33 protein-coding genes are annotated in these 44,603 nt (G+C 69.3%); 12 read left to right on the forward strand and 21 right to left on the reverse strand.

Going from position 1 to position 44,603, the window contains the following annotated elements; translation table 11 throughout:
- The first annotated feature begins 352 nt into the window (after positions 1–352).
- Positions 353–1,591 carry a trypsin-like serine peptidase gene (locus ACTJJK_RS07460; protein WP_051884414.1) on the forward strand — a complete coding sequence of 413 codons (1,239 nt, stop codon included), beginning with the start codon at positions 353–355 and terminating at the stop codon, positions 1,589–1,591.
- A gap of 635 nt (positions 1,592–2,226) precedes the next feature.
- Here the strand turns inward: ACTJJK_RS07460 and rpmG are convergent.
- From rpmG to ACTJJK_RS07510, 10 genes are all read right to left on the reverse strand, one after another.
- Positions 2,227–2,391: a 50S ribosomal protein L33 gene (rpmG, locus tag ACTJJK_RS07465; protein WP_031370656.1), complete on the reverse strand. Its 165-nt coding sequence runs from the start codon at positions 2,389–2,391 to the stop codon at positions 2,227–2,229.
- Positions 2,392–2,404: 13 nt separating this feature from the next.
- Positions 2,405–2,641: a 50S ribosomal protein L28 gene (gene rpmB, locus ACTJJK_RS07470; protein WP_031370657.1), complete on the reverse strand. Its 237-nt coding sequence runs from the start codon at positions 2,639–2,641 to the stop codon at positions 2,405–2,407.
- Positions 2,642–2,941: 300 nt separating this feature from the next.
- Positions 2,942–3,277 (reverse strand): lipid-A-disaccharide synthase N-terminal domain-containing protein, encoded by a 336-nt coding sequence (locus ACTJJK_RS07475; RefSeq protein ID WP_031370658.1) that lies wholly within the window; start codon positions 3,275–3,277, stop codon positions 2,942–2,944.
- An 8-nt stretch (positions 3,278–3,285) separates the two neighbouring features.
- Complete coding sequence (locus ACTJJK_RS07480; protein WP_031370659.1) at positions 3,286–4,026, reverse strand: glycosyltransferase family 2 protein; 741 nt, start codon at positions 4,024–4,026, stop codon at positions 3,286–3,288.
- Between the two features lie 337 nt (positions 4,027–4,363).
- The gene (locus ACTJJK_RS07485) at positions 4,364–5,329 is read right to left on the reverse strand and encodes an NAD-dependent epimerase/dehydratase family protein (protein ID WP_031370660.1); all 966 of its coding nucleotides are present in this window, start codon (positions 5,327–5,329) and stop codon (positions 4,364–4,366) included.
- A gap of 168 nt (positions 5,330–5,497) precedes the next feature.
- Positions 5,498–5,929 (reverse strand): hypothetical protein, encoded by a 432-nt coding sequence (locus tag ACTJJK_RS07490; protein WP_152566082.1) that lies wholly within the window; start codon positions 5,927–5,929, stop codon positions 5,498–5,500.
- A 345-nt stretch (positions 5,930–6,274) separates the two neighbouring features.
- Complete coding sequence (locus ACTJJK_RS07495; RefSeq protein ID WP_031370663.1) at positions 6,275–7,192, reverse strand: ParB/RepB/Spo0J family partition protein; 918 nt, start codon at positions 7,190–7,192, stop codon at positions 6,275–6,277.
- Positions 7,189–8,007, reverse strand: coding sequence for a ParA family protein (locus ACTJJK_RS07500; RefSeq protein ID WP_031370664.1), 819 nt, complete (start codon positions 8,005–8,007; stop codon positions 7,189–7,191). The genes ACTJJK_RS07495 and ACTJJK_RS07500 overlap by 4 nt, the downstream gene beginning before the upstream one ends.
- A gap of 110 nt (positions 8,008–8,117) precedes the next feature.
- Positions 8,118–8,795: a 16S rRNA (guanine(527)-N(7))-methyltransferase RsmG gene (gene rsmG / locus ACTJJK_RS07505; protein ID WP_031370665.1), complete on the reverse strand. Its 678-nt coding sequence runs from the start codon at positions 8,793–8,795 to the stop codon at positions 8,118–8,120.
- Positions 8,796–8,940: 145 nt separating this feature from the next.
- On the reverse strand, positions 8,941–9,552 hold the full coding sequence (locus tag ACTJJK_RS07510; RefSeq protein ID WP_081930601.1) for a 4'-phosphopantetheinyl transferase family protein: 612 nt from the start codon (positions 9,550–9,552) through the stop codon (positions 8,941–8,943).
- A gap of 282 nt (positions 9,553–9,834) precedes the next feature.
- Between ACTJJK_RS07510 and ACTJJK_RS07515 the strand changes: the two genes are divergently transcribed.
- Both ACTJJK_RS07515 and ACTJJK_RS07520 read left to right on the forward strand, forming a co-directional pair.
- Positions 9,835–11,145 (forward strand): AMP-binding protein, encoded by a 1,311-nt coding sequence (locus tag ACTJJK_RS07515; protein WP_031370667.1) that lies wholly within the window; start codon positions 9,835–9,837, stop codon positions 11,143–11,145.
- 345 nt (positions 11,146–11,490) lie between these two features.
- Positions 11,491–11,766 (forward strand): GlsB/YeaQ/YmgE family stress response membrane protein, encoded by a 276-nt coding sequence (locus tag ACTJJK_RS07520; RefSeq protein WP_031370668.1) that lies wholly within the window; start codon positions 11,491–11,493, stop codon positions 11,764–11,766.
- 234 nt (positions 11,767–12,000) lie between these two features.
- Here ACTJJK_RS07520 and xth read toward each other — a convergent pair whose 3' ends face one another.
- Genes xth through ACTJJK_RS07535 form a run of 3 tightly spaced genes read right to left on the reverse strand, consistent with a single transcriptional unit; the run spans position 12,001 to position 15,593 of the window.
- Positions 12,001–12,768, reverse strand: coding sequence for an exodeoxyribonuclease III (gene xth, locus ACTJJK_RS07525; protein ID WP_440729902.1), 768 nt, complete (start codon positions 12,766–12,768; stop codon positions 12,001–12,003).
- Positions 12,769–12,784: 16 nt separating this feature from the next.
- Entirely contained in the window at positions 12,785–14,113 is a 1,329-nt protein-coding gene (locus ACTJJK_RS07530; RefSeq protein ID WP_440729903.1) for a hypothetical protein, read from the reverse strand.
- A gap of 52 nt (positions 14,114–14,165) precedes the next feature.
- Positions 14,166–15,593, reverse strand: coding sequence for a coniferyl aldehyde dehydrogenase (locus ACTJJK_RS07535; protein WP_440729904.1), 1,428 nt, complete (start codon positions 15,591–15,593; stop codon positions 14,166–14,168).
- A gap of 208 nt (positions 15,594–15,801) precedes the next feature.
- On the opposite strand from ACTJJK_RS07535, the gene ACTJJK_RS07540 reads away from it, so the two are divergent.
- The 8 genes from ACTJJK_RS07540 (at position 15,802) to ACTJJK_RS07575 (ending at position 23,897) form a co-directional block, all read left to right on the forward strand.
- Complete coding sequence (locus ACTJJK_RS07540) at positions 15,802–16,344, forward strand: gamma carbonic anhydrase family protein (protein WP_057916209.1); 543 nt, start codon at positions 15,802–15,804, stop codon at positions 16,342–16,344.
- Positions 16,345–16,424: 80 nt separating this feature from the next.
- Positions 16,425–16,928, forward strand: coding sequence for an RDD family protein (locus ACTJJK_RS07545; protein ID WP_223619275.1), 504 nt, complete (start codon positions 16,425–16,427; stop codon positions 16,926–16,928).
- Positions 16,928–17,611 carry an RDD family protein gene (locus ACTJJK_RS07550; RefSeq protein ID WP_031370677.1) on the forward strand — a complete coding sequence of 228 codons (684 nt, stop codon included), beginning with the start codon at positions 16,928–16,930 and terminating at the stop codon, positions 17,609–17,611. The genes ACTJJK_RS07545 and ACTJJK_RS07550 overlap by 1 nt, the downstream gene beginning before the upstream one ends.
- Positions 17,608–18,624 (forward strand): stage II sporulation protein M, encoded by a 1,017-nt coding sequence (locus ACTJJK_RS07555; RefSeq protein ID WP_036147963.1) that lies wholly within the window; start codon positions 17,608–17,610, stop codon positions 18,622–18,624. The genes ACTJJK_RS07550 and ACTJJK_RS07555 overlap by 4 nt, the downstream gene beginning before the upstream one ends.
- The gene (locus tag ACTJJK_RS07560; RefSeq protein WP_440729905.1) at positions 18,621–20,300 is read left to right on the forward strand and encodes a DUF4129 domain-containing protein; all 1,680 of its coding nucleotides are present in this window, start codon (positions 18,621–18,623) and stop codon (positions 20,298–20,300) included. The genes ACTJJK_RS07555 and ACTJJK_RS07560 overlap by 4 nt, the downstream gene beginning before the upstream one ends.
- On the forward strand, positions 20,297–21,523 hold the full coding sequence (locus ACTJJK_RS07565; RefSeq protein WP_031370680.1) for a DUF4350 domain-containing protein: 1,227 nt from the start codon (positions 20,297–20,299) through the stop codon (positions 21,521–21,523). The genes ACTJJK_RS07560 and ACTJJK_RS07565 overlap by 4 nt, the downstream gene beginning before the upstream one ends.
- On the forward strand, positions 21,520–22,509 hold the full coding sequence (locus tag ACTJJK_RS07570; RefSeq protein WP_036147966.1) for an AAA family ATPase: 990 nt from the start codon (positions 21,520–21,522) through the stop codon (positions 22,507–22,509). Before ACTJJK_RS07565 ends, ACTJJK_RS07570 begins: the two co-directional genes overlap by 4 nt.
- A complete protein-coding gene (locus ACTJJK_RS07575; protein WP_081930603.1) occupies positions 22,506–23,897 on the forward strand; it encodes a DUF58 domain-containing protein in 1,392 nt (463 codons plus the stop codon). The genes ACTJJK_RS07570 and ACTJJK_RS07575 overlap by 4 nt, the downstream gene beginning before the upstream one ends.
- 243 nt (positions 23,898–24,140) lie before the next feature.
- Here the strand turns inward: ACTJJK_RS07575 and ACTJJK_RS07580 are convergent, their stop codons facing one another.
- Genes ACTJJK_RS07580 through aroE form a run of 3 tightly spaced genes read right to left on the reverse strand, consistent with a single transcriptional unit; the run spans position 24,141 to position 25,706 of the window.
- Entirely contained in the window at positions 24,141–24,404 is a 264-nt protein-coding gene (locus ACTJJK_RS07580; protein WP_051884423.1) for a YkgJ family cysteine cluster protein, read from the reverse strand.
- Positions 24,401–24,829 carry a DUF952 domain-containing protein gene (locus tag ACTJJK_RS07585; protein ID WP_440729906.1) on the reverse strand — a complete coding sequence of 143 codons (429 nt, stop codon included), beginning with the start codon at positions 24,827–24,829 and terminating at the stop codon, positions 24,401–24,403. The genes ACTJJK_RS07580 and ACTJJK_RS07585 overlap by 4 nt, the downstream gene beginning before the upstream one ends.
- A 7-nt stretch (positions 24,830–24,836) precedes the next feature.
- Entirely contained in the window at positions 24,837–25,706 is an 870-nt protein-coding gene (aroE, locus tag ACTJJK_RS07590) for a shikimate dehydrogenase (protein WP_031370685.1), read from the reverse strand.
- A gap of 47 nt (positions 25,707–25,753) precedes the next feature.
- Between aroE and ACTJJK_RS07595 the strand changes: the two genes are divergently transcribed.
- Positions 25,754–26,668, forward strand: a complete 915-nt coding sequence (locus ACTJJK_RS07595; protein WP_440729907.1) for a TolB family protein — start codon at positions 25,754–25,756, stop codon at positions 26,666–26,668.
- A 102-nt stretch (positions 26,669–26,770) separates the two neighbouring features.
- On the opposite strand, the gene hemB is transcribed toward ACTJJK_RS07595, so the two are convergent.
- The 5 genes from hemB to ACTJJK_RS07620 form a co-directional block, all read right to left on the reverse strand.
- Positions 26,771–27,763, reverse strand: coding sequence for a porphobilinogen synthase (hemB, locus tag ACTJJK_RS07600; protein ID WP_440729908.1), 993 nt, complete (start codon positions 27,761–27,763; stop codon positions 26,771–26,773).
- 235 nt (positions 27,764–27,998) lie between these two features.
- A complete protein-coding gene (locus tag ACTJJK_RS07605; protein WP_031370688.1) occupies positions 27,999–29,042 on the reverse strand; it encodes a sulfate/molybdate ABC transporter ATP-binding protein in 1,044 nt (347 codons plus the stop codon).
- Between the two features lie 20 nt (positions 29,043–29,062).
- On the reverse strand, positions 29,063–29,923 hold the full coding sequence (cysW, locus tag ACTJJK_RS07610; protein WP_051884424.1) for a sulfate ABC transporter permease subunit CysW: 861 nt from the start codon (positions 29,921–29,923) through the stop codon (positions 29,063–29,065).
- Complete coding sequence (gene cysT, locus ACTJJK_RS07615) at positions 29,916–30,782, reverse strand: sulfate ABC transporter permease subunit CysT (protein WP_440729909.1); 867 nt, start codon at positions 30,780–30,782, stop codon at positions 29,916–29,918. The genes cysW and cysT overlap by 8 nt, the downstream gene beginning before the upstream one ends.
- A gap of 234 nt (positions 30,783–31,016) precedes the next feature.
- Positions 31,017–44,600 carry an amino acid adenylation domain-containing protein gene (locus ACTJJK_RS07620; protein WP_440729912.1) on the reverse strand — a complete coding sequence of 4,528 codons (13,584 nt, stop codon included), beginning with the start codon at positions 44,598–44,600 and terminating at the stop codon, positions 31,017–31,019.
- Positions 44,601–44,603 lie beyond the last annotated feature (3 nt).

The raw sequence follows: 44,603 nt of genomic DNA on the forward strand, positions 1-44,603 counted from the left end.
CGCTTCACTTGTAGGAGTTGGGTGAGCTGCGACTGCGAGATCGCACATCGCGCCGTAATCGTGAGGCATCGTGGTCGCGGCTTGCGCCGCTCCTACCCTTAAAGCGACGCGCCCCACGATTGGGGCGCCATCCGCCGCTGCATCGCGTTCAGCTCATGCGCACACACGCGTTGCGCGCTCGATCGAAGTTCCGCACATCCGCGCCGCGAATCCGATCGCGGTCACGTTTGCATGCGGTTTTGGTGTTGCGCGAGGCGTCCGTGCGGCGTTCGCGCTGTGCAAGCTCGTGCGCGGCGCATGCGTGCCGTTCGCAGTCGCGTAGAGAGCGCCGGATCGCAATCCAGGAGACGACATGACTATCGCAAGGATTTCGCCGCAGGCGTTCGGCCTGCTGATCGGCGCCTGCCTGTTGAGCGGCACCGCCTTCGCCGCCGACACCCGCCCGGCCCCGCTGACCGCCGGCCAGACGCGTGCCGTCGACCTGCGGCTGGGACCGCATCTGGGCCTGTCGAAGTCGGCATGGTCGCAGCCGGTGCGGATCGGCACGCCCGATGCGGCCTTCATCAAAGTGCACTTCGAGCACTTCGATTTACCGGCAGGCGTGACCCTGCAGGTGTCGAACCCGCAGGGCACCGAGGTCTATCGCTATCGCCAGGGCGACCTGGGTCGCCACACGGTCGATGCCGCGCTCGGCGAGGACGGCAAGACCCGTTTCGGCGCGATGTCGATCGCCGGCAATACCGCGGTGCTGCGCCTGGTCGGCACGCCGACCGAGCCGTGGGCCCCGCGGCACGGCGTGCGCGTGAGCCGTTACGACGAAGGCTTGCCGCAAGCGTTGATGGGCGAGTTGAACGATGCCGGCCTGCTCGGCGGCGACGTCTCGGCCAAGTCGATCTGCGGGGTCAAGGACAGCCGCCCGGTCGCCTGCTATGCCGGCACCGACGCCACCGCGGTCGCGCGCTCCAAGCCGGTCGCGCTGATCCTGCTCAACGGGACCAAGTGGTGTACGGCCTGGCGCGTGGGCGCCGACAACCGCATCTTCACCAACAACCACTGCCTCGACAGCGCCGCCGACGTGGCCGCGTCCGAGTACTGGTTCAACTACCAGGCCACCACCTGCACCGGCACTACCAGCGGCACCTTGACCAAGGTCGCCGGCGACAAGTTGCTCAAGACCGATCAGACCCTGGACTACAGCCTGCTCACGGTGAAGAACTTCGCCGCCATTTCCAGCTTCGGTTACCTGAGCCTGGAGGTGCGCAAGCCGGTGCTCGGCGAGGAGATCTACATCAGCGGCCATCCCGCCACGCGCATGAAGGAGTTGTCGGTGGTCAGCGATCGCGACGGCGGCGGCCGCTGCAAGGTCATCGACGCCGATGCCGACGGTTACGGCACCAACACCGATGCCGGCTACTACTGCGACACCGAAGGCGGCAACTCCGGCTCGCCGGTGCTGGCGCGCTCCTCGCACAAGGTCGTCGCGTTGCACCACTTCGGCGGCAACTGCAATCTGCAGGCACCGAACCGCGGCGTGAAGATGCAGTTGATCTGGCCGCAGGTGAAGTCGTTCTTCAACAACGTGGTGCCCTGAGCTGCGTCTAACCGTACAGCCGTGCGGATTGCCGCACGGCTGTACGCGAGCGGCTGTGGCGGTTGGAAGAGTTACTGCGTCATCCGCCTGCCGTCGTTCCCGCGAAGGCGGGCTCCACTTTACTTCGGCGCAGCCGAATACCTAGGGCTCTATCGAAGCAATGCGCTGAAGTCTCTGCGGCCCGGCCAGGGCGCATGGCGCCCTGGCGTTCATGGATGCGCGAGCCAGTGGCTCGCAAACGCATCCATTCACCCCGTCTTCGCTGGGATGACGGTTGGGAAAGGCGTTACCTCATCTACCTGCTGTCGCTCCACCGAAGGCGGGAGCACAGGGCTTTACCGAGGCATTGCGCTGAAGTCTCTGGACCCCCGCCTTCGCGGGGGTGACGGCTGAGAGCGTTGTTCTCGATGACGTGCGCGAGAATCATCGACTCCCGACTCCCGACTCCCGACTCCCGACTCCCGACTCCCGACTCCCGATTCCCGATTCCCGATTCCCGATTCCCGATTCCCGACTCCGGCCAAAAGAAAACCCGCCACAGGGGCGGGTTCTCTTCTGAAGGCTTTGGATCCCCGCCTTCGCGGGGATGATGCAATGGCACAGGCATTCGCGCTAAGCGCGAACGCGCCATTGCATCACTTGATCTTGCCTTCCTTGTAGATCACGTGCTTGCGAACGACGGGGTCGTACTTCTTGACCTCCATCTTCGCCGGGGTGTTCTTCTTGTTCTTGTCGGTCGTGTAGAAGTGACCGGTGTTCGCCGTCGAGATCAGGCGGATCTTGTCGCGCTTGGAAGCCATGGGTCAGTCCTCCTCAGATCTTTTCGCCGCGGGCGCGGAGCTCGGCGAGAACGGAGTCGATGCCGTTCTTGTCGATGGTGCGCAGGGCATGGGCGGAAACACGCAGCTTCACCCAACGGTTCTCACTGGCGACCCAGAAACGGCGCTCGTGCAGATTGGGGAGGAAACGGCGGCGGGTTTTGTTCATGGCATGCGAGACGTTGTTACCAGTCGTCGTTCGCTTGCCCGATACTTGGCATACGCGGGACATTACGCACCTCGAAAAGGTCTGTGCTTCCCTTGGCCAGGGAGGCGGCGGCCCCGATGCCGACATTCGATCGAATGCTGCATCACGCGACACGGGTCAGGATTAAAAATCCGCTGCACCATGGCGGGCCGGAATCGCGTTTCCGGGTCCGCCCGGATACCCCTAAGGGCAAGCCGGACGCAGCGAGCCGCGCATTATGCCGGCAAATGCAAGCCGGAACAAGCACTTGGGGCCGGGCAAGGGCCGAAACCGCCAGCGCTCCTACCCTTGGAGTCCAGGTAATCGCAGGCCAGCCTGAGACGCTCAGTGGCTGTTGCGGTCGCGGTGCCAGCCGCGGTGCTTGATGTCCAGGTACAGGCTGTAGGCGGCGGTGAAGGCCGGGAACAGGTTCTGGATCACGCCGACCGAGTCCTGCTTCTGCGAGAACACGAAGTAGCTCAGGGTCATCACGCTGCCGACCAAGCTCATGTACCAGAACGCGCGCGGGATCACCGGCTTGCCCTGGCGCTTGCTGGCGATGAACTGGACCAGCCAGCGGCCGCCGAACATGAAGGCGCCGACCAGGCCGATCAGCTTCCACGGCGACATGTGCAGCCCGGTCCAGGCCAACCACGAGATCGGGGAGTTCATGAAGTCCATGGCGGGCCTCAGCGTTCGACGATCGCGGTGAGCTTGGCCCGGCGGATCAGCCAGGCGACGCCGCGCAGGTCGGCGATGCCGACCAGGGCGCGGTTGAGGTTGTTGTACTTGGACACGCCGGTGCTGCGGGCGCGGTGGTTGACCGGCACGCTCACGGTCTTCCAGCCGGCGCGCTGGATCAGCGCCGGCAGGTAGCGGTGCATGTGGTTGAAGTACGGCAGTTCGAGGAAGGCGGCACGCTCGAACAGCTTGATGCCGCAACCGGTGTCGGGGGTGTCGTCGCGCAGCATGCGGCTGCGGATCGCGTTGGCCCACTTGGAGGCCCAGCGCTTGCTGCCGGAGTCTTGGCGGTTGACCCGCCAGCCCGCGAACAGTTTCACCTCGGCGCCGGACTCGGCGCGCTTGGCGAGCAGCTTGGGGATGTCGGCCGGGTCGTTCTGGCCGTCGCCGTCGAGGGTCGCGATCCAGGTGCCGCGCGCGGCTTTGACGCCGTTGCGCACCGCGGTGCTCTGCCCGCTCTGGGTGACGTGGTGCAGCACCCGCAGCTCGGGCACGCCGGCTTTCAGCGCTTCCAGCGCGGCCAGGGTACCGTCGCGCGAGTGGTCGTCGACGTAGACGATCTCGAAATCGCCGCCGTCGGACGGCGCGCGGCCGCGCAGGGCGGTGGTGATTTCCTGGATCAGCGGGGCGACGTTGTCCTGTTCGTTGAACACCGGTACGACGACGGACAGTTGTGGGCTTTGCGTCATTGCTTGGAACTCGCGATGGATTCGATGCGATTGCGCCCTGGAGCGGACAGGCGAAGGCGGGCGCGCTGCGGGCGAGTGCAGACGCGACCGCCGGTACGCGACGGCACCTCACGCCCCCTTACCGCCGGGGCGCCCGGTCTTTCGGGCTGCCTCCCCCGAGGGGAAGGGAACTGCAGGGGATTCAGGTTCTTCTTGTCGGCGCCGACCGCGAGCGCGGTGGAGCCAGGATAGTGTGTCATCGCGGCGGCGAACCGGAGCTTCACATCGTCACGGTGCCGCCGGGAAGCGCCGGTCCGGCCGGCCGCCGCAACCGCCGCAACCGCAGCCGGCGATGGGCTCAGGCACGGTCGCCGAAGTAACCGCGGCACCAGTCGACCACCCGCGGCAGGCCGAGCTCGATCGAGGTGCTCGGCTCGAAGCCGAACGCCGCCCGGGCGCGGCCGGTGTCGGCCATGGTCTCGATCATGTCGCCCGGCTGCATCGGCTTGTAAACCTTCTCGGCGCTGCGGCCGGCGGCCTCCTCGATCACCGCGATGAAGCGCTCCAGCTCGACCGGGGTGTGGTTGCCCAGGTTGAACACGCGGTGCGGCGGGTCCTGCTCGGAAGGGTGGCCGAGCGCGCCGAGCACGCCGGCGACGATGTCGTCGATGTAGGTGAAGTCGCGCCGCATCTTGCCGTGGTTGAACACGTCGATCGGGCGCCCGGCCAGTACCGCGCGCGAGAACAGCAACGGCGCCATGTCGGGCCGGCCCCAGGGGCCGTAGACCGTGAAGAAGCGCAGGCCGGTCGCGTGCAAGCCGTAGAGGTGGGCGTAGGTGTGCGCCATCAGCTCGTTGGCGGCCTTGGTCGCGGCGTACAGCGAACGCGGCTGGTCGATGCGCTGGTCTTCGGAGAACGGCGGCGTGGCCGAATCGCCGTACACCGAAGAGGAACTGGCGTAGACCAGGTGGCGCACCTCGCGGTGCCGGCACAGCTCGAGCAGATTGACGAAGCCGGCCAGGTTGCTGTCGACGTAGGCGTGCGGGTGGGTCAGCGAATAGCGCACGCCGGCCTGGGCGGCGAGGTGAATGACGCGTTCGGGCCGGACCTCGTCGAACAACGCGGCCAGACCGTCGCGATCGCCGAGGTCGAGGGCGCGGATGTCGACATCCGGGCACAGCGCGGCGACGCGGTCGCGCTTGAGTTGCGGGTCGTAGTAGTCGTTGTAGTTATCGAGGCCGATCACCGCCTGGCCTTGCGCGCGCAGGGCGCGGCAGACGTAGGCGCCGATGAAGCCGGCTGCGCCGGTGACGAGGATGGTCATGGGAACTGCAACGGGGTAGAGGAAGGGAAGCTTGCCCGAGTTTCGATGAACCGTTGTCGGAAGGAGGTCGTAACGCCCGCGGCGAAGAGGCCGAGGGCGTTACGACGACGTCGTTGTGGGGCGCTCATGCCGGCCGCCGGCAACGAAGGTCGCGAACCGCTGCGCCGCTTACTGGACCGCAATCTGCTTCGACAGGCCGAAGGCCTCGTCGAGCTGTTCCTGGCTGCTAGCATCGATCCAGACATAGACCTTGACCTTGCTCTTGGGCTTGGCGCCGGGCAGGTTGATCTGGGTTTCGCGCGAATACGGACGCGCGTTGTTGACGGTCGCCTTCTTGAACCAGGTGACCGCCTGGGTGCCGACCGTGCCCTTCTCGGCACGCGCCTTCTTGCCCGGCTTGAAGTTGCGCTGGCCGAGGTACACGCCCAGGCCGGAACCGGCGCCGAGGCTCGACGGCAGTTCGAGGTAGCAGATGGTGTAGTTGGCGCCTTGGCGTTCGCCCCATTTCAGGCTGGGGTCGCTGAGTTCGGGGCAGGTGCCCGACTGTGCGAAGGCCAGGGCCGGTGCCAGCAACAAGGTGGCGGCGGCAATCCATTTCATACGAATCTCCTTTCGGTGGTGTCGGTATTGGCGGTCGAACGGCAGGCGGTCGAACGGCGGCGCGATGCGTCCGGCCAAGATGGACGCAGCATTTTAGTGGATCGATCCGGCCCTGCCGCCGTAAAGCGTCACAGGACGATCCCGCCTCGTCCCCGCAGGCTATGCCGGACGAATCGAGCCCGTGCTCGACTTGCGCCGACGGTAAGTCGCGGCGGGAAGCGCTGGGGTTGGGGTCATTGCTTCAGGGTAGGAGCGGCGCGTGACGCGACTGCGAACCTGCCGGGGGAATTCGTCGGAGTCCGGCGGGGTGCCGCGTCCAGCGCGGCGCGACCCGCCAGGCGGCGCTTAGGCCTCGACCTTGCCGCGCAGCCGTTCCAGCACGCCTTCGAGCGAATCCAGATCGGTGTAGTGGATGACCAGGCGGCCCTTGCCGCCGCGGCCGTGCAGCACGTTGACCTTGGTGCTCAGCGATTCCGACAGCTCGCGTTCCAGGGTGACGATGTCGGCCTGCGGCTTGGCCTTGGCCGGCTTGGGCTTGCCCGACACCGGCACCTTGCCGGCGGCGAGCTGCTGCACGCGGTGTTCGACGTCGCGCACCGACCACTGGTTTTCGGCGGCCTGGCGGGCGAGCGCGATCGCCGCCTGCGGGGCCAGCGTGAGCAGGGCGCGCGCATGGCCCATTTCGAGGGCGCGGGTTTCGACCAGGATGCGGATCTCGCTCGGCAGTTCGAGCAGGCGCAGCAGGTTGGACACCGCCGCGCGCGAACGGCCGACCGCTTCGGCGGCCTGGGCGTGGGTGAGGTCGAATTCGTCGATCAGCCGCTGCAGCGCGGTGGCTTCTTCGAGCGGATTGAGGTCTTCGCGCTGGATGTTCTCGATCAGCGCCATCGCGACCACGGTGCGGTCGTCGACTTCGCGGATCACCACCGGAATCACGTCGAGCCCGGCCAGGCGCGAGGCGCGCCAGCGGCGCTCGCCGGCGATGATCTCGTAGGTCTTGCCGCCCTTCTCGCCGATCTCGCGCACCACGATGGGCTGGATCACGCCCTGGGCCTTGATCGATTCGGCCAGTTCGGCCAGCTTGTCCTCGTCCCAGTGCTTGCGCGGCTGGTACTTGCCGGGGCTCAGCGAATCGACCGGCAGGTTGCGCAACATGTCGCCGGGCTGGGCTTCGACCAGGGTCGGCGCTTCGGCGGCGGCCTTGGGGCCGAGCAGGGCTTCGAGGCCGCGGCCGAGGCCGCGCTTCTTGGCAGGGTGACTCATGCCGGGGTCTCCGCGGTGACGGCGTGGACGGCGGCCTTGGCGGCCTGGTCGCGTTCGCGCTGGCGGCGCAGCACTTCGCCGGCCAGGCCCAGGTAGGCGATGCCGCCGCGGCTGGCCTTGTCGTAGCCGACGATGCTCTGGCCGTGGCTCGGGGCCTCGGCCAGGCGCACGTTGCGCGGCACGATGGTCCGGAACACGCGGTCGCCGAAGTGATTGGTGAGTTCGGCCGAAACCGCGTTGGCGAGGTTGTTGCGCACGTCGAACATGGTGCGCAGCACGCCTTCGATTTCCAGTGAAGGATTGAGGTTGGCCTTGAGCGCCTCGATCGTGTCGACCAGCGCGCTTAGGCCTTCCAGTGCGTAGTACTCGCACTGCATCGGCACGATGATCGAGTCGGCCGCGGTCAGCGCGTTCAGGGTCAGCAGCGACAGCGCCGGCGGGCAATCGATGATGATGAAGTCGTAGTTGCCGCGCAGCGGCGCCAGCGCGCGCTTGAGCCGCTGCTCGCGTTCGCTCTCGCCCATCAGGGTGATCTCGGCCGCGGTCAGGTCGATGTTGCCGGGCAGCAGGTCGAAGTCCTCGGGCGCCCGCACGATGGTCGCGGCGGCGTCGGCTTCGCCGAGCAGGACATCGCAGATCGAGTCCTCGAGCTGGCGCTTGTCGATGCCGCTGCCCATGGTCGCGTTGCCCTGCGGGTCCAGGTCGACGAGCAGGACGCGTTTGGGCGTGCGCGCGAGCGCAGCGGCGAGGTTGACCGCGGTGGTGGTCTTGCCGACCCCGCCTTTTTGGTTGGCGACGGCGATGATGCGGGCCATGCGGCTCGTCCCCTGCTGTAACGGTGAGATGACATGAAGGAGGACGGCGCCTGGCGCCGGCCGGACTGGGGATTATGCCCCAGGGCGGGAGTCGGGGAGGGGACCGGGGATCAGGAAGCGCCGGCCGCCTCGCCGCTGCGCCCGACCACCACCATGTGCCGCTCGGCGGCCAGGCCGGGTACCCGCATCGGTTCGACCGAGCGTACGCTCCAGCCGGCCGGCAGGGCGGCGATCTCCTCGTCCGGGCGCACGCCCTTCATCGCCAGCAGCACGCCGCCGGGCTTTAGCAGGTGGCCGCCGAGTTCGAGGATCAGCGGCAGGGTCGCCAGGGCGCGCGCGGTGATCGCATCGTAAGCACCGGGTTCGGCGAAGGCCTCGATCCGCGACTCGGCCACGCGCGCGTCCTTCAGGCTCAGCTGGCGCAAGGCTTCGCGCATGAAGCGGGCCTTCTTGCCGTTGCTCTCGACCAGGGTCACGCGCAGGCCGGGCTTGACGATGGCCAGCGGAATACCGGGCAGGCCGGCGCCGGTGCCCAGGTCGGCCAGGGCGCCGCCGCGACCGGCGAGCTCCTCGACGTAGGGGTGCATGGCCAGAGAGTCGAGCAGGTGCTTGCCGACCATCTCGTGCGGGTCGCGCACGGCGGTCAGGTTGTAGGTGCGGTTCCAGCGCGCGAGCAGGGCCAGATAATCCAGCAAGGGCGCGGCCAGGGCCGGATCGAGGGCGAGCGCGGACAAGCCGGCTTCGAGCTCGCTGCGCAGCCCGGGCGGTAGGGAAACGGGGGTATTCATCGGCGACAGTATCGCCGATGGGCCGAGTCGGGCGCAGCCAGGAGCAGTGGGCGGGGTGTACGAACGATGGTTGCGGTGCCGGTCGCGCCGGCGCTGCAAGGGCGCGGTCGCGGCTTGCGCCGTTCCTGCCCTTTGGACACGCTGCCTACTCCGCCAACGGCCGCCACGCCAACGCGCCCAGATACCCCGGCGCCGGCTCGATCTCGCGCAAGGTCCACTGCTCCGGCCGGCCCAAGGCCGGGTCGCATTCGACCAGGCGCAGCTTGTCGTCGCGTTCTTCGAAACGCAGCTTGTCGAGGCCGAACGACAGCCCGTGGCCATGCGCCTTGAGCACCGCTTCCTTGGCGCACCACAGGCGCAGGAAGGCGCGGTCGCGATCGGGGTGCGTGCGCAGCCAGTCGGATTCGCGATCGGTGAAGAAACGCGCCGACACTTCCAGCGCGCGCGGCCGTCGCTGCAGACGCTCCAGGTCGACGCCGACCCGCGCCTGCAGGGCCAGTGCGACCAGCAGGCGTTCGCCGCTGTGGCTCCAATTGCAGTCGTAGCGATCGTGCGGCGGGTCCAGGTGCGGACGCTGGCGGCCGTCGCGGGTCAGCGACAAGGCCGGATCGCCGAGCTGCCCGGCCAGCCACTCGCGCGCTTCCGGTTCGGCCGGTCGGCCGTGCCGGTGCGGCAGCCAGGTCCAGCGCACACCGTGGCCGTCGGAGCGTTCCGAATACGTATCGACTAGCGAAGGTGAACGGCCGGACAGGGACATGAACAGGTGTGCTTTGGCCTGGAACAGGCCGGTCAGCGTAAGCTAAACCCTGGGGGTACGGGTTCGTGGCGGCGGCACAGCGCGGGGGCGCGGTGCGATCGCATTGGTGCCGCGAGGGTCCGAAGGGACCGTCAGCTGCCGATCAGGCGGGCCCGGGCAAGTTGCAACACATTGGAAGCGGCCCTCAGGCCGCGGGAAATCTATTTGATGTCAGCGGTTATCGATCCGAGCCTTGTTCCGTTCAGCCAGGATCCTGCGTCGCCCGGCGGCGAGTCGTTCGCGCTGGTCGCGGGTGCGCCCGAGCGCACCTTGGCCTTCGGCCCCGACGGCGTCGTCGATCGCGCGAGTTTCGAGGCCGAAGTGCGCGCGCTCGCGGCGACGCTGCCGGCGGCGCAGTACGCGGTCAACCTGTGCGAAAACCGCTATCGCTTCCTGGTCGCCTTGTGCGCGGTGGCCTTGCGCGGGCAAGGCAATCTGTTGCCGCCTTCGCGCGCGCCGGCGGTGGTCGACGATGTGCTCGCGCGTTATCCCGACAGCTACTGCATCGGCGATCTCGCCCTCGATCCGCTGCCGCCGCGTTATCTGCGTTTGCCGACCGAACTGCCGCGCGACGCCGGCGACGCGTTGACCGCGCAGGCCGCGGCCTTGCTCGCGATCGGCTTCACCTCCGGCAGCACCGGCCAGCCCAAGCCCAACGCCAAGACCTGGCAGGCCTTCCGCACCAGCACCGCGCAGAACCTGATCGCGCTGGGCGACTTGTTGCGCGCCGGCGAAGTCACTTATCTGGTCGCGACGGTGCCGCCGCAGCACATGTACGGCATGGAGATGTCGGTGTTGCTGCCCTTGCTCGGCCCGGTCGCGGTGCACGCAAATCGGCCGTTTTTCCCGGGCGATGTCGCACTTGCGCTCGGCGATGCGCCGACCCCGCCCTTGCTGGTGACCACGCCGGTGCATCTGCGCGCGCTGGTCGAATCCGGCGTCGAGCTGCCGCCGCTGGCCGGCATCGTCTCGGCGACCGCACCGCTGCCGGTCGAACTCGCGGTGGCGGCGGAAACGCGCTACGGCTGCGAAGTGCGCGAAGTGTTCGGCTCGACCGAGACCTGCGTGTTCGCCCGTCGCCGCACCGCGCGCGAGGCGGCGTGGACGCCGTTGCCGGGCGTGCGCGTATGTCCGCAACCCGACGGCACCGCGATCCACGCGCCGCATCTGTCCGAGCCGGTGGTCCTCGCCGATCTGATGGAAGTCGAGGCCGACGGGCGTTTCGTGCTGCGCGGGCGCAGCGCCGACTTGCTGGAGATCGCCGGCAAGCGCGCCTCGCTCGGCGACCTCACCCGCAAGCTGCTCGCGATCGAGGGCGTACTCGACGGCGCCATGTTCCAGCTCGATGCCGCCGACGCCTTCGGTGTGCGCCGCATCGCCGCTCTGGTGGTGGCGCCCGCGCTCGACGAAGCTTCGATCCTGCAGGCCCTGCGCCAGAGCATCGACCCGGTGTTCCTGCCGCGTCCGTTGCGCCGCGTCGACGCTTTGCCGCGCAACGAAACCGGAAAGCTGCCGCGCCACGCGGTCGAGGCGATGCTCCGCGACGCCGAGTGATCGCGCTGCAAGAGGCCTCGGCGCGAACGCGAAAACCGCCGCGGCTTCATGCCGGTTTCGCGCAGAATCGATGCGGACCATGCCGGATCGGTACCGACCATCGGCGAATCGCGACGTTCATCGGGAGAAGCGAAACGCAGCTGCCGTAGGCCTGTGAACCATACCCAGGCGCAATGTGCTTTTTGCCTTGTGGTACAGCGTTTTCTTCACATTCCTAAGCGCGGTTTCTGACGTCGTCGTCACGTGCGCCGATTCATGCTGCAGCTGCCCCCGAACGAGGGACAGCGATTCGCACCATGCGCATCGTGTCGCCTTGGGCTCATCAGAATCGCTAGGAGAACGCACATGCTCGGTATCATCATTTGGCTGGTAGTAGGCGGCATCATCGGTTGGATCGCCAGCATGATCATGAAGACCGATGGTCAGCAGGGTCTCTTCCTCAACATCATCGTCGGCATCGTCGGCGCGTTCCTCGGCGGTTGGCTGGGCGGCGTGCTCGGCATCGGCGCCGGTACTATCAACAGCGGTGCGTTCAGTCTGTCCGGATTGTTGCTGTCGCTGGTCGGCGCGATCGTTCTGCTCGCGATCGTGAACCTGTTCCGTCGCGGACGCGTGCGTTAAGCGCTACGCGTTGCCCCATAAAAAAGGCCCGGCATTGCCGGGCCTTTTTTATGGGGCGGGAATGGGGAATCGGGAATGGAGAATCGTGAGCAGCGCCGTCGAAGTGAATGCTTGCAACAGCACACAAGCTTCTTATGCTTTTCCCGATTCCCGATTCCCGATTCCCGATTCCCGATTCCCGATTCCCGATTCCCGATTCCCGATTCCCGATTCCCGATTCCCGATTCCCGATTCTCAAGCCAACTCCACCCAAGCCGGCGCGTGATCGCTCGGGCGGTCCCAGGTGCGCGGTTCGCGGTCGATGCCGGCAGCGATGCAGCGGGCGCGCAGCGAGTCGGAGATCAGGGTCAGGTCGATGCGCAGACCGAGGTTGCGGCGGAAGCCGGCCTGGCGGTAATCCCACCACGAGAACTGGCCTTCTTCCTGGTTGTGCAGGCGGTAGGCGTCGTGCAGGCCGAGCGCTTGCAGGCGTTGCAATGCTTCGCGTTCGGCGGTCGAGGTCAGGATGTGGTGCTCGTTCCACACCGCCGGGTCGTGGGTGTCGCGCGCTTCCGGTGCGATGTTGAAATCGCCGAGCACGATCAGGTCCGGATAGCGGGCGAGTTCGTTCTGCAGCCAGGCGTGCACGGCGTCGAGCCAGCGCAGCTTGTAGGCGTATTTGTCGGTGCCGACGTCCTGGCCGTTGACCACGTACAGATTGACGATGCGCAGGCCGGCGACGGTGGCGGCGATGACGCGCTTTTGCTCGTCGTCGAAACCGGGGATGCCGATCTGCACGTCGCTGGCGCTTTCGCGCGAGAGGATGGCGACGCCGTTGTAGGTCTTCTGCCCGGCGAACACGCTGCGGTAGCCGGCGCCGACCAGCGCGGTGTCCGGGAAGCGCGTGTCCTCGAGCTTGGTTTCCTGCAGCGCGACGATGTCGGGAGCGAACGTGCCGAGCCACTGTTCCAGATGCGGCAGGCGCACGTTGAGCGAGTTGACGTTCCAGCTGACGATTTTCATGGCGGCAAGTGTAGCCTCAGCGCCGCTCGCTGTCGGCCTCGGCGGTCTCGTTGGTGCCGGCGCGGCGGTCGTTCGCGCTCCCGCCGTCGGCAGTCTTTCCCGGTTGGGCCGAACCGTCGGGCGGGCACAGGGCGTGGTGGATGCGCGCGGCCGCGGCGATGCGTGCGGCCGAGTCCGCGCCCGTCGGCCGGCGTTCGGATTCGCTGAGTTCGTAGACCGCGCAGGGTTTGCGCGCGTGCTCGGAGCGGCGCGGGTCGGCGCCGGCCTTGCGCAGGGCTTCGACGAGTTCGGCCGGCACCGCCGGGTCCGGGCCGCGGTCGAGCAGTTCGGACAATTCATAGCTCAGGTGCGACAGCGCATCCGCGCCCTCGCTCTGTCCCGCGCTCAACATCGCCGCGAACTCAGGGTCGGCGGCGATCAGTTCCTGCAGCATCGGTTTGGAGCGCACCGCGCGCAGGGCGGGGTTGCGCTGTTCCTCGCTGAAGCCGAATCCGGCCTGCAGCCATGCGCGCAGGCCGGCGTCGTGCCAGCGCTTCAGTACGGTATCGGCGGGGTCGCGCGCGGCGCTGCACGTGCCGGTGTCGCCGCGGTAGTCGGACGCGAGCAGAGGGGTGCGCGCCGCATCGGGTTGCTCCAGGGTGCGCCGCCACAGGCCGGCCCAGGTCGGGAACAGCGCGGGCTCGTCGCGTTCGCTCAGGTAATGCAGTAAGACCAGCAGCGCCGCCTGTTTCTCCTGGCGCGGCCAGGCGCCGTCGACGACGGCCGCGGCGGCTTCGAGCAGGTCGGCGCTCGGCAAGGCCTCGCCATAGGCGTGATCGTCGAACCACAGCCACTGTTCGAAGGTGTAGGTGGCGCCGCCGCCTAGCGCACACAGCGCTTTCGGCGCGCTGAAGCCGTCGGGCAAGGCGGGCAGCGCTTTGCGGATGCGGGCGTGGTCGTGGCTGCGCACGGTCGCGACGAATTCGGCATAGCGCGCCTTCTTGTCCTCGAAGGCCTGGGTCCGGCGGGCATGGATCAGGTGCAGGCTGAGTGGCAGTGCGAGCACCGCGACGACCGCGCCGATCGTCACCCCGAGCAGGGCCTGGCCGATGCGTCGGCTCAGGCCGCCCCAGATCAACACCGGCAGGGGCACCAACAGGGCGACGACTGCACCGGTCAGGACGGCGTCGGAGTAATCCCAAAAATCGGCGGCTTCGGTGCCGCGGGTCAGCACTACCCAGACCAGCCAGGCGAAGGCGGCCAGCGGAAAGGCCGCCAGCGCGACCCAGAACACCGCGCGGCTGCGGCGGGGCGCCGGCGATGAGGGCGGCAGGTCGTTCGGTGCGGGAGGTACTGAGCCGGCCATGGCATGCGATCCGTGGTGGGCTCCGACCCGGCATGGGTCGGAGCGAGGCCGGCTATTTCGCCAGCCAGCGGATCATCGCATCGATCTTGCCGCGGTACGGCGGCTTAAGCAGGTCGCTCGCGGCGAGCCGGCGCTGGTGGAACACCGGCAGCAGCTTGCTGAAGGTGTCGAAGCCGTTGTGGCCGTGGATGGCGCCGATGCCGCTCGGGCCGATGCCGCCGAACGGCAGGTCGTGCGCGCCGAAATGCAGCAGGGTGTCGTTGACGGTGACGCCGCCGGCCAGGGTCTGGGCGAGGATGCGCTCGATCTGGGCGCGGTCGTGGCCGAACGGGTACAGCGCCAGCGGTCGGTCGAGCGCGTTGATGCGGGCGATGGCTTCGTCGAGCGTGCGGTAGGACAGCACCGGCAGGATCGGCCCGAAAATCTCGTGCTGCATGACCTGGGCGTCGGCGCCGGGCTCGATCACCAGCGCCGGCGGGAAGATGCGTTCGGCCACGCGCTGTTCGCGCGGCACGCTGTCGGCGAAGGGCTCGACCACGTCCAGGCCGCGTGCGCGGGCGTCGTCGAGATAACCCGACAGGCGCTGGTACTGGCTGGCGTTGATGATGCGGGTGTAGTCCTGCGGCGCGACCAGGTCGCCGTAGCGTTCTTTCAATTGCTTGAGCAGGGCCGCGACCAGTTCGTCGCGGCGTGCCGCGTCGACCAGCACGTAGTCGACGCCGATGCAGGTCTGGCCGGCGTTGAACCATTTGCCGCTGGCGATGCGCGCGGCGGCGCGTTCGATCGGGTAGTCGGCGCAGATCAGCGCCGGCGCCTTGCCGCCGAGTTCCAGGGTCACCGGGGTCAGGTTGGGCGCGGCCGCGGCCATGACCTTGCGCCCGACCGCGGTCGAGCCGGTGAACAGCAGATGGTCGAACGGCAGCGCCGAGAACGCCGCACCGATCTCGGGGCCGCCGAGCGCGACCGCGACGCGGTCCTCGGGGAATACCTCGGCCAGCAGGTCGCGCAGGAACTGGGCGGTGCGCGGGGTGTGTTCGGACGGCTTCAGATAGACGTGGTTGCCGGCGGCGATCGCCGACACCAGCGGCACCAGGGCCAGGTTCACCGGGTAATTCCACGGCGAGAGGATGCCGACCACGCCGACCGGTTCGGGACGGATCTCGGCGCGCGCCGGCCAGAAGCGCCAGCCGACCGCGGCCCGGCGCGGGCGCATCCAGCGGCGCAGATGGCTCAGGGCGTGATCGATCTCGGCCAGAGTGATCATCGCCTCCGAGAGCAGGTTCTCGTGGCTGGAGCGGTGGCCGAAATCGGCGCGGATCGCCGCGTCCATCGCCGCGCTGCGGGCGCGGAAGGCGTCGCGCAGCCGCAGCAGGTCGGCGCGGCGTTGCGCGTAGTCGGGCTTGCGCGCCTGCCAGGCGGTGCGCAGGCGCTCGCGGGTGGCGGCGAGTTCGGTCGGGGCGGTATCGGCGATCGTATCCATACGCCGCAGTCTAGTCGGGTTCGGGCGCTCAGCGTGCGGGCGGCAGGGGACAGCTGAGGGGGGCGAATCGGCCGAACACCGTCGCCCGGCATGCCGATCGCATCCGTTCGCCGTACCGCATGCGGCGGCTGCGTATCGTCGCTCGTCCAGCGGCGTTCGACATGCCCGCTTGCGCCTGGGGTCGCCCGCGAACGCCTACAATGCGCGCATGAGCCTACGTCCCTATCTCGACAAATTTCCCGTCCTCGGCGAGCGCGTCTACGTCGACCCGGCCGCGACCGTGATCGGCGAGGTCGACCTCGGCGACGACGTCTCGATCTGGCCCGGCTGCGTGGTCCGCGGCGACGTCAATTCGATCTCGATCGGCGCACGCACCAACGTTCAGGACGGCACCATCGTCCACGTCACCCACGAAGGCCCCTACACCCGTCCCGGCGGCCTGCCGACGGTCATCGCCAACGACGTCACCATCGGCCACGGCGCCATCGTCCATGCCTGCACGATCGACGAGTTCGCCCTGATCGGCATGGGCGCCAAGCTGCTCGACGGCGCGCGCGTGTCGCGCTACGGCTTCGTCGCCGCCGGCGCGGTGCTGTCGCCCGGCAAGATCGTCGGCGAAGGCGAGCTGTGGGTCGGCAATCCGGCCCGCCTCGCGCGCCGCCTCAGCGACCGCGAGATCGAACAGCTGCAATACAGCGCACAGCACTATGTGCGGCTCAAGGATCGCTACCTGGGCATGCTGTCGGGCTAGTCACGGCCGGGCTAGTCAGGGCCGATGGCCGCGTTTACAGTCGCGGCAGGGGAAAGCAGGACTCAGGGAGTCAGGGCTACATGGAAGAAACGCAGAATCCGTACGCCGCGCCGAATGCGCCGGCGCTGCCGAATGCCGAATGGCAACAAACCGTACGCGCCGACCGCGGCATGCGCCTGGTCGCCCGCTTGATCGACGGCGGCCTGTATCTGGTGTGTTTCCTGCCGATGTTCATCGCCGTCGCGATCGATCCGGAAAGCAAGGAACCCTCGGCGATCCAGATGGCCATGATGGGCCTGAGCTTCCTGCTCATGCTCGGCCTGTTCGTCTACAACCTCGTCCTGCTCAACGAGAGCGGCCAGACCCTCGGCAAACGCTGGATCGGCATCAAGATCGTGCGCACCGACGGCACCCCGGCGTCGCTCGGCCGCATCCTCGGCCTGCGCATGTTCGTGATCGCCCTGATCGAGGCGATTCCCTGCCTCGGCAGCGTCTTCGCCCTGGTCAACGTGCTGTGGATCTTCGGCGAAGACAGCCTGTGCCTGCATGACCTGATGGCGGATACGAAGGTCATCAACGCCTGATGCTCGACACGTACCGCCAGGTGGTGACGCCGGAGGGCGTGGCCTTGCACCTGCGCGCGGCCGGACCGGTACCGCGCGCGCTGGCCTGGATGATCGACCTGGCGTTGCGCGCGGTCATCTACGTGGCCCTGTTCCGCGCCCTGGTCGGCCTGTTCGGCGAGGCCGGCAACGCCATCCTGGGCTTGGCCGTGTTCGTGATGACCTGGTTCTATCAGGTGCTGTTCGAGGTGCTCATGCAGGGCCGCACGCCCGGCAAGTGGGCGCTCGGCCTGCGCGTGGTCGCCGCCGACGGCGCCCCTGTCGGCTGGATGGCGTCGTTCACCCGCAACCTGCTGCGCGTCGTCGATGCGCTGCCGGTCTGCTATGCGGTCGGCCTGATCACCAGCCTCATCGATCCCTGGGGCCGCCGCCTCGGCGACATGGTCGCCGGCACCCTGGTCGTGCATGCCGCGCGCCAGACCGACATCCGCGCCGCCGCGGTCAGCCCGCCGCTGGCGCCGTCGATGGTGTTGCTGCCGCACGAGCAGGCCGCGGTGGTCGCGTTCGCCGAGCGCGGCCCGAACCTGACCGCGGCGCGCCAGGCCGAACTCGCCGACCTGACCGAAGCGCTGACCCAGGCCCGCGGCGAAACCGCGGTGATGCGCCTGTACGGCATCGCCAACTGGTTGCTGGGGCGGCGATGAGGCAGGAGCATTTCGTCGCCCGTCATGAGGCCGAGTGGCGCGAACTCGAGCGCTGGCTGGAGATGCGCGCCTCGAGCGCACGCAACGCCCGCAGCCATCGCCGCGACTGGACCGGCCTGCGCGACGACAAGATTCCCGAGCGCCACCGTCGCCTGTGCCAGCAACTGGCCCTGGCGCGGCGGCGCGGCTACAGCGCGGTGGTCACCGACCGCCTGCAGCAACTCATGCAACGCGGCCACAGCGTGCTGTACCGGACCAAGCCGGTGCACTGGCGGCGTTCGGCCGAGTACTTATTGGCCGGTTTCCCGCGCCTGGTCCGCGCCGAGTGGCGCTGCATGCTGGCCGCGGCGCTGCTGTTCTGGCTGCCGCTGATCAGCATCTTCGTCGCCATCCAGGTGCGCCCGGAACTCGCCGCCGGCCTGTTCGACGCGCAGTCGCTGGTCCGCTTCGAGCAGATGTACGACCCGGCCCGGCCCGACAGCGCCCTGGGCCGCACCAACGAAGACGACCTGCAGATGTTCGCCCACTACATCGGCAACAACGTCGGCATCGGTTTCCAGACCTTCGCCAGCGGCCTGGTGGCCGGGCTCGGCACGGTGTTCGTGCTGATCTTCAACGGCGTGATGATCGGCGGCGTCGCCGGGCATCTGCAGGCGGTCGGCCACGGTGAACCCTTCTGGCGCTTCGTCGCCGGCCATTCGGCGCCCGAGCTCACCGCCATCGTCATTTCCGGCGGCGCCGGCCTGCGCTTGGGCCTGAGCCTGATCGCGCCCGGGCAGCGCCGGCGCATCGATTCGCTGATCCATGGCGGCCGCCGCGGCGCGTTGATCTGCATCGGCGTGTTCGCGATGCTGGTGTTCGCGGCGTTCGTCGAAGCGTTCTGGTCGTCGATCGGCAGCGTGCCGGCGGCGATCAAGTACGGCGTCGGCCTGGCGTTGTGGGTGTTGGTCGGCCTGTGGTTGCTGCGCGGCGGGCGTAACGCCGTCCACCGCGACGACGAAGACGCGGCATGAAGCTCGAAGCGCTGACGGTTTCGCTGCGCCCGCGCACTGCGTGGGAAGCCTGCGAGCTCGGCATGGCCCTGGTGCGCAGCCAGGCCGGCGCGATCTGGAAGCCGTGGCTGCTGGTGACCTTGCCGATCCTGGTGCTGCTCAATGCCGCCGGCTGGGCCCTCGACCTGTTGTGGTTGTCGGGCCTGCTGATGTGGTGGCTCAAGCCCTGGTTCGATCGCATCCCGCTGTTCGTGATTTCGCGCGCGGTGTTCGGCGAAACCCCGAGCACGCGCCAGACCGTGCGCGCGCAACTGCGCTGGGGCGCGCGCTGGTGGCTGCCGTATCTGACCTGGCGCCGGCTCAGCCCGGCCCGGCCCTTGTACCTGCCGGTGGACCTGCTGGAAGGCGGCGACGGCGCCGAGGCGCGCCAGCGCCGTTCCGCGCTCGGCGCGCCGGTGTACGGCGTGTGCGCGCTGCTGACCTTGGTCTGCGTGCATTTCGAGTTCGCGATCATCATCGGCAGCGTGCTCGGCGGCCTGATGTTCGTGCCGTTCGATTACCTGCCCGACACCTTCAAGTCGTTGATCGAAGCGATCGGAGTGGAGCCGCAATGGCTCAGCGCCTTGTTCAACGTGCTGGCCTGGGGCGCGGTCAGCGTGATCGAGCCGTTCTACGTCGGCGCCGGCTTCGGGCTGTATCTCAACCGCCGTACCCAGATCGAAGGCTGGGACATCGAGATCGTGTTCCGCCGCCTGCGCGCGCGCCTTACCGCCGCGGCTGCGCCGATGCTGCTGGTGCTGTGCGCGATGATCGGCTTCTCGCCGGACGCCGCCGCGCAAACGCCGCCTGCAGTCGAGACCAGTGTCGCCGCGAGCACGGACACGCAAACGGACGCGGGCGAGGACGTCGCTGCTGCCGCCGACAGCGAAGACGAGGAAGCGGAAGCCGAAGCGCCGGCCGAGGCGCCGATCCGCGATTACCTCGAAGACGGCAAGAAAGCGCGCCGCCTGCCGTCGACGCTCGGCGAGGTCTACCGCGACGGCCGCAGCGACGACCGCGGCCTGCGCGATGCGGTCGCCCGGGCGATGAAAGATCCGACCGTCGACCCCAAGCGCAAGCAGAGTGTCTGGAAAGCCAAGTCCGAGAGCACCAAGAAGAAATCCGAGAACAAGCGCGACCAAGCCATCAACGAGGGCCTGTTCAAGGGCCTCAGCGGCGGCGTGGCGGGATTCCTGCAAGTGCTGATGTGGGGCGTGGTGGCCTTGATCGTCGTCGCCCTGCTGCTGACCGCCTCGCGCTGGCTCGGCTGGTTCCGCGACGGCGGCATCGAAGAGGACGAGGCGCCCGGCGACGTGCGCAACGCGCCGTTGCCCGAACACGAGCCGCTGCCCGACGATATTCCGACCGCGATCCGCCGCCTGTGGCAGGCCGGCCGCCGTCGCGATGCGCTGGCCTTGATGTACCGCGCCGCGGTCGAATCGATGGCGCAACGCGCCGACATCGTATTGGTGCCGGGCGCGACCGAGGCCCAGTGCCTGCGCGCCTCGCGCAAGCTGGCCTCGGCCGAGGACCGCGAGGCCTTCGCGCGCGCGGTGCGCACCTGGCAGTACGCGGCCTATGCCGAGACCCTGCCGAGCGGCGACGACTTCGACGATCTGGTGGGCCAGCTGAGCCGGCGTTTCGGGTGGGCGGCATGAACCGCGCCGGCCTGAGCCTCGTCGGCGCCGGTGCGGCCCTGCTGATCGTGCTGGTGCTGATCGTCGGCGCGCTGTGGCGCCGCGACTACCACAAGGTCGAGGAAACCGTCGCCGCCGCGCGCAGCGGCGAGGCCGCGAGCAACCCGCTGTATGTGCTCAAGCTTGCCCTGCAACGCGACAAGGTCAAGGTCGAGGCGCGCCAGCGTCTGCAACTGTCGACCCATCCGCTGCAGACGCGCGACACGGTGCTGATCTACCGTGACCCGCGCACGCTGGCCGCCAGCGAAGCCGAGGCCCTGCTCGGCTGGGTCGAGCGCGGCGGCCATCTGATCGTGCGCACGCCGCCGCTGCAGGACCAGGTCGGCGATTCGCCGGTGCCGGTGCTCGATGCGCTCGGCATCACCCTGCTCGATGCCAGCGACGCCGCCGATCCGGAGTACCTGCGTAACGAATGCGTCGGCCTGTACGAGCGCGGCCTGGAGCCGCAGCAGGTGTTCTGCTCGGCGCGCCGTTTCTATTTTTACAACAGCGACGCCGACCCCGATTACGCCTGGGGCGGCGAGGACAGCGCCTACGTCTACGTGCGCTTGCCGCGCGGCAAGGGCCATGTCGACGTGCTCGCGGACCTGGATTTCCTGTCCAACCGCACCGGCACCGGCAACCCCTTGCTCGACAGCATCGGCATGGGCGACGACGAGATCGCCGCGCCGGCCAATGCCGCATTCGCGCGCCAGGTGCTGGCGCCGAACTACCGCGCCGGCACCGTGCACCTGATCTACGCCGCCGAAGTGCCGAAGCTGTGGAAGACCCTGCTGCGCGACAGCTGGATGGCCTGGTTGCCGCTGCTGCTGTGCCTGCTCGGCTGGCTGTGGCAACGCACCCAGCGCTTCGGTCCGCTGCGCCCGGCACCGGCGCTGGAGCGGCGTTCGCTGCTCGAACACATCGTCGCCAGCGGCGAGCACGTCTATCGCTACGGTTACGGCCCGCGCCTGTACGAATCGGCGCGCCGCGCCTTCATCGCCCGCCTGCGCCGCCGCGATCCCTACGCCGCCGCGCTCGACGGCGAGCCGCAGATCGCGTTGTTGATCGAGCGCTTCAAGGCCGATCCGGCGCCGATCGCCGCCAACGACATCCGCGACGCCCTCACTCCGCCGCCGGCACGCGACCACGCCGCGTTCCGCGCCCGCATCGCCACTTTGATCCGCATGAGAAACCGCTTATGAGCCTCGACGCCGCTCCGCTCGTCCCGATCACCGGCACCGCGCTGGCCGAACGCGCCGCCGCCGTGCGCGACGAAGTCGGCAAGGCCTTCATCGGCCAGGCCGACGTGCTCGACCAGATCCTGATTGCCCTGCTCGCCGGCGGCCACGCGCTGCTCGAAGGCGTGCCCGGGCTCGGCAAGACCCTGGTCGTGCGCGCGCTGTCCAAGGCACTGGACTGCGGCTATGCCCGCGTCCAGTTCACCCCCGACCTGATGCCCAGCGACATCAGCGGCCATGCGGTCTACGACCCCAAGACCGAGAGCTTCAACATCCGCCGCGGCCCGGTATTCACCAACCTGCTGCTCGCCGACGAAATCAACCGCGCCCCGGCCAAGACCCAGTCGGCGCTGCTGGAGGCGATGCAGGAACTGCAGGTGACGATCGAAGGCCACAGCTTCGAGTTGCCGCCGCCGTTCCTGACCCTGGCCACGCAGAACCCGGTCGAACAGGAAGGCACCTATCCCTTGCCGGAGGCGCAGCTCGATCGCTTCCTGCTGAAGATCCTGATCGGCTACCCGACCCGCGCCGACGAAAAGCGCATGGTCACCGCGGTCAGCCTGGGCCGCAGCGCGTCGGACTTCGATCTGTCGCAGGTGCGGCGCGTGCTCGGCCCGGAAGAGATCGTCGCCATGCAGCAGGGCACTGCCCTGGTGCGCGTCGACGAGACGGTGATCGACTACGTCGTGCGCATCGTCGGCACCACCCGCGACTGGGCCGGCATCGCCCTCGGCGCCGGTCCGCGCGGCAGTCTCGCCCTGGTGCGCGCGGCGCGCGCGCAAGCGGTGCTGTCGGGGCGCGATTTCGTCACCCCCGACGACGTGCGCGAGATCGCCAAGCCGGCCCTGCGCCATCGCATCGCGCTCGCGCCCGAGCTGCAGATCGAAGGCCAGTCGCCCGACGACGTGTTGCAGGCGCTGTTGGCCAAGGTCGAAGCGCCCCGGCAATGAGCCGCGCCGCGCCACCGCCGCTGCCAGTCACCGCCGCCAGCGCCGGCCTGACGGTGCCGCGCGACCGCGCCCTGCCGCGTCGCGGTTGGGCACGGCCGGCGCCGCGCTGGATCTGGCTGGCGCTGCCGTGGTCGGCGCTCGGCCTGGCCGCGAGCGTGGGTTGGGTGCAGGCCGCGGCCTGGCAGGTGGCGACCCTCGTCATCGTGCTGCTCGCGATCGTCGATCTGTTGCGTCTGCTGTACGCGCCGACGCCGCGGGCGAGGCGCAGCATGCACGACACCTGGGCGATCGGCGTCGAACGCCCGGTCACCCTCGAATTCGAGGCCGATCGCCGGCAACGCCTGGATGCCTTCGACTTGCATCCCGGCAACTGGAGCATGCGCAACCTGCCGCGCCGGATCGACCTGCGTCGCGGCGAGAGCGCCAGCTTCGAGTACGAACTGCGCCCCGGTATGCGCGGCGATTTCCAGTTCGACGGCGTGCAACTGCGCCTGCACTCGCCGTGGGGGCTGTGGTGGCAGTCGCGCATCGGCGGCGAGATCCAGCGCGTGCGCGTGTTCCCCAACTTCGCGCCGCTGGCCAAGTTCGCGATGTTCAGCGCCGAACAGGCCTCGCGCCTGGTCGGTGCGCACGTCAAGCGCCGTCGCGGCGAAGGCACCGACTTCCATCAGATGCGCGAATACCGCGTCGGCGACAGCCTGCGCCAGATCGACTGGAAAGCGACCGCGCGTGCGCGCCGGTTGATCTCGCGCGAGTACCAGGACGAGCGTAATCAACAACTGGTGCTGATGCTCGACACCGGTCGCCGCCTGATGGCGCGCGACGGCGAGCATTCGCATTTCGACCATGTGCTCGACGCGGCCCTGGTCGTGGCCTATCTGGCTTTGCGCCAGGGCGACGGCGTCGGCCTGCTGGCCAGCGGCGGCGAAAGCCGCTGGGTGCCGCCGCAGCGCGGTGTCGGCGCGATCGACAACCTGCTGCGCGCCAGCTACGCCCTGCAGCCGCAGCCGGTCGCGACCGACTTCCTCGCCGCGGCGACCGAACTGTCGTTGCGCCAACGCCGCCGTTCGTTGGTGATGCTGGTGACCAACCTGCGCGACGAGGACATGGACGACCTGCTCGCCGCCGTGCGCATGCTGCGTGGTCGCCATCTGGTCTGCGTCGCCAGCCTGCGCGAAGGCTCGCTGGATCAGGCGCTCGCCGAAGAAGTCGCCGACCTGCCCGGTGCGATCCGCGCCGGCGCCACCGCGCAATACCTCGAACACCGCGTCGCCGCCCACGAAGCCCTGCGCAACCACGGGGTGATGGTGCTGGACGTCAGCTGCGATCAGCTGGCGGCATCCTTGGTCGAGAAGTACCTGGCGGTGAAGCGCGACGGCTTGCTTTGAGAATCCGCGAGCTGCTTGATGCGCTCGGCTAAGGCGGATCAAGACAACGTCAGCAGCAACAGCAACGGCAAATCCCCCACGACCGCTACGCGCTCGTTCGCCCCCTTTTTCTAAGGGGGCAAAGGCAGGAGCGTCGCAGCAGGGCCGCAATCGCGACCCACACCTGCTGTTCCCCCACTTTGCAAAGGGGGGCTCTAACCGCCGCATCGCCGCGTTGGAAGCCCTCGCGGCGACGCCGCACGCTCACCCCGGTCGGGTCTGCGCTTCCAGCCAGTCCAACCACTGCATCGCCTGCCCGCGATCCTCGCCGCACATCTCGCGCGATGGCTGCAGCGAACCGCAGAACGCCGGCCGCTCCGGCTTGCCGAACAAACGACAGCGCAGTTCGTCGTCGAGTTGCACGCAGGGGATGCCGGCCGGTTTGCCGTGCGGCATGCCCGGGATCGGCGAGGTGATCGAAGGCGCGATGCAGCAGGCGCCGCAATGGCTGCGGCAGGCGAAGCTCATGGCGGCGCCGTGAACGGCTCGACCGCGCGTACCGCGTCCAAGGGAATCGGCGCGTACACGTGCGGGAAATAATCGCCGCTGCGTTCGCTCCAGTCGTAGCGCAGGGTCGTGCCGAGCGCGGCCGCGTCGATGCTCAGCACAAGCAAGGCGCCGCGCCCGCGTTGATGGCGTTCGATGACGCCGGCGAGTTGCGCCTGCGTCGCGCAATGCACGAAGCCTTCGCGCAGCCAGCCGTCCGGGGCATAGGCGCCGGTGGCCTGCGCCCGGTGCCAGTCGGCCGGCGCGGCGAAATGAAAGATCGTGTCGGGGCGGGGGCCGGGGTGGGCGCCGGCGAAGTCCGCTCGCGGCGTCGGCTTGTGCTCGCCGGGGCCGGAAACGGTCGCGGCGCCGTCGTCGGGCGCCGCGTCGCGGTCGATCGCCGTCATCGCCGGGTCAGTCGGCGGTGACCAGGGCGTCGGCGCGTTCGCGCAGCATCGCGTAGACCGGATCGGTGTCCGGGCGTTTGCGGTGCCAACGCTCGAAGCTCTCGGCGGCCTGTTCGACCAGCATGCCGAGCCCGTCGATGCGGTCGTGCGCGCCGGCGACCTTGGCCCAGGCCAGGAACGGAATCGCGACCTCGCCGTAGCTCAAGTCGACCGCGGCGGTACGCGGCGTCGCCAGACTCATCGGCAGGGTCGGCATGGCGTCGTCGCGCGCGGCCGAGGTGGCGTTGACGATCAGGTCGAAGTTGCCGAGCGTGGCGACGTCGGCGAGATAACGCGGATGCACGCGGCCGGGCATGCCGAGCGCGTCGGCCAGGGCGTCGACGCGTTCGCTGGTGCGGTTGACGATGTAGAGATCGCCGATGCCGGCATCCAGCAGGGCCGGGGCCACGCCGCGCGCGGCGCCGCCGGCGCCGATCAGCAAGGTGCGGCGCGAACGCAGGTCCAGGCCGTGGCGTTCGGTGAGGTCGCGGATCAGGCCGGTGCCGTCGGTGTTGTCGCCTTCCCAGCCGGTCGCACTGCGGATCAGGGTGTTGACCGCGCCGGCGCGTTGCGCGCGTTCGCTGAGGTGGCTGCAGATGCTCGCCGCTCGCGTCTTCAGCGGCAGGGTGATGTTGGCGCCGAGGCCGCCTTCGGCCGCGAACGCGGCGAGGGCGACGTCGAACTGCTCCGGCGCGGCGTCGATGGCGGTGTATTCCAGGGCGATGCCGAGTTGGCGCCCGAACGCGGCATGGATGCGCGGCGACAGCGAGTGCGCGACCGGATGACCGAAGACCGCATAGCGAAGGACAGGGCTGGACGAACTGGAATCGATCGACATGGACGCGCCTCGTTCTAGACTGGTGACCCTAGTTCGGGAGACGCACGATGCGGCACGCCAGGGTCCGGTTCGGCCTCAGTCTACTCCTCGCCTGCGGGCTCGCCAGCACGGTTCAGGCGGCCCTGTCCGAATTCGGCATAGAAGGCATGGGAGTTGTTTCAACCGTGCACAGTGAGGTGCGCGCGGCCGTGTCTCCCGACGGACGGCGCATCGTCTGGGGCAGCACCGACCGCAGCGGCGGCGCCGGCGGCTGGGACCTGTGGCAGGCCAGTCTGATCGATGGCCGCTGGCAGGACGCGAAGCCGTTGCCGCTGAACGCCAAGGCCAACGATTTCGACCCTGCCTTCAGTGCCGACGGGCGCTGGCTGTACTTCTTTTCCAACCGCCCCGGCGGCCACGGCGGCGACGATCTCTATCGCGCCGCGGTGCGCGACGACGGCGGCTATGGCCCGGTAGAAAACCTGGGCCGCGGCGTCAACGGCCGCGGCGACGAATGGGCGCCGACGCCGAGCCGCGACGGCCGTCATCTCTTGTTCGCCAGCGACGGCTTCGGCGGCAGCGGCCGTCACGATTTGTTCGTCGCCCACTGGAACGGCCAGGCCTTCGTCGACCCCAAGCCGGTGCCCGGCGTGAACAGCGCCGACGACGAATTCGATGCCGCCTGGCTCGGCGACGGCAAGACCCTCGTGTTCGCGCGTTCCAGGGACGTGGAGAAACTGCCCATCCGTTTGTATGTCGCCCACTGCGACGGCGCGCGCTATGCGCAGGCCGCGCCGCTCGCGCTGTCGTTCAATACCGAAGAGGCCCACACGCTCGGCCCGGCGACCGACTGGAACAAGCCCGGCGAACTGTTGGTCACCGGCTCGGCGAAAGCGCCGCGCGCGGGCAAGATGGATCTGTACCGGATGAAGGCGCCGGCGGCGATGGGCCAGGACGGTTGCGTCGCGAGCGCGGCGCGCTGATCGGCATGCGCACTGCGAGCGCCGCGATGGCGACGCCGTGCGAAACGCAGCAGGCGGCGTCGCGCCGATGCTGCGTTTGCCTGCGCGGTGTCGAGCGAGGCCTCAGCGGGCCTCGCGCATCCACTGCGCCGCATCGAGCGCGAAGTAGGTCAGCACGCCGTCGGCGCCGGCGCGCTTGATCGAGGTCAGCGCTTCCATCACGCAGCCGTGTTCGTCGAGCCAGCCGTTCTGGATCGCCGCGCGCAGCATCGCGTACTCGCCGCTGACCTGGTAGACGAAGGTCGGCACGCCGAATTCGTCCTTCACCCGGCGCACGATGTCGAGGTAGGGCATGCCCGGCTTGACCATGACCATGTCGGCGCCTTCGTCGAGATCGAGCGAGACTTCGCGCAGCGCCTCGTCGCTGTTGGCCGGGTCCATCTGGTAGGTGTATTTGTTGCCCTTGCCGAGCGCGCCGGCCGAGCCGACCGCATCGCGGAACGGGCCGTAGAAGCTCGACGCGTACTTGGCGCTGTAGGCGAGGATGCGGGTGTGGATGTGGCCGTCGAGCTCGAGCGCGTTGCGGATCTGGCCGATGCGGCCGTCCATCATGTCGCTGGGCGCGACCACGTCGGCGCCGGCGGCGGCGTGCGACAGCGCCTGCTTGACCAGGGCTTCGACGGTCTCGTCGTTCATGACGTAGCCGCTGTCGTCGACCAGGCCGTCCTGGCCGTGGCTGGTGTAGGGGTCGAGGGCGACGTCGGTGATCACGCCGAGTTCGGGGAAGCGCTGCTTGAGCGCACGGATCGCGCGTTGGCACAGGCCGTCTTCGTCCCAGGCGGCGACCGCGTCGAGCGACTTGGCCTCCGGCGCGGTGACCGGGAACAGCGCGAGCGCGGGCACACGCAGCTCGCTGGCGCGTTCGGCGACGCGCAGCAGTTCGTCGATCGACAGACGTTCGATGCCGGGCATCGAGCCGACCGGCGCGCGGCCGTCGAGTTCGTGGACGAACACCGGATAGATCAGGTCGTCGGCGGTGAGGACGGTCTCGCGCATCAGGCGTCGCGAGAATTCGTCGCGGCGCATCCGCCGCGGGCGCGAATAGGGATAGGTCATGGGCGCTAGTTTACCCCCGGCGGTCGCGGCGACCTGCGACCGGCGGTCGCGCCCGGAGGCGGACGCTGCGTTCTGCCAACCGCAGAGATGTTTGGAGGCGCGCGTGCCGAAGCCAGGGAGCCCGGCCGGGTTTGCCTGTTCGGGCCGAATATACGCACTCAGCCCTGGGGCTTGGGAGGCTGGCGCTGGCGGCCGCATGCTTGGGCGGCAACTCGCGTCGCCCGCCGGCTGCGGCTCAGTCCGAATACACCCGATACCGCAGCGGGCGCACGTGCACGGTGCTGCCGGGGGCCGGGGTGACCGCGTCCGGGGTCGCCACCAGGTCGAGTTCCAATGGCCGCACCTGGCCTTCGACCAACAATTCCAGGGTGATGCGTTCGGCCAGGCGGTGCGCGGACAGCACCCGGGCCGGCAGGCCTTCGCCGTCGGCGACCAGGGCCATGTCGTGCGGGCGCACGTACAAACGCGCGCGGCTGCGGCTGTGGCTGTCGACCGGCAGGCGCAGGGCGTGGCCGTTGACCGAGAGCTGACCGCCTTCGGTCTGGCCTTCGATGACGTTGGCGCGGCCGATGAAGTCGAACACGTAGGCCGAGGCCGGCGCGCTGTAGATCTCGTCCGGGGTGCCGACCTGTTCGATACGGCCGTCCTTGAGCACGACCACGCGGTCGGCCAGCTCCAGCGCTTCTTCCTGGTCGTGGGTGACGAACAAGGTGGTCTGTCCGGTCTGGTCGTGCAGGCGCCGCAACCAGCGGCGCAGTTCGATGCGGACCTTGGCGTCGAGCGCGCCGAAGGGTTCGTCGAGCAGCAACACGGTCGGGTCGATCGCGAGCGCGCGGGCCAGGGCGACGCGCTGCTTCTGCCCGCCCGACAGCTGTTCCGGATAGCGCGCGCCGAGTTCCGGCAACTGGATCAGGTTCAACAACTCCTGCACGCGCTGGGCGATGGTGGCCTTGTCGGGCCGGCGCGCACGCGGCCGGCTGCGCAGTCCGAAGGCGATGTTCTCGGCCACGCTCATGTGCTTGAACAAGGCGTAGTGTTGGAACACGAAGCCGACGTTGCGCTCGCGCAGGCTCAGCCGGGTCGCGTCCTGGTCGCCGAACAGCAGGCGGCCCGAATCGGGTTGCAGCAGGCCGGCGATCACCCGCAGCAAGGTGGTTTTGCCCGAGCCCGAAGGCCCCAGCAAGGCGACCAGTTCGCCCGAGGCGACGTCGAGGTCGACCGAGTCGAGCGCGGCGACGGTCGCGTAGCGCTTGGCGATGGCTTGAATGTGCAGATCCATGTCGGGCGATTACCTGTGAATCAATGTCGGCGATGCGAACGCGCGAGCGCGTCGCCGTGACGTGCCTCGAGCCAGATCTTGAACACCAGCGTGACCAGGGCCAGGCCGGCGAGCAGCGAGGCGACGGCGAACGCGGCCGCGGCTTCGCCGCCGAGTTGTTTGTACAACACCTCGACGTGCAGCGAGAGCGTGTTGGTCTTGCCCATGATGTTGCCCGACACCACCGTGACCGCGCCGAATTCGCCCATCGCGCGCGCGCTGCACAACAGCACGCCGTACAACAGGCCCCACTTGATGTTCGGCAGGGTCACGCGGAAGAACATGGTCCAGGCGCTGGCGCCGAGCGAGCGGGCGGCGAGTTCTTCGTCGCTGCCCTGTTGCTCCATCAGCGGGATCAGTTCGCGCACCACGAACGGGAAGGTCACGAACATGGTCGCCAGGACGATGCCGGGCGTGGCGAACAGGATCTTGATGTCGTACTGGTTGAGCAGGTCGGCGAAGTAGCCGTGGGTGGGGCTGAACAACAGCACCAGGCACAGGCCGGCGACCACCGGCGACACCGCGAACGGCAGGTCGATCAAGGCCAGCAGGGTGCGCTTGCCGCGGAATTCGAAACGGGTCAGCGCCCAGGCCATGAACACGCCGCAGATCGCGTTGACCGGCACCACCACCGCCGCGGTCAGCAGGGTCAGGCGCAGCGCCGACAAGGTGTGCGGTTCGGTCACCGCGGCGATCCAGACCTTGAGGCCGCTGCCGAACGCGGCGCCGAGCAGCATCAGCAGCGGCAGCACCAGCACCAGGGCCATGATCGCCACGGCGAGCGTGATCAGAGTCCAGCGCACCCAGGCCGGTTCCTGCAATTGGTCGCGCGCGTCAGCCATCGCGGCGGCTCCCGTGTGCGAACAGGGCCGAGGCGGCGTTGATCGCGACCAGGCAGGCGAAGGACATCAGCAACAGCAAGGTCGCCAACACGATCGCCGCGGTCACGCCGCCTTCTTCTTCCAGGCGGATGGTGATCAACAAGGGCGCGATCTCGGTCTTCATCGGCAGGTTGCCGGCGATGAAGATCACCGAACCGAACTCGCCGAGGCCGCGCGCGAACGCGAGCGAGAAACCGGTCAGCAGCGCCGGCAGCAGTTCGGGCAGGATCACCCGCCGCAAGGTGGTCAGGCGCGAGGCGCCGAGCGAGGCGGCGGCCTCTTCCTGCTCGCGGCCCAGCGCTTCGAGCACCGGCTGTACGGTGCGCACCGCGAACGGCAGGCCGATGAAGATCAGGGCGATGACGATGCCGGTGGTGTTGTTGACCAGCTTGATGCCGAGCGGCTGCAGCAACTGGCCGACCCAGCCGTTCTCGTCGTAGATCGCCGCCAGGGTGATACCGGCGACCGCGGTCGGCAGGGCGAACGGCAGGTCGACCAGGGCGTCGAGCAGGCGCCGGCCGCTGAAACGGTAGCGTTCCAGCACCCAGGCGATCAGAGCGCCGCCGAGCAGCGAGCACACTGCAGCGACGAAGGCGGTGGCGAAACTGACCTTGAGCGAGGCGATCACCCGCGGATCGCCGATCGCGCGCAGCCAGCCGGCCAGCCCCAATCCGCCCGAACGCAGGATCAGCGCCGCCAGCGGCAACAGCACGACCAGGCCGAGCCAGGTCAGGCCCAAGCCCAGGCCGAGCCCGAAACCGGGCAACGGCCGGCGCCAGCGAACGGCGGAAGTCGGTAGGGGCAGGGCGTGCTCGCTCATGTGGCGTGGGCGGCCGTCTGGATAGGGACAGAGAGGTGGGACGCTATCCCAGCGGCCAGCGCCTAGGGAAATGCGCGTTGGTTGTTTCGAGGTGCGAGATGGCGATATGGGCAGGATGGGGCGGCCCGGATTCGCGGCGGGTGAAGCCGCGCAGGCCTTGCGCGGCGGCGACCGGCCGGCCGGATCGGGCCGGCGCGGAGGCCGGCCCGCCGTGATCGCCGGAGCGCCTGGCGCTCAGCCCCAGTCGATGACGCCGCCGCGGCTGCGGCCCAGCAGGCCGTGGCCCCGGTCGATGGCGTGGACGATGGCGGCCACCTGCGCCGGCTGCCGGCTGACGAAATAATGCCCGCCGTCGGCCAGGACGATGGCGTGGACCCGCTCCGAGCAGGCCCGCCAACGCCGGTACTTGCGGCGATGGCCGCGGGTCAGGGGGTCGTCCTCGCTGTTGATGTTGAACAGCGGGGCCTGGATCCGCGGTGGCGGCCGGCCTTTGAGGTGGGCCGCGGCCAGGCGGGCGTCCTGGCGGAAGCCGGCGCTGAGGCGTTGCAGTGCGTCCTCGTGCAGGCCCTCGGTCGACCCGCCCCAGGCCCGGATCAGTTCGCGCAGTTGCGCATCGCTGGTGGACTTCCAAGGGTCGCGCCCGAGCAGCCATCGCGACAGCCTCGACAGCGGCAGCACCCCGCCGACGCAGACGAACTTCAGCGGCCGCCCGGCCGCTTCCAGGCGGCGGGCGATTTCCAGCGCCAGCACGCTGCCGACGCAGTGGCCGTACAGGCCGATCTCGCCGTCGGTCTTCGCCAGCAGGCGTTCGACGCAGAGCGCGGCCAGCGCATCGAGGTCGCGCAGTCCGGCCCCGGCCTCGTCGGCATCGCGGCCCGGCATCGCCACCGCATACACGCTGATGCGCGGGTCCAATGCGGCCAGGTGCTCGGCGAGCGGTCGGAACATCGTCGCCGAGGCGCCGGCATAGGGCACGCACAGCAGCGTCAGTTCGCTGCGGGCGCGGCTCGCCAACAACTGCGGCACCGGGTCGTAGGCCGCGGCCTGTCCGGCTTGCAGCGACTGCGCCAGCGCCGCGATCGTCGGCTGCGCATAGAAGGCCAGCAACGATAGCGACTGGCCGTCGAAGGCCTCGGCGACGCGCGCGACCAGGTTGATCGCCTTGAGCGAATGGCCGCCGAGTTCGAAGAAGTGATCGTGGCGGCCGACCCGGTCGAGCTTGAGCAGTTCGCACCAGATGCCGGCGAGCGTGGTCTCGACTTCGCCGCGCGGCGCTTCGTAGCGGCGGGTCGCGACCGCATCCAGGTCCGGGGCCGGCAAGGCCTTGCGGTCGAGCTTGCCGTTGGCGGTCAGCGGCCACTGCGGCAGGTGCACATAGGCCGCCGGCAGCATGTGCTCGGGCAAGCGCGCCTGCAGCCGCGCGCGCAAGGTTTCGGCCGGCAGCGACGGGCCGGTGTAATAGGCGATCAGGCGTTTCTCGGCGGGACCATCGACAGCAGGACCGTCCTCAACGAGCGCGCCGGGGCCGTCGTCGCGCGCGACGACCAGCGCCTGCTCGATGCCTGCGACTTGCTGCAAGGCCGCCTCGATCTCGCCCAGCTCGATGCGGAAGCCGCGGATCTTGACCTGATCGTCGTTGCGGCCGAGGTATTCGAGGCTGCCGTCGGGCAACCAGCGGCCCAGGTCGCCGGTCTTGTACATGCGCGCGTGCGCCGCCTGCGGCCAAAACGGATCGTCGAGAAAACGTTCCGCGGTCAGCGCCGGGCGATGCAGATAACCGCGCGCGACGCCGGCGCCGGCCACGTAGAGTTCGCCGATCGCGCCGATCGGCAGCGGTTGGCGCTGCGCGTCGAGCACGTAGACGCGCAGGTCGGCGAGGGCGCGCCCGATCGGGCTGGCGCCGGTGCGCTCGGCGTCGGCTGCGCTCAGGGCGCGATAGGTCACGTGCACCGTGGTCTCGGTGATGCCGTACATGTTGACCAACTGGGTGCGTGCGTTGTCGGCGCGCCGGTACCAGGGGGCGAGCAGGTTCGTCTGCAGCGCTTCGCCGCCGAAGATCACCACCCGCAAGCGGTGCTGGCTGCGGCTCTGCGCGGCGATCAGGTGACGGAACGCGGTCGGGGTCTGGTTGAGCACGGTCACGCCTTCGCGGCACAGCAATTCGTAGAACTCTTGCGGCGAACGGCTGGTCGCTCGCGACACCAGCAGCAGCCGCCCGCCGTGCAGCAAGGCGCCCCACAGCTCCCAGACCGAGAAATCGAAGGCGAAGGAATGGAACAGCACGCCGACGTCGTCGGCGCCGAACCGGAACTGCGCCGCGGTCGCGGCGAACAGGCGCGCGACCTGGCGGTGTTCGACCATCACGCCCTTGGCCTGCCCGGTCGAGCCCGAGGTGTAGATCACATAGGCCAGATGTTGGGGCCCGAGCGCGGGCAACTGCGGGTCGTGCGTCGGCAGGTCGGCGAAGGCCTCGGCGCTCAGTTCGAGCAGCGGTACCGAGGCCGCGCCCAGCGTCTCGTGCATCTGCGACGGCGCCAGCACCGCCACCGGTGCGCTGTCGTCGAGCAGATAGCGCAGTCGTTCGGCCGGATAGGCCGGGTCCAAGGGCACATAGCCGGCGCCGGCCTTGAGGATGCCGAGCACGCCGATCACCAACTCCGGCCCGCGCTCGGCGCACAGGCCGACGCGGTCGTCGGGCGCGATGCCGAGTGCGAGCAGGCGATGGGCGACCCGGTTGGCGCGGGCGTTGAGTTCGGCGTAGGTCAGCGTGGCGCCTTCGTAGCTCAGCGCGACCGCGTCCGGGCTGCGCGCGGCCTGCGCCTCGAAACGGCGATGCAGGCAGTCGTCTTCAGCGGCGTCCATCTGCGGCGTGTTGAAGGCGACCAGGACTTGCTCGCGCTGTTGCGGCGGCAAGATTTCGAGACCGAGCACCGGCGTGTGCGGCGCGTGTTCGAGCGCGTCGACCAGGGATTCGAGCGACTGGCGCAGGCAGGCGCAAACGCGCGCGGCATCGATGCCGGCACGGGTGCGCACGCCGAGGGCGAAGCCCGTACCCAGGTCGTCGACCGCCACGGTCAGCGGATAGTGGGTGCGTTCGCCCGCGGCCGAGTCCAGGGCCTCGATGCCGGGCCAGGCGGCGTCGGCGGTCGGCGCGCTGTGGCGGTAGTTGAGCAGGCTGTTGAACAGCGGCCGCGGCGCGGCGACGCCGCTGCAGGCCTGCGCCAGCACCAGCGGCGCGTGTTCGTGTTCCAACAACGCGGCGAGGCCTGCGTGGATGGCCTGCACCGCTGCACGGACGTCTGCGGTCAGTGCGACGCGCAAAGGCAAAGTGTTGATGAACATGCCCAGGGCGCGATCGGAGTGCGCGGCGCCATGCAAACGGCCGAACAGCACCGTGCCGAACACCACGTCGTCGCGTCCGCTCAACCGTCCCAACACCTGCGCCCAGGCCAGGTGCAGCAGGCTCGCCACGCTGACCCCGAGTTGCCGTGCCTGTGCGCGCAGGCGCTGATCGAGTTCGCTGTCTAATTCCTCGTGGGCTTCGTCGTCGCCCGTTGTGGCGTCGTACGCGCCGGGTTTGTCGTGGCTCTTGGCCGGCGATCCGTCGACGTCGAACGCGAGGGTTGGTTCGTCGACATCGCCGAGCAGGTCGCGGAAGAAGGCTGCGTGCGCAACCTCGCCTTGGGCGAGGGTCGCCTGCACCACGTAGTCGCGGTACGGCACCGGCGCGGGCAGGCTCGCCATCTCGCCGTGCAGGAAAGCCTGCATCTCGCGTTGCACCACCTCGAGCGCGGTGTGGTCCAGGGCCATGTGATGAAACTGCAGCGCGCCGACCCAACGGCCGTCGGCGCCGTCGTGTGCGCAACTCAAGCGCAGCAGCGGCGCGCGACGCACGTCGAGCCGACGCGTACGCGGATCGACCTGGGCTTGCAACTGCGCGGCGACAGCGCCGGCCCTCGGGTCCAGGGCGATCTCCTCGATCGGCAGCTGCGCGCGTCGCCACACCACCTGCACCGGTTCGGCCAGGCCCTCCCAGGCCATCGCGGTCCTGAGGATGTCGTGGCGGTCGATCACCGCCTGCAAGGCGTCGCGGAACGCGTCGAGGCGGGCGCGGCTGTCGAAGCGGAACAGCGCTTGCAGCAGATAAGGGTCGCCGGCCTGGGCGGTGCGGTGGTGGTACAGCAGTCCCTCCTGCAACGGCGCGAGCGGGTAGATGTCCTGGACGTTGCCGGCGCCGCCGGGCACCTCGGCGATCAACCGGTCGATCGTGGCCTGGCTCAGATTCGCCAGGGGCAACATCGACGGGGTGATCGCGGTGCAATCGGCGGGGATCGCGTACGTGGGCACTTCGGGCTGCGCGCGATGCTCGATTGCCGCGGTTACCACCGTGGCGGCGAAGGCGGCCAGGGTCGGCTGAGCGAACAGCAGGCGCACGCGCGCGATCAGCCCGGCCTGGCGCATGCGTTCGATCAAGCGCACCGCCAACAGCGAGTGCCCGCCGAGCTCGAAGAAGTGATCGTGGCGGCCGACCCGCGGCAGGCTCAGCAATTCCTGCCACAGCGCCGCGACGGTTCGTTCGACCTCGCCGCGCGGCGCTGCGTAGTGTTCGGCCGCGGCCGCATCGAGCCCGGGCGCCGGCAAGGCGCGGCGGTCGAGCTTGCCGTTCGGCGTCAGCGGCCAGCGTTCGAGGACGACGAAGGCCGCCGGCAGCATGTGCTCGGGCAGGCGCAACGCGAGCCGGCGCCGCAGCGCCGCGGTGTCGACGTTCGCAGCAACGAGATACGCGACCAGGCGCGGCTGATCGTGCGGGCCTTCGCGTGCGACGACGGTGTTGTGCGGGAAACCGGCCTCGGCCAGTGCGGCCTCGATCTCGCCGGGTTCGATGCGGAAGCCGCGCAGCTTGAGCTGGCGATCGGCGCGGCCGAGGAATTCGAGCTGGCCGTCGCGCCGCCAGCGCGCCAGATCGCCGGAGCGGTACATGCGTTCGCCGGGCGCATCGGGGTCGGCGACGAAGCGCTCGGCGCTCAGGCCGGGGCGATCGAGGTACCCGCGCGCCAGCCCCGGGCCGCCGATGTAGAGCTCGCCGGGCACGCCGACCGGCACCGCCCGCAGGCGCGCATCCAATACATGCAAGCGGCTGCCGCGCACCGCGTGCCCGATCGGCAAGCGGTGCTGCGATGCCACGGCGTCGCTCGCCAGTGGCGCGGTCATGCTCGTGCAGATCGTGGTCTCGGTCGGGCCGTAGGCATTGATCAAGCCGCGGCCTTGCGCCCAGGCATGGGCCAGCGCGGGTGCACAGGCATCGCCGCCGACGATCAGGCGACGGCAGTCCGGCAGGTCGTCCGGGTTCAACAGCGACAACACCGCCGGCGGCAACAGCGCATGGGTGATGCGATGCGCGCGCATCGTTGCGGTCAGGGCCGGGCCGGGCAGCAGGCGCTCGGACTCGGCCATCACCAGTGCGGCGCCGGACAACAGCGCCATGCAGAGCTCCCAGAACGCGGCATCGAAACTCAGCGAGGCGAACTGCAGCACGCGCGCATCGGCGCCGATGGCGAGCGGTTCGACACCGCTTTCGATCAGGTTGGCGATGCCGGCGTGAGCGACGACCACGCCCTTGGGCCGGCCGCTGGAGCCGGAGGTGTAGATGACATAGGCCGGGTGCTGCACCCGCAGCGCGCTCGTGCGTTCGCGATCGCTCGGGTTGTGCAGCGGGCTGTCGTCGATCGCGGCGAGGTTGGCCTCGTCGTCGAGGCCGAACCAGGCCGCCTCGGCCAGTGCCGGCAAGCGGGCGCGGCCGGCGCGGTCGCCGATGCTCAGGCGCGGGCTGGCGTCGTCGAGCATGTAAGCGAGGCGATCGAGCGGATACTCCGGGTCCAGCGGCACGAAGGCGGCGCCGGCCTTGAGCACGCCGAGCACCGCGACGATGGCGTGCGGCGAGCGCGGCAACACCAGCGCGACCCGGTCTTCCGGGCCGATGCCTCGGCCGATCAGGGTATGGGCGAGGCGATTGGCGCGGCGATTGAGTTCGGCGTAGCTCAGCACGCTGTCGCCGAACACCAGGGCCGACGCGGTCGGCGTGAGGGCGACCTGGCGCTCGAAGGCCGCGCTCACGGTGATGGGCTCGACAGCCTCGTCGCCGCGGCCGCTTGCGAGCAGCCGCTGCCGTTCGTCTTCCCCGAGCAGGGCGATGCCGCCGATCGGTCGGCTCGGGTCGATCGCGACCGCGCGCAGCAGGCGTTGCAGTCGTTCGGCGATGTCGCGTGCTGTGGCGTCGTCGAACAGATCGGTGGCGTACTCGATGCTGCCGTCGAGTCCGTCGGGGCGGCCGTCGCGGCCGCGGCATTCGCTGAAGCCGACGCTGAGCTCGAACTTGGCGATGTCGAGGTCGAAGGCCTGGGTGCGCAGGCTCAGGCCGGGCAATACCAGTTCGGCATCGGCGCCGATGCCGTTCTGCAGGCTCAGTATCACCTGGAACAAGGGGTGATGCGACAGCGAGCGCGCCGGGTTCAAGGCCTCGACCAGATGCTCGAACGGCAGGTCTTGATGCTCGTAGGCGGCGAGGTCGACGCGGCGCACGCGGTCGAGCAGTTCCTCGAAGCTCGGGTCGCCGGCGGTGTCGCTGCGCAGCACCAGGGTGTTGACGAACAGGCCGATCAAACCGTCGAGGGCCGGATCGACGCGGCCGGCGATCGGCGTACCGATGGCGAAGTCGTCGCCGGCGCCGAGCCGGCTCAGGGTCGCGGCCAGGGCCGCGTGCAGGGCCATGAACAAGGTGGCGTTGCGGCCTTGCGCCAGCGCGAGCAGGCGCGCGTGAGTGTCGGCGTCGACGGCGAACGACAGGCGCCGGCCGCGATGGCTCGCCGCCGGCGGGTGCGGCCGGTCCTGCGGCAGCGCGATGCGCTCCGGCAGGCCGGCGAGGGCTTCGCGCCAGTAGCCGATCTGTCGGGCGATCGTGCTGTCCGGGTGGCGCTCGTCGCCGAGCCATTGCCGTTGCCAGAGGGTGTAGTCGGCGTACTGCACCGGCAGCGGTATCCATGCCGGCGGCTGGCCTCGCAACCGCGACGCGTAGGCGCTGGCGAGGTCGCGCGCCAGCGGCGCCAGCGAGGCGCCGTCGCCGGCGATGTGGTGCAGCAACAGCAGCAGGGCGTGCCGTTGCGGGCCGAGCCGGAACAACTGCGCGCGCAGCGGCAGCTCCCGGCTCAGATCGAAGGCATGGGCGACCGCGGCATTGAGCGCCGCCGGCAAGTCGGACTCGTCGAGTTCGACCGTCGCCAGACGCAACTCGGCGCGATCGAGCACGCACTGCTGTGGCGTATCGGTCAGCGGGACGATGCTGCGCAGGCTTTCGTGGCGGGCGATCAGATCGTTGAGGGCGCGTTCGAGTGCGTCCGCATCGAGCTCGCCCTGCAGATGCAAGGCCAGCGGAATGTTGTAAGTGGCGCTGGGGCCTTGCAGTTGGTGCAGGAACCACAGGCGCTGCTGGGCGAACGATAGCGGCAAGGTCGCCGGCCGCTCCTGCCGTCGCAGCGGCGGGCGCGTGCGTGCGCCGCTTGCGAGGCGCTGGGCCAGGGCCTCGACCGTCGGCGCCTCGAACAGGCTGCGCAGTGCGACTTCGCTGCCGAGCTCGGCGCGGATCCGGCCGAGCAGACGCGTGGCCAGCAGGGAATGCCCGCCGAGGGCGAAGAAGTCGTCGTCGATGCCGACGCGTCGCACGCCGAGGACTTCGGCGAACAGCCTGCACAGAGTCTGCTCGCCCGGGTTGCGCGGGCCGCGGCCGCCGGCCGCAGCGGCATCGGGCGATGGCAGGGCGCCGCGGTCGAGCTTGCCGTTCGCGGTCAAGGGCAGGCGATCGAGCACCACGAAGGCGACCGGCAGCATGTACTCGGGCAGTTGCGTGGCGAGTGCGCGGCGCAGGCGTTCCAGTCGGTCGCGGTCGAGCCGTTCGCGGTCGCCGACCAGATAGGCGACCAGTCGCTTCTGCCCCGGGCGGTCTTCGCGGGCGACCACGAGATTGTGCGGCCAACCGGCGCGAGCGAGCGCGGCCTTGATCTCGCCGAGTTCGATGCGGAAGCCGCGGATCTTCACCTGTTGATCGATGCGGCCGACGAACTCGATGCGGCCGTCGCGCCAGCGCACGCGGTCGCCGGAGCGGTACATGCGCTGGCCTATTTCAAAGGGGTTGGCGACGAAACGCTCGGCGCTCAAGGCCGGGCGCTGCAGATAGCCGCGCGCCAAACCGGCGCCGGCGATGTACAGCTCGCCGGGCACGCCGGCCGGCACCGGTTGCAGTGCCTCGTCGAGCACGTAGGCCTGCATGTTGTCGAGCGGCGTGCCGATCGGGACGTTGTGGGTGTGTTCGTCCAAAGCCGCGATCGCGCCGCTCACAGCGAAGGTGGTGGTCTCGGTGGGGCCATAGCAGTGCACCAGGTGCAGATGCGGGTGCCGTGCCTGCAGGCGCCGAACGGTATCGGCCGACAGCACTTCGCCGCCGGTCCAGACCTGCGCCAGGCCGGCGAACAATTCGGGCGCGGACTCGGCGAGCTCGTGGAACAGGCCGGTGGTCAGCCACAGGGTCGACAGGCGATGGCGGGCGATGAGGCGGCGGAAATCGAGCGCATCGAGCGCAGCGGCCGGCGCGACCACGAGGCGCCCGCCGTTCAACAGCGGCACCCACAGCTCGTAGGTCGAGGCGTCGAAAGCGTGGGTCGAATGCAGCAGCACGGTCTCGTGGCCGCTGGCGAAGCGGCGGTCGCGGGCGAACTCGACCACGTCGCGCTGACGCACGGCCACGCCCTTCGGCACCCCGGTCGAGCCAGAGGTGTACATGACGTAGGCGAGTTGCTCAGGATGGATGGCCGGCTTGCGTGCACGCGATTCGGTGGACGCGTCGAAATCGAAGCGGTCCAGACGCAGCAAGTTGGGATGGGTCAAGCTGCGTGCATCGATGCCGGCATCGGCGATCAACACGGCGGCTTCGGTCTCGGCCAGTAACTGGCCCAGGCGCTCGTCGGGGTGCTGCTCGTGCAGCGGCAGGTAATAGGCGCCGGTCTTGAGCACGGCGAGCACGGCCACGACCAAGTCGGGCGACCGCTGCAGCAGCAGGGCGACGCCGCGTTCGGTGCCGGCGCCGCGACTGCGCAGCTCGTGGGCGAGCGCTTCGACGCGGCGATCGAGCTCGGCGTAGCTCCACTCGATACCGTCGCCGACCACGGCGATGGCGTGCGGGGTCGACGCGACCTGGCGCTCGAACGCGGCCGCGACCGATTCGAGTTCGACGGTGTGTGCGGTGTCGTTGCAGTCGCGCAGCAGGCGCTGGCGCTCATCGGCGTCGAGCAACTCGACCGCGCCGATCGGCCGTCGGTCGTCTTCGGCGACGGCGATCAGCATGCGCTGCAGCCGCAGCGCGATCGCCTCGGCGGTGGCCGGGTCGAACAGATCGCTGGCGTATTCGAGCGCACCGTCGAGGCCGTCGGCCTGGCCGGCGTCGTCGAAGCGCTCGCAGAAGGCGAAGCTCAGGTCGAACTTGGCCACATCGAGGGCGAACTCGGCCGCGTAGGCGCGCAGGCCGGGCAGGTGCAGTTCGGCCTGCTCGGTGTTCTGCAGCACCAACAGCACCTGGAACAGCGGGTGGTGGCTCAAGGAGCGCTCGGGTTTCAGCGTGTCGACCAGTTGCTCGAATGGCAGGTCCTGGTGCTCGAAGGCGGCCAGGTCGGTCGCGCGTACCCGCGCCAGCAATTCGCTGAAGCGTGGGTTGCCGCTCGTGTCGGTGCGCAATACCAAAGTGTTGAGGAACAGCCCGACCAGTTCGTGCAGGGTGGCGTCCTGGCGGCCGGCGACCGGTGTGCCGATGGCGAGGTCGGTGCCGGCGCCGAGCCGGGTCAGGGTCGCGGCCAGCGCGGCCTGCAGGACCATGAACAAGGTCGCGTGGTGGCGTCGGGCGATGGCGCGCAGGCGTGCGTGGGTGTCGGCGTCGAGGGCGAAGCCGCACTGGCCGCCGCGATAGCTGGCGCGCGGCGGCCGCGGGCGGTCGCTCGGCAGTTCGATCTGCTCGGGCAGGCCGGCCAGGGCGTCGCGCCAGTAAGCGATCTGGGCCGCGATCAGGCTGTCGGGATCGGCGTCATCGCCCAATAGGTGTTGTTGCCAGAGGGTGTAGTCGGCGTATTGCACCGGCAGCGGGGCGCGGATCGGTGCGTTGCCGTCGAGACGGGCGGCATAGGCCTCGGCCAAGTCGCGCGCGAGCGGCGCCAGCGAGGCGCCGTCGCCGGCGATGTGATGCAGCAAGAGCAGCAGCGCGTGTTGTTGCGGGCCGAGCCGGACCAGGGTCGCGCGCAGCGGGATCTCATGGCGCAGGTCGAAGGCGTATGCGGCGGCGTGCGAGAGCGTATCGGCCAGGGTGGGTTCGTCGCTGTCGACGACATCCAAAGTGGGGGCCGCACGTTCGAGTACTTGTTGGCTCGGCACCTCGCCAGCGGGGAACACCGTGCGCAGGCTTTCGTGGCGCGCGCACAGGTCGGCGAGCGCGGCGCGCAGCGCGTCCACGTTCAACTCGCCGTCCAGGCGCAGCGCCAGCGGCATGTTGTAGGTCGCGCTGGGGCCTTCGAACTGGTGCAGGAACCACAACCGGCGTTGCGCGAACGACAGTGGCAAAGTCTCGGGCCGCGGCATCGGCCGCAGGGCCAGGCGACGGCTCTGGTTCGGATCGAGTGCGGTCGCCAGGCCGGCGACGGTCGGGGTCTCGAACAGGCTGCGGATCGACAGCTCGACGTCGAGTTCGGCGCGGATGCGGCTGATCAAGCGGATCGCCAGCAGCGAATGGCCGCCGAGGACGAAGAAGCTGTCGTCGATGCCGAGCTGGGCGGCGTGCTCGTCCGACAGGCCGAGCACTTCGGCGAACAGCGCGCACAGGGTTTGTTCGCGCGGAGTGCGCGGGGCGCGCAGGCTGGCCGGGACGAAGTCCGGCGCCGGCAGCGCTTTGCGGTCGAGCTTGCCGTTGGGCAACTGCGGCAAGGCGTCGAGGACGACGATCGCGGCCGGGACCATGTACTCGGGCAGGCGCGCGGCCAGGGTCTCGCGCAGCGCGTCGCGGTCGATCTCGTTCTGTTTCGTGGTATCGGCGACCACATAGGCGACGATCTGCTTCTGCCCCGGCCGGTCCTCGCGCACGATCGCGCTGTTGCGCGGGTAGCCGGCGCGGGCGAGCTCGGCTTCGATCTCGCCGAGTTCGATGCGGAAGCCGCGCAGCTTGACCTGGTGATCGACGCGACCGCGGTGAACGATGACCCCGTCCTCGCGCCAACTGGCCAAGTCGCCGGAGCGGTACATGCGTTCGCCGGCAACGAAGGGATCGGCGACGAAACGCTCGGCGCTGAGCGCGGCGCGGCGCAGGTAACCGTGCGCCAGCCCGGGGCCGGCGATATACAGCTCGCCGGTGACCCCGGCCGGCACCGGCCGCAGCGCGTTGTCGAGCACGTACAAGCGCGTGTTCCAGATCGGCCCGCCGATCGGAATCGGCCCGTCTTCGATCTCGCGGCAGGGCCAGGCGGTGACGCCGATCGAGACTTCGGTCGGGCCGTAGGAGTGATGCAGCGGCCGGCCGATGTGCGCGGCGACGCGGCGATGCAGATCGGCCGACAGCGCTTCGCCGCCGCAGACGATGCGGCGCAGGCTGGTGCAGGCGGCCGCGCCCGGCTCCTGCACGAACATCTCCAGCATCGAGGCGACGAAGTGCACGGTGGTGACCTGTTCGCGCTGGATCAGCGACGCCAGATAGGCCGGGTCGCGATGGCCGTCGGGGCGCGCGACCACCAGGCGGGCGCCGTGCAGCAGCGGCCAGAACAGCTCCCACACCGACACGTCGAAGCTGGTCGGGGTCTTGTGCAGCACCGCGTCGTCGGCCTGCAGGCCGTACTCGCCCTGCATCCAGGCCAGACGGTTGACGATGCCGCGGTGCGGAATCACCGCGCCTTTCGGCGTGCCGGTCGAGCCGGAGGTGTAGATCACGTAGGCCGGGTGATCGAGCTGCAGCGGACGCGTGCGATCAGTGTCGGTGGGTGCGGCGTCGGCACAGTCGCTCAATTCCGCAACAAGCCCTGCATCGTCGAGCAGCCACAAACCCTCACGCGCGGGCAGCCGTTCGACGACGTCGCCACGCGTCAGGATCCGCACCGGTGCCGCGTCGGCGATCATGTGGGCGAGGCGGTCGCTCGGGTAATCGGTGTCGAGCGGAAGGTAGGCCGCGCCGCTCCTGAGCACCGCGCACAGGGCGACGACCAGTTCCAACGAACGCGGCAAGGCCACGCCGACCAGATCCTCCGGGCCGATGCCGTCGGCGATCAGGCGATGGGCGAGGCGGTTGGCGCGCGCGTCGAGTTCGGCGTAGCTCAGCGTCTGCCCTTCGAACACGACGGCGACCGCATCGGGTGTGCGCGCCGCTTGCGCGCTCAACAACTCGGCCAGGGTTTGTGCTGGCACCGCGTGTTCGGTCGCATTCCAGTCGCGCAGCACCTGCGCGGTTTCGGCGGCATCGAGCAGTTCGATGCGGCCGACCGGTTGCCCGGCATCGGCGACGAAGGCCTCCAGCAGACGCTGATAACGGCCGCCCAGGCGCAGCACCTCGTCACGCGTGAACAGATCCGGCCGGTAGCTCAGCTTGAGTTGATACGGGTGGCCGGGAATCAGCGCCAGGCCGACCGGGTAGTGCGAGGTGTCGCCGCCGTGGTGGCTGTGCAGGGCGATGCGCAGCGCATCGGGCGCGGCCTCGTCGCCGTCGCCGACCGGGAAGTTCTCGAACACCACCAGGGTGTCGAACAGTTCGCCGTGACCGGCCAGGCGCTGAATCTCAGTCAGGCCAAGGTGCTGGTGATCGAGCAGCGCCGATTGCTCGGTCTGCAGACGCAGTAGCAGGTCGCGCACCGATTCGTCCGGCCGCCATTGCAAGCGCAGTGGCAAAGTGTTGATGAACAAACCGACCATCTGCTCGACGCCGGCCAGCTCCGGCGGGCGGCCCGAAACCGTGGTGCCGAAGGCGACGTCGCGGCGATGAGTCAGGCGGCCGAGCAACAGCCCCCACGCCGCCTGCACGATGGTGTTGAGGGTCACGCCGAGGCCGCGCGTAAGCCGGGTCAGCGATTGCACCAGCGCATCGGGCAGGTCGATACGCAAGGTGTCGGGCACCGCCGCTGCGGTCGTGGCCGCTGCGATCCGGCTCGGTTCCTCGAAGCCGGCGAAGGCGTCGCGCCAGGCGCTGCGCGCCGCGGCCGCATCGCGCGAGGTCAGCCAACGCATGTAGTCGCGGTAGGGCGTGACCCGCGGCAGCGCCTGCGCGTCGGCGCCGTTGCGGTACAGCGCGAACAACTCTTGCAGCAGGATCGGCGAAGACCAGCCGTCGAGCAGGATGTGATGGCTGGTGAACACCAGGTAATGCCGCGTTGCCGACTCGCGCACCAGCACGAAGCGCAGCAGCGGGGCACGGGTCAGTTCGAAGCGTTGCTGTTGGTCGTCGGCGATCGTCTGGGCCAGCGCATCGGCACGCTCATCCGCAGGCAAACCACTGATATCGATCTCGCGCCACGGCAGCTCGACCTCGCGCTGGATGACCTGCACCGGCTCCTTGATCTTGTGGTGCACGAAGGCCGCGCGCAGGCTGGCATGGCGCCGCAACAGCGCTTGCGCCGCCGCTTGCAACGCTGCCGCATCGAGCACTCCATCGAGCGCGAACACCATCTGCACGACATAGCTGTCCTGCACCTCGTGGTCGTAGAGGGCGTGGAACAGGAAGCCGTGCTGCAACGGCGACAGCGGCAGCAGGTCTTCAATCTG

The organism is Lysobacter sp. 22409 (assembly GCF_052045105.1).
Taxonomy (GTDB): domain Bacteria; phylum Pseudomonadota; class Gammaproteobacteria; order Xanthomonadales; family Xanthomonadaceae; genus Lysobacter; species Lysobacter antibioticus_B.

Excerpts from the sequence above, each read along its gene's own strand:
- ACTJJK_RS07460 (WP_051884414.1), top strand. The coding sequence starts at position 353 with ATGACTATCGCAAGGATTTCGCCGCAGGCGTTCGGCCTGCTGATCGGC.
- rpmG (WP_031370656.1), bottom strand. The coding sequence starts at position 2,391 with ATGGCTTCCAAGCGCGACAAGATCCGCCTGATCTCGACGGCGAACACC.
- rpmB (WP_031370657.1), bottom strand. The coding sequence starts at position 2,641 with ATGTCCCGCGTATGCCAAGTATCGGGCAAGCGAACGACGACTGGTAAC.
- ACTJJK_RS07475 (WP_031370658.1), bottom strand. The coding sequence starts at position 3,277 with ATGGACTTCATGAACTCCCCGATCTCGTGGTTGGCCTGGACCGGGCTG.
- ACTJJK_RS07480 (WP_031370659.1), bottom strand. The coding sequence starts at position 4,026 with ATGACGCAAAGCCCACAACTGTCCGTCGTCGTACCGGTGTTCAACGAA.
- ACTJJK_RS07485 (WP_031370660.1), bottom strand. The coding sequence starts at position 5,329 with ATGACCATCCTCGTCACCGGCGCAGCCGGCTTCATCGGCGCCTACGTC.
- ACTJJK_RS07490 (WP_152566082.1), bottom strand. The coding sequence starts at position 5,929 with ATGAAATGGATTGCCGCCGCCACCTTGTTGCTGGCACCGGCCCTGGCC.
- ACTJJK_RS07495 (WP_031370663.1), bottom strand. The coding sequence starts at position 7,192 with ATGAGTCACCCTGCCAAGAAGCGCGGCCTCGGCCGCGGCCTCGAAGCC.
- ACTJJK_RS07500 (WP_031370664.1), bottom strand. The coding sequence starts at position 8,007 with ATGGCCCGCATCATCGCCGTCGCCAACCAAAAAGGCGGGGTCGGCAAG.
- rsmG (WP_031370665.1), bottom strand. The coding sequence starts at position 8,795 with ATGAATACCCCCGTTTCCCTACCGCCCGGGCTGCGCAGCGAGCTCGAA.
- ACTJJK_RS07510 (WP_081930601.1), bottom strand. The coding sequence starts at position 9,552 with ATGTCCCTGTCCGGCCGTTCACCTTCGCTAGTCGATACGTATTCGGAA.
- ACTJJK_RS07520 (WP_031370668.1), top strand. The coding sequence starts at position 11,491 with ATGCTCGGTATCATCATTTGGCTGGTAGTAGGCGGCATCATCGGTTGG.
- xth (WP_440729902.1), bottom strand. The coding sequence starts at position 12,768 with ATGAAAATCGTCAGCTGGAACGTCAACTCGCTCAACGTGCGCCTGCCG.
- ACTJJK_RS07530 (WP_440729903.1), bottom strand. The coding sequence starts at position 14,113 with ATGGCCGGCTCAGTACCTCCCGCACCGAACGACCTGCCGCCCTCATCG.
- ACTJJK_RS07535 (WP_440729904.1), bottom strand. The coding sequence starts at position 15,593 with ATGGATACGATCGCCGATACCGCCCCGACCGAACTCGCCGCCACCCGC.
- ACTJJK_RS07540 (WP_057916209.1), top strand. The coding sequence starts at position 15,802 with ATGAGCCTACGTCCCTATCTCGACAAATTTCCCGTCCTCGGCGAGCGC.
- ACTJJK_RS07545 (WP_223619275.1), top strand. The coding sequence starts at position 16,425 with ATGGAAGAAACGCAGAATCCGTACGCCGCGCCGAATGCGCCGGCGCTG.
- ACTJJK_RS07550 (WP_031370677.1), top strand. The coding sequence starts at position 16,928 with ATGCTCGACACGTACCGCCAGGTGGTGACGCCGGAGGGCGTGGCCTTG.
- ACTJJK_RS07555 (WP_036147963.1), top strand. The coding sequence starts at position 17,608 with ATGAGGCAGGAGCATTTCGTCGCCCGTCATGAGGCCGAGTGGCGCGAA.
- ACTJJK_RS07560 (WP_440729905.1), top strand. The coding sequence starts at position 18,621 with ATGAAGCTCGAAGCGCTGACGGTTTCGCTGCGCCCGCGCACTGCGTGG.
- ACTJJK_RS07565 (WP_031370680.1), top strand. The coding sequence starts at position 20,297 with ATGAACCGCGCCGGCCTGAGCCTCGTCGGCGCCGGTGCGGCCCTGCTG.
- ACTJJK_RS07570 (WP_036147966.1), top strand. The coding sequence starts at position 21,520 with ATGAGCCTCGACGCCGCTCCGCTCGTCCCGATCACCGGCACCGCGCTG.
- ACTJJK_RS07575 (WP_081930603.1), top strand. The coding sequence starts at position 22,506 with ATGAGCCGCGCCGCGCCACCGCCGCTGCCAGTCACCGCCGCCAGCGCC.
- ACTJJK_RS07580 (WP_051884423.1), bottom strand. The coding sequence starts at position 24,404 with ATGAGCTTCGCCTGCCGCAGCCATTGCGGCGCCTGCTGCATCGCGCCT.
- ACTJJK_RS07585 (WP_440729906.1), bottom strand. The coding sequence starts at position 24,829 with ATGACGGCGATCGACCGCGACGCGGCGCCCGACGACGGCGCCGCGACC.
- aroE (WP_031370685.1), bottom strand. The coding sequence starts at position 25,706 with ATGTCGATCGATTCCAGTTCGTCCAGCCCTGTCCTTCGCTATGCGGTC.
- ACTJJK_RS07595 (WP_440729907.1), top strand. The coding sequence starts at position 25,754 with ATGCGGCACGCCAGGGTCCGGTTCGGCCTCAGTCTACTCCTCGCCTGC.
- hemB (WP_440729908.1), bottom strand. The coding sequence starts at position 27,763 with ATGACCTATCCCTATTCGCGCCCGCGGCGGATGCGCCGCGACGAATTC.
- ACTJJK_RS07605 (WP_031370688.1), bottom strand. The coding sequence starts at position 29,042 with ATGGATCTGCACATTCAAGCCATCGCCAAGCGCTACGCGACCGTCGCC.
- cysW (WP_051884424.1), bottom strand. The coding sequence starts at position 29,923 with ATGGCTGACGCGCGCGACCAATTGCAGGAACCGGCCTGGGTGCGCTGG.
- cysT (WP_440729909.1), bottom strand. The coding sequence starts at position 30,782 with ATGAGCGAGCACGCCCTGCCCCTACCGACTTCCGCCGTTCGCTGGCGC.